Genomic DNA, 56,336 nt, shown 5'->3' on the forward strand with positions numbered 1-56,336 from the left:
CGGGCGGTGAGGGAGGTGGTCATCTGTGCGTGTCCTGGCCGAGCCTGGGAGGTGTGCAATGGGTGGTGCGTTGGGGCAGCCGGGCAGCGCCCGGCGGTACGGATGCGTCCGGCGTTGCGGGAGCCGCGCCGGACCGTTGCCGGGTTACGTTACAGCACGCCGCGCTTCATCTGGTCGCGTTCGATGCTCTCGAACAGCGCGGTGAAGTTGCCTTCGCCGAAGCCTTCGTTGCCCTTGCGCTGGATGATCTCGAAGAAGATCGGGCCGATGCAGTTGGTGGTGAAGATCTGCAGCAGCTTGCGCTGCTTGGTTTCCGGATCGGCGTCGATCAGGATCTTGTTCTTTGCCAGTCGCGCCACGTCTTCGCCGTGGCCCGGCACGCGCATGTCGATCACGTCGAAGTAGGTGTCCGGGGTATCCAGGAACTCCACGCCCTGCTCACGCATCGCCTCGACGGTCGCATAGATGTCGTTGGTGAAGCAGGCGATGTGCTGGATGCCCTCGCCCTTGTAGGCGTCCAGGTACTCGTTGATCTGGCTCTTCGGATCGGACGATTCGTTGAGCGGGATGCGCACGATGCCGTCCGGGGCGGTCATCGCCTTGGACACCAGGCCGGTCTTGAGGCCCTTGATGTCGAAGTAACGGATCTCGCGGAAGTTGAACAGGCGCTCGTAGTAGTCCGACCACTGCTGCATGTTGCCGAAGTACAGGTTGTGGGTCAGGTGGTCGATGAAGGTCAGGCCGAACCCGGTCGGGCGCTGGTTGACGCCTTCGATGGGCGCGTAGTCGGCGTCGAACATGCTGCCGTTGGCGCCATAGCGGTCCACCAGGTACAGCATGCAGTCGCCGATGCCCTTGATCACCGGGGCCGGCACGGCCTTGGACTCGGGCTTGAAGTCGATCGGCTCGGCGCCGTTGCCCAGCGCCATCTGGAACACTTCGTCACCCGGCTTCTGGAAGCGGATGGCGAAACCACAGGCGCACGGGCCGTGCTTGTCCGCGAAGTCCGACGCGAACGAATCGGGCTCTTCGTTGACCAGGAAGTTGACGTCGCCCTGGCGGTACACGGTGATGGCGCGGCGCTTGTGGCGCAGCACCGCGGTGAAGCCCATCTTGCGGAAGTAGGCGTGCAGTTCGGCGCCGCGGCCGGCCGGGGCGGCGAACTCGACGAACTCGAACCCGTCGATGCCCATCGGGTTTTCGAAGGTGGTGACCTGCATGCCCGGATCGGGTGCGTGGGACGCGGTGCTCAGTTGGCTGGTCATGATGTGGCTCCAAAGCAAAGTCCGCATCGGAAGAAACCAGGTGCGGGAGGCGGGCAGACCCGCGAGAATGCGGTGTCCGGAACTAAGGTTTATAGTTTCACATGAAACCACCATCAAGGTGCACCGCAGCATGAACCCACCCGATCCCAGCAGCCACAGCATCCGTGCCTCGCACGCCCTGCTCGACCTGGAACAGTTCCTGCCGTACCGGCTGAGCGTGTTGTCCAACCGGGTCAGCGGCAATATCGCCAAGCTGTATGGGGACCGCTATGGTCTGGCGATCCCGGAATGGCGGGTCATCACCATCCTGGCGCTGTATCCGGGCTCGTCGGCCAGCGAGGTGTCCGACCGCACCGCGATGGACAAGGTGGCCGTCAGCCGCGCCGTGGCCAGACTGCTCGAGCGGGGCTTCATCAAGCGTGAAACCCACGGCGACGACCGGCGCCGCTCGGTGCTGGCGCTGTCGGCGGCCGGCTTCGAGGTGTACGAGACCATCGCCCCGCTGGTGATCGAGATCACCCGCAAGCTGATGTCCGTGCTCAGCGAGGAGGAGGAGCAGATGCTGGAGACGCTGATCCTGCGCCTGGCCGGGGAAGGCCTGCAGAAGATGGATCAGGGCTGAGAGCGGCGTACCCACCCACGGGTACGCCGGTAGGCAACGACCGTTGGTCGTTGCGCCTCAGCTCAGATGCTTGCGCCGCGCATGCACCCACGGCGCGGCCAGGGCGCCGATGGCGCCGCCGGCAAAGGCGAGCGAGGCGGCCACCACGGGCGCTTCCACCGCACTGGGCAGGGCCAGCGCGGCCAGCACCAGCAATGCCGAGGGCAGGCCGATGAACGTGGCCATGAAATAGCCCCAGCGCGGCGCCCAGGTGCCTACCTGGAGCAGGCTCACCGGCATCCAGGTTTCGGCCGACGCGTCCTGTTTGACCTTGGCCGCCACCTTGGTCAGGTCCACTTCCACCGGCCCCTTGCCGGTGCGCGCCACGGCCAGCATCTGCGCCACCTCTTCCACCGGCGGGAACGAGGTTGGCCAGGTCATCGGGGCGGTGACCCCGTAGGCGGTCAGCAACGGCACGCTGATCCACGGCGCCAGCAGCGGGCGCAGCTTGCGCCGGTCGAGCACGCACCACAGTTGGCTCACGCCATGGGCCACCACCGCATACAGCGCCAGCTGGCCCGGTTCGGGGTACGGCAGCATGCTCACCCGCGCGGCCATGCTGTCGCAGCCCATCTGGCGCAGGAAGCCGGGGCGGGTGCGGCCTTCGTGCGCCCAGGCCAGGCCCAGCGCCCCGACCAGGTAGGCCTCGGCCGGATCCTTCACCCCGGCACTGGCGCGGTCGTCGCTGGCCAGGAAGAAGGCCAGCGACTTGGGCTCGTCCACGTCGTCGCGGTCCCAGCGGCCGGTGTCGCCCAGCACGTGCTTGAGCGGCAGACGCGCCGGGGCGGTCTCGGCCTTGGCCGCGTTCTGCAGGAACGGCAGCACCGACAGCACGAAGCTCTGCAGGTCCAGCGCGCGCAAGCCGCTGCCTTGCCATTCCGGCGGCAGCAGCCCGGCCAGGGCCGGGTTGCGTGCCAGCACGTCCAGCTGCGCCTTCTGTTCGACCAGCTTCTGCACCGCGGCCTTGAGCATCACGTTGTCGGGCACCGCCACCAGCGGCAGCCGGTAGCGGAGGGTGCCGGGGGCCGGGGCATCGTCGTGCGCATCGCCGCCGTCCGGCGTGCCGTGGTCGTCCAGCAGCACGTCCACCGGGGGCAGGCTTACCCCGCCGGTGACATCAAGGCTGGTGTCCGAAGTGCTGTCGCTGGTGCCCGGCTGCATGCGTATCCGTCCGTTGGTGTGCGCCACGAAACACGCGCGGCATGAGGTCCTTGGAGGTAACGGCAGCGGTCCGCGTAAATTGAGGGGCAGGTGTGGCACAGGAGTGCGGGATCCCCCGCGCGTGCTTCCCACCGTGGGGAGAAGAGCAAAAAAGGTTCTTCTCCCATCTCAGGGAGCGACTTGTCGCCAGGGCCGTCGCAGGGTGAGCACGACGGTGCGCGGGTGGCCGGGCGTGCTGGCGCCGTTCGGATCGGCTGGCGTCCCCGATCAGGCCGGTCGCGAGCGTGAGGGCCAGGCTTTCTGGTGCTGTCGGCGGGTCGGCCGCTGGGCCCCCATGCCCTTTCCGGCGAATGTCCCCCGGCGTCGGCCTGTGGCCGCCCCCTCCTCCTTTACTTCGCCTCCAAGGGCATGGGGGCCCAGCGTCCGACCCACCGACGGCCGCGCCGAAAAGCGTCAAGGCCCATTTTTGCGTGTCCCGCAGATGGGCGAAGACCCAAAAAAAAGCCGCGGAATCCGCGGCTTTTTCTCCGGTCACGGCGCCTTGGCAGGCGCCCAGTCCTTCATGAAGGCGAAGAACCGCGTGCGGTTGTACCCCTTCGGCTGGCCCTTGTCGGCCTCCAGCTCGCCGGTGAACTGCGAGTGCAGGAGCTTGCCGTCAGCGTCGAGTACGAACAGGTGCGGGTAGCCCTTGATCGCCGGGAACTGCGACAGGAACGCCGCGTTCTCGTTGTCTTCGCTGTAGTTGACCTTCATCCACACGAAGTTGGCATCGCGGAAGCTGCGGATCTCGGCATCGCCCTCGATGAAGGCATCCATCAGGTGGCACCACGAGCACCACTCCCCGCCCACGTCCAGCACGATCCGCTTGCCCCCGCGCTGGGCCTCGACCTTGGCCGTGGCCAGGTCGGCGACCGGGTCGCGGGCCGGGTCGAACTGGGCGTTGAGCGCCGCCACGGCCGCGACATCCGCCGCGGCCGGGGTATTGCCCGAAGCCACCGGCACGCTGGGATCGGCCACCGGAGCCTTCTGTTCGGTGGTGTCCACCGGCTGCGCAGGCGCGGTGGACGGCGCCGACGACGGCGAGCAGGCGGCCAGCAGGCCGGCCACGATCATCGCACCACCCCATGCGTGCATGCGCATCACCGACCTCACTTGACGCCGTGCATCAGCTTGTTGATCAGCGGGGCGAGCAGGAACAGCAGCGCACCGGAGATGATCAACGCCCAGAAACCGAAGGTGTACCCCTTCAGGGCCGACTCCACGGTCATGCCGCCTTCGCCACTGACCACGCCGGCGAAGATGCCCGACAGGTTGTTGCCGATGCCGGTGGACAGGAACCAGCCGCCCATGCCGAAGCCCACCAGGCGTACCGGGGCCAGCTTGGTCACCATCGACAGGCCGATCGGCGACAGGCACAGCTCACCGACCGACTGGATGACGTAGACCATGAACAGCGTCCAGAACGGGATCTTGCCGTCCACCACCATGCTCGACAGGGCCAGCATCAGCAGCGCGAAGGCTGCACCGTTGAACAGCAGGCCCAGGCCGAACTTGCGCGGGATCGACGGGTTGGCGCGGCCCAGCTTGATCCAGATCCAGGCGATGATCGGGGCCAGGGTGATGATGGCCACCGAGTTGACCGACTGGAACCACGCGGTCGGGAAGGTCCAGCCGCCGAGCTGGCGGTTGACGATCTCATCGGCCAGGAAGGTGAACGAGCTGCCGGCCTGTTCGAAGAACATCCAGAACATCACGTTGAAGACGAAGATGATCAGCATGGCGATCACGCGATCGCGCTGGACCTTGCCCTCGCGGATGCCTTCAACCAGCAGCAGCACGCCCAGCGCGATGAACATCACGCCCAGGATCCAGGCCAGCGCGGTGGCGCCGGTGGACAGCAGGAAGTAGGCCACCGGAATGGCGACGATGGCGCCCAGGAACACCATGATGATGCGGCCGAACCCTTCGGCGCCCACCGGCGGTGCGCCGATGCCCTTCAGGCCGGCACGGCCGACGTAGAACCACGCCAGGCTGATCAGCATGCCGATGCCCGAGGCGATGAAGACCATCTTGTAGGACGGCATCGCCTGGGTGCCGAACACCCGCTCGGCCAGGTACTGGGTGAGCACCGGGGCGATCATCGCGCCGATGTTGATGCCCATGTAGAAGATGGTGAAGCCCGAGTCGCGCCGCTCATCCTTCAGGCCGTACAGCTTGCCGACCATGGTGGAGATGTTGGGCTTGAACAGGCCGTTGCCGATGATGATCGTGGCCAGGCCCAGCTCGAACACTTCCTTGTTCGGCATGGCGACCATGAACAGGCCGGCGGCCATGATGATCGCGCCGGTCAGGATGGAACGCTGGTAGCCCAGCACCCGGTCGGCCACGTAGCCGCCGAAGATGGCCGCCGCGTAGACCAGCGCCAGGTAGGCACCGTAGGTCCGGCTGGCCGCAGCCTGGCCGGCCGAGTCGCCCTCGAAGAACTGCGACACGATGTACAGCACCAGCGCCCAGCGGATGCCGTAGAACGCGAAGCGTTCCCAGAATTCGGTCATGAACAGCATCCACAACGGGCGCGGGTGGCCCAGCGTGGTCTTGAACTCCGGCAACGCCGGGTCGGGAATGGATTTCGCGGCGGCGTCTACGCTCATGCGGGATTCCTGGGTTCGGTGGAAGACATGCACGTCCGATGTGCGAACAGCGCGGGAGAATCCCAGACCAACGGCGTTCACGTCAAATACACGCTGATCCGTGCAGGTGACGACATGCTCGCTGAACTTGCATCTGCAACCGTCGGCGATGGCCCGCCAGCGCAGCAACGGCGGGGGCTGTGGGCAGCCCCGTGGTCATCCGGGCGTCATGATGAATAGGGCGATCGGGCCCGGCGCGGGCTCAGGCGTCCGGTGGCATCGGGTCGTCGTTGCGGATCGTGGTGCGCACCTGGAACAGCTCCGGGAAGAAGGTCAGCTCCAGCGCCTGGCGCAGGAAGCCGACCCCGCTGGAGCCGCCGGTGCCCCGCTTGAAGCCGATCACCCGCATCACGGTGCGCATGTGGCGGAAGCGCCACAGCTGGAAGGCGGTCTCCAGGTCCACCAGGTCCTCGCACAGCGAATACTCGCGCCAGAAGCGGTCGGTGTTCTGGTAGATCCGCTCGAACACCGGGTGCAGGGCGTCGTCGGCCACGTGCGGCTGCTGCCAGTCGCGGCCGGTGTACTCGGCCGGCACCGGGTGGCCGAAGCGGGCCAGGTAGCGCAGGAATTCCTCGTACAGGCTGGGCGCGTCCAGCACTTCCTGCAGCTGCGCCTGGCCGGCCGGGTCGTGCGAGAACACCTGCAGCATCTGCGCGTTCTTGTTGCCCAGCAGGAACTCGATGTAGCGGTACTGCAGCGACTGGAAGCCCGAGGACGGGCCCAGCACGTCGCGGAAGCCCATGTACTCGGACGGGGTCAGGGTTTCCAGCACCGACCACTGCTCGGTCAGCTGGCGCAGCACCTGCTTGCTGCGCGCCAGCACCTTGCGGCACTGCCAGACTTCATCGCGCTGCAGGAAGCCGATGGCCGCGCGCAGCTCGTGGGCCAGCAGCTTCAGCCATAGCTCGGAGGTCTGGTGCTGGATGATGAAGAGCATCTCATCGTGGTGCGGCGGGTTGGACAGCGGCTGCTGGGCACTGAGCAGCTGGTCCAGCCGCAGGTAGCCGCCGTAGGTCAGGCGCCCCTGCAGATCGGTGTGGATACCGGCTTCGAGGTCGCGTTGGTTCTTCTCGACGGACATGGCGTGGGCCAAATGAGGGGGTCAAAGGGTAGCGCACAGCATGCGCTCCCGGGCGGCGGGGGCCATGCGCCGGCGTGTGGTGCCGGGGCGGGGGCCGGATTCTGCGCGGGCAGGCCGGCTGCGGCACGCCGCCACCCTACCCCGCCGCTGCTCGCTCATGCCCGGTTGCGGCAACTGAATACGTTGCAGTCATTGGCATTTCGCGCCCCTTCCGGGGTATATGGGCGTATTGTCCACCGGGACACTTGCTGCGCCGCAGGACGGCTTTTTCGTACGCCTTCCTTAACATGGCAATTCATATCATTTGTAACTTCCTGTCGAAGGTGCAGTACGCAATGACGGTTGCCGCTGAGTTCAAGATCGAATACCTGCAGTACCTGGACACGGACGGCACGCTCGTCCGCGATGACCTGCCCGAGGCCCTGCGCGATCCACGCGCGCTGCTGCCGATGTTCAAGCAGATGCTGTTCGTGCGCGTGTTCGACGGCAAGTCGATCGCGCTGCAGCGCACCGGCAAGCTGGGTACCTACGCGGCCTGCCTGGGCCACGAAGCCGCGCACGTGGGCATTGGCGCCTCGATGCAGAAGGACGACGTGTTCGCGCCGTCCTACCGCGAGTACGGCGCGATGTTCATGCGTGGCGTTCGCCCGCACGACGTGCTGATGTACTGGGGCGGCGACGAGCGGGGCAACGACTACGGCGGCAACGCGGCCAAGGACTTCCCGTTCTGCGTGCCGATTTCCACCCAGTGCCTACACGCGGCCGGCGCGGCGCTGAAGTTCAAGCTCAACAACGAAAAGCAGATCGCGGTGGCGGTGTGCGGCGATGGCGGCAGCTCCAAGACCGACTTCTACGCGGCACTGAACTCCGCCGGTGCCTACAAGCTCCCGCTGATCCTGTGCATCGTCAACAACGGCTGGGCCATCTCGGTCCCGCGTTCGGCCCAGACCGGTGCCGAAACGCTGGCGCAGAAGGGCCTGGCCGGTGGCCTGTTCTGCCTGCAGGTGGACGGCAACGACCTGATCGCGGTGATGGCCGCCATGCTGCAGGCCCGCGAACGCGCGCTGGCCGGCGACGGCGGCACCGTGCTGGAACTGATGACCTACCGCCTGTCCGACCACACCACCGCCGATGACGCGCGCCGCTACCGCGACGACGCCGAAGTGAAGGATGCCTGGCAGCGCGAGCCGATGCTGCGCCTGCGCAAGTACCTCACCAACGCCGGTGTGTGGAGCGAGGAAGAGGAAGCCGCCTGGACCGCCGAGTGCGGCAAGCGCGTGGACGAAGAAGTGAACCTGTACCTCAACACCCCGGTGCAGCCGGTGGAGGCGATGTTCGACTTCCTGTACGCCGATCCGCCGCAGGACCTGCTGGCCCAGCGTGCGCAGGCGATTGCCCTGGAGCAGCGCCATGGATGAGATCAAGAACGGCGCCTCCAGCGCGCAGACCAACGCCGCCGACAGCGCCGCCGTCGCGCGCGGAGAAGACAGCATGACCACCACCCCGATCACCCTCATCGAAGCCATTACCCAGGCACTGGCCTGGGAGCTGGAGCACGACAAGTCGGTGCTGGTGCTGGGCGAAGACGTGGGCGTCAACGGCGGCGTTTTCCGCGCCACCGCCGGCCTGCAGCAGCGCTTTGGCGCCGACCGCATCCTGGACACCCCGCTGGATGAAACCACCATCGCCGGGTTGACCATCGGCCTGGCCGCACAGGGCATGAAGCCGGTGGCCGAAGCCCAGTTCGACGGCTTCATGTACCCGATGGTGGACCACATCATCTGCCACGCCGCGCGCCTGCGTTACCGCACCCGTGGCCGCCTGCACTGCCCGATGGTGCTGCGCGTGCCGTGGGGCGGTGGCATTCGCGCGCCGGAGCACCACAGCGAAGCCAACGAATCGATCTTCACCAACGTGCCGGGCCTGCGCGTGGTGCTGCCGTCCTCGCCGCAGCGCGCCTATGGCCTGTTGCTGGCCGCGATCCGCGAACCGGATCCGGTGATCTACATGGAGCCCAAGCGCATCTACCGCCAGTACAAGGAAGTGGTCGTCAACGACGGCGAAGCCTTGCCGCTGGATGTGTGCTTCGTGCTGCGCGACGGCACCGACGTGACCCTGGTGACCTGGGGCGCGCAGGTGAAGGAAGCGCTGGAAGCAGCCGACAAGCTGGCCGGCGAAGGCATCAGTGCCGAAGTGATCGACGTGGCCACGCTGCGCCCGCTCGACTTTGCCACCATCGCCGAGTCGGTGGCCAAGACCGGCCGTTGCGTGATCGTGCAGGAGGCGCCGAAGACGGCCGGCTTCGGTGCGGAAATCGCCGCGCGCCTGGCCGAGGAATCGCTGTACGACCTGCTGGCACCGGTCGAGCGCGTCACCGGCTATGACACCCACATTCCGCTGTTCCGCCTGGAAATGAAGTACCTGCCCAGCGTGGACCGGATCGTCAGCGCGGCCAAACGCGCCATTGCGGCAGGCTGACGTGCGGGCCCGCCTCCTAGGCCCGTACCGCAGCCAGTACCCCAACCCGCTCCGGTTCCGCACCGGCCAGATCGTCGAACTGGGTGTTCGTGACGAGGAATGGCCGGCGTTTGCCTGGGTACGCACCGATGACGGGCGTGCCGGCTGGGCACCGGTGGCGTGGTTGCAGTTGCTGGACGATGGTCGCGCAGAAGCCCTGCGCGACTATGACGCCCGCGAACTGGATGTGGACAGCGGTGAACTGGTCAAACTGCATCATGAACACGGTGGTTGGTGGTGGTCCGAGCGCGCGAACGGCGCGACGGGCTGGCTGCCGGCCCGCGATCTCGAACTGCTGGAAGAGAACTGCACATGAGTGAGAACAAGAATTTCCACCTGCCCGACCTCGGCGAAGGCCTGCCGGACGCCACGATCGTGGAGTGGTTCGTCAAGGTAGGCGACGTGATCGCGCTCGACGCGCCGCTGGTCTCCATGGAGACCGCCAAGGCCGTGGTTGAAGTGCCCTCGCCGTTCTCCGGCAAGGTGCTGGCGCTGGCCGGCGGTGAAGGCGACATCATTCCCACCGGCAGCGTGCTGGCCCAGTTCGAGCTGGACCCGAACATGCCGCAGCGCGCCGATGGCCAGGACACCGGCCACAGCCACGGGCATGCCGCCCCGTCGCCGACCCCCAGCACCGGCCAGACCGCGGCCGCGCAGCCGGACAAGGTGGTGGCGTCGGACAACGGGGGCGAGATCGCCAAGCCCAGCGCCGAGCGCGATGACGCCGGCACCGTGGTCGGCGCCATGCAGAGCTCCAATGCCGTGCACGCCGAACAGGCCGTCGCCGTGGGCGGGGTCAAGGCCGTGCCGGCCGTGCGCGCCACCGCGCGCAAGCTGGGCGTGGACCTCACCCGCGTGCGTGCCACCGGCACCGATGGCGCGGTGACCATGGCCGACGTCAAGCAGGCCGCCGCCGATGGCAGCGCCAAGGTCGGCGCTGCGCCGGCCCGTGCCGCCGTGGCCGCACCGGCTGCCGCTGCACCGGCACCGGTGGCGCGCGCTGCCGAATCGCGTACGCCGCTGTCGGCCGCCGGCCGCCCGATGCGCACCCAGCCGCCGGGCGTGGTGGCCAAGGGCCAGCCGGAACCGCTCAAGGGCGTGCGCCGCAACATGGCCCGGGTCATGGCCGATGCACACAGCAAGGTCGTGCCGACCACGCTCAACGACGACGCCGACATCCACGCCTGGGTGCCGGGCAACGACGTCACCGCGCGCCTGGTGCGCTCGATCGTGGTGGCCTGCCAGAAGGTGCCGGCGCTGAACGCATGGTTCGACGGCGATGCGCTCACCCGCACGCTGCACAACCAGGTGGACATCGGCATCGCGGTGGACACCGACGACGGCCTGTTCGTGCCGGCCCTGCGCAATGCCGACATGCTCGACGCACGCGGCATCCGCGAGGGCGTGAACCGCCTGCGCGAGCAGGTGGAATCGCGCTCGATCGCCGCCTCCGAGCTGAGCGGCTACACCATCTCGCTGTCCAACTTCGGCATGTTCGCCGGCCGCTACGCGACCCCGGTCGTGGTGCCGCCGTGCGTGGCCATCGTCGGTGCCGGCCGTGCCCGCCACCAGATGACTCCGGTGATGGGCGGCGTGGAAGCGCACAAGGTGATCCCGCTGTCGGTCACCTTCGACCACCGCGCGGCCACCGGCGGCGAAGCGGCGCGCTTCCTGCGCGCGATGCTGGATGATCTGGCACTGGCCAGCTGATCTGCGTGCACCGGTAGCTGCCGACCGTTGGTCGGCAGGCAATCGAAAGAACGACAACGGCCACCGCAGGGTGGCCGTTGTTGTTTGCGCCCCGGTATCCCGCGCAGCCGACCAACGGTCGGCTCTACCGCGGTGGGTTGCTCGCAGCCGACCAACGGTCGGCTCTACCCGGCCAGGGCTGCTGCGTCCACGATCTGGACGCCTGGTCGCGGGGCCAGTGCCGCCTCCACCATGGCAGTGGCGATGTTCGCCGCCGGGTTGATCCGCCAGGCGCGCGGCAGCACCGGGCCCAGCGCCCCCAGCACCAGGCTGGCCAGGTGCTCGCCGGTGCGTCGTTCGCTGCGTTCGCCGCCGATCAGGCCCGGCCGCACCAGCGTCAGCGAGCGGTAGCCCAGCCCGCGCAGGTCCTGCTCCAACCGGCCCTTGACCTGGTTGTAGAAGATCCGCGAACCGGCGTCTGCCCCCATCGCCGAATTCAGTACGAACGCGTGCGCGCCGTGGGCCTGGGCCAGGGTCGCCACCTGCAGCGGATAGTCGTGGTCGATCCGGGCGAACACCTCGCGGCTGCCGGCCTGCTTGATGGTGCTGCCCAGCGCGCAGATCACTGCGTCCACCGCCCACCAGGGCGCGTCCACCGGCAGCCGTTCGAAGTCCACCACCGGGCTGTGCAGGGCCGGGTCGGCATGCGCCAGCGGCCGCCGGGTGGGCGCCACCACGGCGTCGCAGCGCGGGTCCTCCAGCAGCTGTTGCAGCACGTGCCCGCCCACCAGCCCGGTTGCCCCCACCAGCATCACCTTCATCGCACGCTCCCACCGTCAGATTGCCTACCATCGTGGCACAGCCGACGTGCCCGGCCCGCGTTCAAGCCGGCCTGCACGGCGCCGATACTGTTCCAACCTCTTCCACCCGCCCGGCTGCCCCGCCGGTGACCCGCCAAGGATCCGCGCATGAACGACCCGCACGACGCTCCCCCCAGCCCCGGCACCGCCGTGGGCCGGCTGCTGTCGCGGCGCCAGGCCGGCACCCGGGTGATCGACACGGCCAGCGTGGACGCGCCCGGCCCCAAGGGCGGCAGCAGCGCGATGCTGCAGCGCCTGTTCGCCGGCATCGACAGCCCCGAACCGCTACTGGCCGCCTTCGCCAACGGCATGTCCACCCTGCCCGGCGAACTGGGCGACATGGGCCTGCGCCTGCAGTCGGCGCAGCGCAGTGCCGACTGGGTCAGCTATGGCCGCGCGATGCGCCAGCTGATCGACAAGTACATCCGCACCATCGAGCAGGACAGCCCCGACGGCCAGCCCGACAGCCTGCGCCTGCGCGAGCTGCTGCGGCACACGCTGGGCGTGACCGTGGCCAGCCTGCTGCAGAACATGCCCGAGCTGCGGGACGAACCTGCGCAGATCGCCGCCGACCTGCGCCACTGGCATCCCGGCCAGCCGCTGCAGCCGATCGAACTGCGCCTGCGCGAGCTGACCCACCAGATCGGCGTGCGCAGCGATGGCTGGCAGGAACAGCAGGAACTGCTGCTGAGCCTGTTCGACCTGCTGCTGGACAACATCGGCGAGCTGCTGGACGACAGCAGCTGGCTGCATGGGCAGGTGCATGCGGTGCGCCAGCTGATCAGCGGCCCGCTGGACCGCGACTCGGTCGACCAGGCGCGCGCCAACCTGCGCGAAGTGATCTACAAACAGGGTCTGCTCAAGCAGGGCATCGTTGAATCCAAGGCGGCCATGAAGGGCCTGATGGGCGGCTTCATCGAGCGCCTCGACGGCATGGCGGTGAGCACCGGCGAATACCACGACCGGATCAGCAGTTATGCGCTGGCCCTGAAGGAAGCGCGCAGCATCGCCGACCTCAGCCAGCTGCTGCAGGGCGTGCTGCAGGACACCGGCCGCGTGCAGGAGCAGGCACTGCAGGCGCGCGACCACCTGGGCAATGCACGCCGCGAAGTGGAACAGGCCGAGCAGCGCATCGCCGAGCTGGAGCAGGAACTGCGCGATGTGTCCGGGCTGGTCCGCACCGACCCGTTGACCGGGGCGCTCAACCGCCGCGGCTTCGACGAGCTGGTCGAGCGCGAGCTGGCGCGGGCCGGCCGCCATGGGCACCCGCTGGCCCTGGCGCTGATCGACCTGGACGACTTCCACCAGACCAACACCGCCCACGGCCATGCCGGCGGCGATGCGGTGCTGCGCCACCTGGTCACGGTCTGCCAGCTGCACCTGCGCAGCACCGATGCGATCGCCCGCATCGGCGGCGACGAATTCGTGCTGCTGCTGCCCGAAACGCCCGCCGCCGACAGCATGTCCACCCTGCTGCGGCTGCAGCGCTCGCTGGCCCAGCGCCCGCTGCCGCTGGACGAGACGCGGGTGCCGGTGCACTTCAGCGCCGGGGTGGCGCAATGGCAGGCCGGCGAACCGGTGGATGCCCTGCTGCGGCGTGCCGATGCGGCCCTGTATGCGGCCAAGCGGGTCGGCAAGAACCGCGTGCAGGCGGCCGACGCCCCCCGGTGATCGGCATTCCCGTCGAGGCGCTGTGATAACCGCCTCCTTCGTGCGAATCACCCGGGTATGGACATGAACGCCCCTGCCGCCCGCGACCCCCGCCTCCGCTTTGCCGCGTTGCTGGACCAGCACCGCGGCATCGTGCTGAAGATCGCGCGCGGCTACTGCGCGCACCAGGAAGACCGGCTCGACCTGATCCAGGACATCAGCGTGCAGGCTTGGGATGCGTTCGACAGCTTCGACCCGGCACGCGCCCGCTTTTCCACCTGGCTGTACCGGGTCGCGCTGAACGTGGCCATCTCGCAGGTGCGCCGGCAGCAGCTTCGGCAACGCCACCATGCCGCGCTGGAGGAGGACACCCTGCCGGTGGACGAGGGTGCACCGGCCGAACAGCAGCACGCGGTACAGCAGCTGGAGGCGGCGATCCGCATGCTGCCGCCGCTGGACCGGGCATTGATGCTGCTGCACCTGGACGACCACGACCACCGCCAGATCGCCGACATTCTCGGCATCAGCACCGCCAACGTGTCCACCCGCCTGCACCGCCTGCGCCAGCAGTTGCGCGCGCGTTTCGACCCCACCGCCTGAGGCCATCGCCATGCATACCGACCCACTCAAGCAGCTGTGGCACCAGGCCGGCGGCGACGCCGACGACAGCGAGGCGACCGCCGCGCTGAACAGCTGGCGACGCCACCGGCAGAACGCCGCGCAGCGCCAGTTGTCTGCGTTCAGTGCGGTGCAGGTGATGCAGCTGCTGTTCTGGCTGGCGCTGTCGATCTATTGCGGCAGCGTGTGGTGGCAGCAGCCGCCGCTGGCGGTGATGCTCAGCGCCGTGGCGCTGCACGTCTACTGCGTGGCGGTGATCATCGTCAGCGCGGCCCGGCTGCACCTGCGCGGGCAGCTGCAGCCCGACCAGCCGGTGCTGCAGCAGTCCCGGCAGCTGGCGTTGCTGCGCATGCAGACCGCCGCCGGCGAACTGCTGCTGGGGCTGCCCTGGTGCTGGCTGTGGCTGGCGGTGCCGGTGCTGGTGGCATGGCAGGCCTGGGGCATCGACCTGTCCGCGTTCGCCGCACGCGCGTTGTTGATCTCGCTGGTGGCCGGGGCGGCGCTGATGACCGCCCTGCTGCTCCTGGCCCGGCGTTGGCAGCGTCAGGCGCCGGAATCCGCCCGCCTGCAGCGCGCGATCGATGCCTTGTCCGGGCGCCGCCTGGCCGGCGCACGCGCAGAGCTGGAGGCGCTGCGCGACTGGAACGCCCGCTGATAGACCGCGACCCGGTCAGTGGGCCGCTTTCTTGCCGCGCAGCTTCTGGAACCCCATCACCGCGGCCAGCACGATCGCACCGGCGATCACGCCCACCACCATGTTGCCCAGCGCGTTGACCAACCACCCCCACTGGCCTTCCCCACCCAGCGCGACCACGGCATGGTGCAGCGCCGGCACGTTGTGCACCAGGATGCCGCCCCCCACCAGGAACATCGCCGCGGTGCCGGCCACCGACAGGAACTTCATCAGCCAGGGCGCGGTGATCAGCAGGCCACGGCCGAAGGCCGCCAGGGCGGCGCCCTTGCGCGACAGGTACAGGCCCAGGTCGTCCAGCTTCACGATGCCGGCCACCAAGCCGTAGACGAACACCGTCATGGCCAGCGCAATCACCACCAGCGCAGTGACCTGGTTGAGGAACGGCGCGGCCGACACCACGCCCAGCGACAGCACGATGATCTCGGCCGACAGGATGAAGTCGGTGCGCACCGCGCCTTTCACCTTTTCGCCTTCCCAGGCCACCATGTCGACCTTCTCGTCGGCCAGCGCCTTGACCCGTTCGGCCTTGTGCTGCTCGTCCTCCTGCTTGGAATGCAGGAAGCGGTGCGCCAGCTTCTCCACGCCTTCGTAGCAGAGGAACGCGCCGCCGATCATCATCAGCGGCACCACGATCGGCACCGGGTAGCCCTTGCCGCGCAGCCAGGCCTCCAGCGCGCTGATCGCCAGCGCGGCCGGCACCAGGATCGCCTTGTTCACCAGCGAGCCCTTGGCCACCGCCCACACCACCGGCAGCTCGCGGTTGGCATTGACCCCGGTGACCTGCTGCGCGTTCAGCGCCAGGTCGTCGCCCAGCACGCCGGCGGTTTTCTTGGCCGCGACCTTGGTCAGGACCGACACGTCGTCCAACAGCGTGGCAATGTCATCGAGCAACGCAAACAGGCTGGCACCGGCCATGGCAATCCAATAGATCAAGCGGGAAGCGTGGATTCTGCCCGATCCTGGCCTGTTCGCGGTAGATGCCGGTGGATTCACCGCCCCACCACCTGCCCGCCCGCACACTGCCGGGGACACTTGTCCTGGAGCCCTGCTTGAATACCACGCCCGTCGCCCCTGGCTCGCCATCGCTGGTAAAAGGCATGAACCGCCGCAGCCAGATCCTGCGCCTGCTGCTGCGTTACCGGAACTCCGGGGTGTTTTCGGGCATGAACCTGGACGCCCGCGCGGTGCACGACGTGCCGCCGGAGGGTAATCCGGAGCAGTTTGTCACCGACCTGGAATCGCTCGGCCCCACCTTCGTCAAGCTGGGGCAGATGCTGTCCACCCGCCCGGACATGGTGCCGGTGGAATTTGCCACCGCGCTGGAACGCATGCAGGAAAAGGTGGCCCCGATTCCGGTCGAGCGCATTTCACAGATCATCGAGCAGGAGCTGGGCGCGTCGGTGTCCAAGCTGTTTGCCAGCTTCGACCCGGTGCCGCTGGGGTGTGCCTCCATTGCGCAGGTGCACCGCGCGCAGCTGCATGATGGCCGCGAGGTGGCGGTAAAGGTGCAGAAGCCGGAAGTCGCCGCGCAGCTGCGCTCGGACCTGGAGGTGCTGCGCAGCTTCGCGCTGGCCGCCGACCATCTCACCCAGGTCGGCCGCCGGGTCCGCCTGCGCGACTGGCTCAACGAGTTCGCCAAGACCTTGATGCAGGAGCTGGACTACCAGGCCGAGGCAGAAAACCTGCAGCGCTTCGGCCAGCACCTCAAGCCGTTCAAGCCGCTGTGGGTGCCGCAGCCGATCTGGGACTACTGCAGCCACCGCGTGCTGACCATGGAGCTGGCCAACGGCGTGCGGGTGGACATGATTCCCGACGTGCGCCGCACCGAAGAGCCGATGGCGCCGCTTGCCGCCGCGTTGATCCGCGGCTACATCGACCAGATCTTCGTGCATGGCGAGATCCACGCCGACCCGCACCCGGGCAACCTGCGCGTCACCCCGCAGGGTCGCCTGGCCATCTTCGACCTGGGCATGGTCGCGCACATGCCGCCGCGCCTGCGCGAGCGCCTGCTCAAGCTGCTGTTCGCCGCCGTGGACGGACGTGGCGAGGAAGTGGCCGACGAGATCATCGGCATCAGTACCCGCCTGGAATCGTTCGACGAAGAACGCTACCTGCGCGAAACCGGGCAGATGATCGCGCGCTATGCGGCCAACACCAGTTTCTCCGAGGGCCGCGTGGTGCTCGACCTGGTCCGCATCGCCACCGCCAGCGGGCTGCGCACGCCGCCGGAACTGAGCCTGCTCGGCAAGGCACTGCTGAACCTGGAAACGGTGTGCCGGCTGCTGTCGCCCGACCTGGACACCCGCCGCATCGTGGAAAAACAGCTGCAGCACGTGATGCGTGCGCGCCTGAAGAAATCGCTGTCGGCGGCCAACCTGGCCAGCGAAGCGATGGAGATACAGCAGCTGCTGCGCGAAGGGCCGCGCAAGATGTCCGACATCCTTGCCCTGCTGGCCGAGAACCGCCTGCAGATGAAGGTGACCGGGCTGGAAGAATCACGGCTGATGGAAAACCTGCAGAAGATCGCCAACCGCGTGTCGGCCGGCATTGTTACCGCCGCGTTGATTCTTGCTGCGGCGATGATGATGAAAGTGGATACCGGCTGGCACCTGTTCGGCTATCCCGCCATCGCATTCACCTTGATGTTGATCGGCGTGGCACTGGGCCTGGGCATCATCCTCAGCGCGCTGATCTTTGATCGTCGTGCACGCTCGAAGGAAGAGCGCGGCCATCGGTGATGTTGCGATGCCGTGCATTTCTTCACGTGCGTTTTACACCTGAAAACACGATGCGTTGTAACGCGGCTTCAGCATCCTGAAACAAACATTTCAGTCAGGTTCGTGCATGCATGATCGGGTCATCGGCTTGTCATGCAGGTGTGGTTGGACAGCCGGTCGGATGGGAAATACGTCGTCATGACGTCCATCACCAACTGTCTCCACTACCGATACCGCCGATGCTCTGGATCCTGCTGCTGACTCTGTTGCTGCTCTCCTGGTTACTGCTCGCCTCGCGCAAGTGGATATGGTGGAAGGCCAGCCTGATGTCACTGCTGCTGGTGCTGCTGAGTACGTGGTGGTTGATCAACAAGTTGTCCGGCGATGGGCTCAATGCAGCCACGCTGTATCACCTGGGCGCCGACATGGAAGGCGCCGGCGTGGCCGATTTCAAGGGCTACATCGCCGCCTACATCGCACTGCTGCTGGTGTCGCTGCTGCCGCTGGCGGCCGCACGCATGCAGCGCTGGCGCCGCATCGAACACGGCAAGGCAGTGTTCGGGGGTTTCGTCGCGATGTGGCTGGTGGCCATTGCGGTCAGCCCGCTGTACAGCGACGGCCTGCGCCTGTACCAGCAGATGCGCCCGGTGGATTACACCGTGATTGCGCCCGAGTACAAAATTCCGCAACAGGCGCTGGCCAAGCCGCGCAACATCGTGTGGATCTACGGTGAAAGCCTGGAGCGCACCTACCTCGACGAAACCACCTTCCCCGGCCTGATGCCCAACCTCAACCGGCTGGCCGGCCAGGCGCTGGATGTGCGTGGAGTAGTGTCTGCCGAGGGCGGTGGCTGGACCATCGCCGGCCTGGTGTCGTCGATGTGCGGCGTGCCGCTGACCACCGCCAAGGACGATGAGAACAGCATGGGCCGCATGGGCAGCTTCCTGCCCGAAGCAGTGTGCCTGGGCGACTACCTCAAGCAGCAGGGCTATACCAATCACTACCTGGGCGGCGCCAACGGGCAGTTCGCCGGCAAGGGCCAGTTCCTGGCCACGCACGGGTTCGACGCGGTGGATGACCTGGCCTGGTTCAAGACGCAGAAGGTGGCGCGCTCGCACTTCTCCACCTGGGGCGTGCACGACGACGTGCTGCTGGACAAGGCCTATGACCGCTTCGAGCAGCTGTCCAAGGCTGGCCAGCCGTTCATGCTGACCACGCTCACCATGGACACCCACCACCCGGCCGGGCACCTGCCGGTGGCCTGCAAGCGCACCCGCTACCAGAGCGAATACGGCAACATCGGCCTGCTCAACGCGCTCAAGTGCACCGACGGCCTGATCTCCAAGCTGGTCGATCGCATCCAGGCCAGCCCGTATGGCGAAGACACCCTGATCGTGATCGCCTCCGATCACCTGGCCATGCCCAACGACCTCAGCCATGTGCTGGCCAAGCAGAAGCGCGAGAACCTGCTGCTGTTCCTGGGCAAGGACATCGCCCCGCGCCAGCTGGCGGCCACCGCCGGTTCCACGTTGGATTCCGGTGCCACGCTGCTCAGCCTGATCGACCCGGGCATCAAGGCGATCGGCTTCGGCCGCTCGCTGCTGGATCCCGAACGCACCGACAGTGCCAGCGCCGCCGCGCTGCGTGACAACGGCAAGGACTACCCCCGTTACCTGGCCTTCTCGCGTTCGCTGTGGCTGGGCGACAAGACCCGCCAGCTGCGCATCGATGACGACAACCAGGTGGTGATCGGCCTGCAGCATGTGCAGCCGCCGGTACTGCTGGAGTACGACAAGCAGTTCGACCTGAAGTCGGTGTACCTGGAGAACACCTCCAAGCAGTTCGATGATGCCGACCCGGCCAACACGCTGGCCTACGTGGACCGCTGTACCGCATTCGAGGACGGCTCGGCCGATGGCGACTGGTGCGCGATGCTGGTCAACCGTGACAAGGGCATCAAGCTGTACCGCGACGATGCGCTGCGCACCGGCTTCGCGGTGGATGGTCCGCTGGAGCCGTTCAATGGCCCGCGCCCGAGCATCCGCCAGGCGCACATGATCACCCAGAAGGGCCGCCGCACCCGCGCGGGCCAGTACATGCTGCAGTTCGTGGCCAAGCAGTCGCCTGATCGCGGGTTCTGGATCGAAGCGGTGTCCTCGCAGCGCAAGGTGGTGGTGGCCCAGCAGTGGGTACAGCCCGATGCCGACGGCCGCATCAGCGTGCCGTTCGGCCTGGACCACGAAGTGGACGACCTGGAGATCCGCGCGTGGTTGAACCACGCCGAGAAGCTGGCCGTGGACAACTTCGCCCTGGTGCCCTCGCGCCGCAGCAACCGCGGGTAAGCATGCGGCGGGTGCCGACCGTTGGTCGGCATGCCTTGGCCTGGCCTGATCGTGGTACCGACCAATGGTCGGTACCTACCGCGACAGGGTCGTCACCTAACCCTGCGGTTCCTGCGGCGCGGCCGGATCGCGGACCAGGTGGATGTCGGTCGGCGAGGACAGCGCGATATGCGCCGCCGCGAACTTCTGCAGCATCGTGAAGTACAGGTCGCTGCGCACGCCATATACCGCGCGCGGGCCGGACACGTACGCAAAGCTGTTGATCGCTACCTGGCCGTTGGCGATCGAATCGATGAACACCGACGGTGCCGGCTCGGCCAGCACGCCCACGTGTTCGTTGTAGCAGTCCAGCAGGATCTGCCGCACCGCCGCCACGTCGGTGCTCAGCGGCACCGAGAACTGGATCTGGATGCGCCCCTGCGCATTGCCCATCGTCATGTTGCGGATGGTCTTGGTGATCAGCTCGGAGTTCGGCACGATCAGGGTGGATTTGTCGCCCACCTGGATCTCGGTGGAGCGCACGCTGATCCGCTTGATGTCGCCCTCCTGGTCGCCCAGCTTCACCCAGTCACCAATCTTCACCGGGCGCTCGGCCAGCAGGATCAGGCCGGACACGAAGTTCTGGGTGATCGCCTGCAGGCCGAAGCCGATACCCACCGACAGCGCACTGACCACCAGCGCCAGCTTTTCAAAGCCGATGCCCAGCGCGGTCAGCCCCCACAGCACCGCGGCGATGATGCCCAGGTAGCGGGTGACGGTACTGATGGAGTTGCGTGCCCCGGCGTCGAGGTCGGTCTTGGGCAGGTAGGTGTTGGTCAACCAGTTCTGGAAGGCCTGCATTACCGCCCACACCACCAGGAAGGCCAGCACCGCATACAGCACGCTGCTGGGCTTTAGCGTGGTGGTGCCGATGGTCAGCCCGTTGGACAGCGAGTCCATGGCGCTGAAGAACGTATTGAGGTTGCCGAAGGGCGCGGTCAACGCCAGCACCGCCAGCAGGATCACGCCGATGCGCAGCACCGCCGACAGCAGCACGCCGGCCTGTTCCACCTTGGCATCGTTGAGCCCGGTGGTCAGCACGATGCTCTTGCCTACCCGGCTGGTGGGCGACAGCAGCCACAGCGACAGGTCGTCGGCGAACTTCAGCAGCAACGAGGCGGCCAGCAGCACCACCGCGCCCCACACCAGCTGCTGGGCCACGAACAGCGCCAGGTTGAGGTAGCCCAGCAGCGTGGCGATCACCGCCGCGGCCACCACCACATGCCCGGCCAGCCGCGCCAGCACGATCCAGCCGCTCCTGCGCACCGGCGCCTTGGGCTGCTTCGCGCCGGAATCGGTCTGCGCGTCGAGTTTGGCCTGGGCCTCATCGGTCTGGCGACGGTGCAGGCGCGCCAGCGACACCAGAATGGCCACGATCAGCGCCATGTAGGTGATCGCGATCAGGCCGTCCACCGCCACCGTGGTGATCTCACTGGTGCGCGAGGCCCGGTTGATCTCCACCAGCAGGATGCTCAGGAAGGTCAGCCCCGCCGCGCCCCAGGCGTATTTGCGCAGCCGCCATGCTGCGGTGTCATCCAGGCTCAGCAGGCGCCAGGACGGTCGCTTGGGCACCAGCAGACAGGCGCTGAGCGCGGTGATGAAGGCCGCCACGAACGTGGCCACCTGGAAATGCAGCGCCAGCTGCTGCAACCGCGGCGGAATCGCCCCGATGGCGTCCAGCGCAGCCACCAGCACCACGACCGCGAAGCCCGGCAGCAGCGTGCCCACCGCCAGCAGCCACACCGCCAGCCCGGACCGACGCAGGCGCCCGTCGGGTGCACGCTCGGAGGCGGCATAGCGGCGGCCGGCGGCGCGCAGCCACAGCCGCAGCGGGAAGAACATCAGCAGCGCCAGCGCCAGCCCGGTCAGCGGCGTGCCCCAGCCGTGTTCGGCAATCGCCTTGCGTGCCGCGGTCTCGCCCAAGCGGTACAGCACCACCAGCCGCGAATAGTCGGCCGGCACGTGCACCGCGAACTGCTTCCACAACGACGGCGACAGCGGCGAGTTGACCTTGCGCGCAAGGTCCTCGCTGAACTGGGTGACGCGCATCTTTTCAATGTCCGCGCCCACCTGCTTGGCATCGCCGGCCAACAGCTTGGCCCGTGCAATGGCCGAAGCAAGGTCACTACGCTGCTGGTTCAACGCCTTGCGCTGGGCGGCGATATCGCGTGCCTCGGTGGTGCCTTCCACCACCTCGCCCAGTTGGGCCACGCGGGCATCCACCTGCTCCAGCTGGGGCTGCAGGGCATTGCGCGCCGCATCGGCGTCGCGCTGCACGGCCAGCGCCCGGTCGGACAGGGTCTTGAGTGTATCGGGGGTATCGGCCGTCTCGACCGCGGCCTGGATCTGCTTCAGGTCCTTGCCGGCTTGTGCCAGCTGGGCGATCGGATCATCGGCGGCGGCATCATCGCCCTGGGCCAGCGCCAAGGGCGCCATGCTCAACCAGGTGCACAGCATCAACCAGGCCAGTGGCCGCAGGAAGGAACGGAAAGGACGGGAAGACAAGCCGGCGCACCACGGGATTCGCGCGGACCACCGCGCCTGCGCGAACTATAAACCGGGGTGCGTTCACGCCGGGTATGCACCCGGCACCCCGTCCTCAGTACTTCAGGCGCAGCTCTTCCACCTGCGGTCGCAGGCTGGCATACCAGTCCTGGAATTCCTCTTCGCTGATCTCATCGGGCGCATACACGGCCACCTCGTCCCAGGCGTGGTCGGTGGGCAACGGCTGGCGTGGGCCGGCGCGCAGCGAGTACGCCACGCCGTCGTGGTCCACCACGTCCTCGGCCGCCTCCCAGCGCGCGCGGGCAAAATCGGTCGGGCTCTTGAGCAGGATCACGTGGTACATCGGCATCTCCATCGCAGTGAACAACAGGCAGGCATCGCCCGGCCACAGAATAGCGCCGCCTGCCGCGCCGGTGCATCCCGCACAGGCAACGCAACGTTCTCCACGCCGCGCCTGCGCCGGCTTCACCTACCCGTGGCGGTGGGCGCGGCATGGTGGCTGCACCTTCTCTTCGCGCACCCCATGAACACACACGCCGACCTCAAGACCGTTCCGGACCTCAAGCTGCCGCGCTACCTGGGCACCTGGTATGAAATCGCCCGCCTGCCGATGAAGCATGAGCCGGACGGGTGCACCGACGTGTCGGCGCACTACAGCCTGAAGGAGAACGGCCACGTGGCCGTGCTCAACCGCTGCCGCATGGACGGGGAGATTGAGGAAGCCGAAGGCGAAGCCTGCCCGGTGGACAACGACAGCGCGCGGCTGGAAGTCAGCTTCCTGCCCAAGGGACTGCGCTGGCTTCCCTTCACCAAGGGCGACTACTGGGTGATCCAGGTGGCACCGGACTACAGCGTCGCGCTGGTCGGCAGCCCCGACCGCAAGTACCTGTGGCTGCTGTCGCGCAGCCCTACCCTCGATACCACCGTGCAGGACCACTACCTGGCCCAGGCCCGTCAGCAGGGCTTTGACCTGGGGCCGCTGATCCAGACCCCGCATACCGGCCACCCCACCGCCTGAGCCCCGCATGGACCTCAAAAGTGGTTACCCGTTCTGGGCGGTGCGCAACGGGTTGATGCACGCCTTCCCGCCCCTGCGCGACGACGTGCAGTGCGATGTCCTGGTGGTAGGCGGCGGTATCACCGGTGCGTTGATCGCCAACGAACTGTGCGCCAACGGCCACGATGTCGCGTTGATCGAACAACGCGACATCGGCTGGGGCAGCACCGCCGCCAGTACCGCGCTGCTGCAGTACGAGATCGACACCCACCTGATCGACCTGGCCCGGCAGTACGGTGAAACCGCCGCCGTGCAGGCCTACCAGGCGTGCGCTGCGGCAATTCCCGCGTTGCGCGAGGTGGCCCGTGGGCTCAAGGGGGTGGATTGCCATCCCATGCACAGCCTGTACTACGCCAGCAAACGCCGGCACCGCGCCGTGCTGCAGGAGGAGTTCGCGTTGCGCCAGCGGCATGGTTTCGACGTGCGCTGGCTGGATCGTGAGGCGGTGCAGGACGAATTCAGCCTGGACGCGCCGGGCGCCATCCTCAGCGGGCTGGCGGCCCGCGTGGATCCCTACTGCCTGACCTACCGCCTGCTGGCGCGGCTGCAGAAGAACGGCTGCCAAGTGCATGACCGCACCACGCTGGCCACCTTGGAACCCACCGCGCGCGGCGTGACCGCCACCACCGTCGAGGGCGTGCGCATCCGCTGCGGCCATGTGGTGATGGCCGCCGGCTACGCCAACCAGCAGTGGCTGTCCTCGTCGGTGGCGCGCAACCGCAGCAGCTACGCCTTCATCACCGACCCGATCCCGGAGGACCTGCTGGGGCCACTGGCCCAGACCATGGTCTGGGAGTCCGCGCGGCCGTACCTGTACATGCGCAGCACCGGCGACCAGCGCCTGCTGATCGGCGGCGAGGACGATGCGGTGGATATTCCGGCCCGGCGCGACCGGCGCGTGGAGGCCAAGGCCGCGCGCCTGCTGAAGAAGGTCGGCGCGCTGTTCCCGCACCTGCCGCTGCAGCCGGCCTTCTCCTGGGCCGGCACCTTTGCCGAAACCGCCGACGGCCTGCCCTTCTTCGGCCCCCACAAGCAATGGGGCCCGCGGGTCCTGTTCGGCATGGCCTACGGTGGCAACGGCATCACCTACTCGATGATCGGCGCCGGCCTGCTGCGTGCCCGCATCGAACGCCGCAGGCACCCGCTGGCCGCGCTGTTCGGGTTCGAGCGGCTGGAGTAAAGTTCCCTTGGAAGCGCTGCCATGACAGGCATCGTTCAAGCAGCCGGTGATAGCGTCAGCGCTGTCGGCGGCCTGCGTGCTGCCCGTCCGTTCCGGAGCCCACCATGATCCGCTCGCTTTCGCTGCTGCTGTGCCTGCTTGCCCCCGGGGTTGCCCTGGCTCAGTCCGCGGCAGGGGCCACCGGCCCGCAGTCGGCGACCGGTCTCAACCTGGCTGTCCCGCAGGCGCCCATGCAGTACCTGGGCGATGGGTCGCTGCGCGGCGACCCGCCCGGCACCTTCTACGGCGACAAGAGCGGCCGCCGCCTGAGCGACCGGGGCGCGGCCAACGGCATCGCCGATGTCACCGACGACAAGCTGCGGGTCAACGGCAGCATCACCACCGGTATCGGCTACGCCAAGAACTTCGGCAATACGCACTACAACGCGGCCGAATTGAACCTCAACAAGAACTACACCACCGACGAAGGCAAGACCCACAACGTCAACGTGAACATCCGCGTCAGCGAGGGCAAGGGTCCGGGCTTCGGCCCCTACGGTGGGTACGGCGGTTATGGCTACGGCCCCGGCCCGGGGTACTGGGATTACCCGCCTCCGTACGGCTGGTGAGGTAGCTCCACCACAGCGAAACGGCCGGGCTCCCCGGCCGTTTCTGCATCCGCGTCATCTGCGGCGCGGTGCTCAGTCCCACCAGCCTTCACGCTTGCTCGACAACACGCGCCCGTCGTGGCCGCTCATGCGCACTTCCACGCGCTGGTTGCGCGCGTTGCGGGCCTCCAGCTTCCAGGTGGCACCGTCGCGTTCGAACGACTCCACCTGGCGGAAGCCGGCCTTCTGGGCCACGGCCAGGATCTGCCCGGCATCGAGCAGGGCGCGGGGGCTGCGCGGGTCGAAGATCTCGCCAGTGGCCGGGTCCACGATCACTTCTTCGAAGCTGCCATCGGCACGGGTGACGTCTGCTTCCCACAAACCGTCGTCGCGTTCCAGCTCGTGCACCTGGGTGTAACCGGCGGCGCGCAGCTTGGCCTGCACGTCGGCAGCGCTCAGCTCGGCGGCCAAGGCCGGGGTGGACACCAGCGCGGTGGCAAGGGCGGCGGCCAGGATCAGCTTGTTCATGGGGGTCTCCAGAAGGGGCCGGTCGATTCCGGCACCGCCAGTCTGGCAAGCGCACTTAAGCGGACCATGAGCCCGGCTGTTAGGCACTGTTTAGACACACCGCGTATACCGTGTGCATGCCTTTTACCGCCTCCCTGTTGTTGCCCGTGCTGCTGGCGTTAAGCCCGCAGGAGCCCGTGCGCGTGCACGAGGGCGGCAGCCGCCAGCAGGAGGCGGTGCGCCAGGCCGTGCGCCAGGGCCGCCTGGTGCCGCTGCAGCAGGTGGTGGCCGACGCGTTGCGCCGCTACCCCGGCAAGCTGGTGGAAGTGGAACTGGATGACGGCACGTACGAGATCGAGATCCTCGGCGCCAACGGCGTGGTGATGGAGCTGGATTACGATGCGGCTACCGGGCGCCTGTTGAAGATGGAAGAAGATTGATGCGGATCCTGCTTGCCGAGGACGATGCCCTGCTGGCCAACCGGCTGCAGACCCTGTTGGAAGAAGCCGGCTACCTGGTGCTGCACAGCGCCGAGGGTCGCCAGGCCGAAGAGCTCGGCCAGATCGAGGACATCGCCGCGGCGGTGGTCGACCTGGGCCTGCCGGGGCTGGATGGCCTGAGCATCATCGAGCGCTGGCGCCAGGCCGGGCGCGGCTTCCCGGTGCTGGTGCTGACCGCCCGGGCGCGCTGGCACGACAAGCTGGCCGGCTTCGATGCCGGGGCCGACGATTACCTGACCAAACCGTTCCAGCCCGAAGAACTGCTGCTGCGCCTGCGTGCGCTGATCCGGCGCAGCGCCGGCCATGCCAGCCCGCGCCTGCAATGCGGGCCGCTGCTGCTGGACGTCAACGCCGGCCGCTTCGAGCTGGACGGCGAACTGCTGCACCTGAGCCCGCAGGAGCAGCGCATCCTGAGCTACTTCCTGCACCATCCCGACGTGGTGATCAGCCGCTCGCGGTTGGGCGAGCATGTGTACGAGGCCGGCTTCGACCCCGATTCCAACACGCTGGACGTGCTGATCGGACGGATCCGCCGCAAGCTGGGCAGCGACCTCATCCATACCCATCGCGGGCAGGGCTTCCGCCTGTCGGCGCAGCCATGAACACCGGCTCGCTGCGTACCCGCCTGCTGCTCGCCGGTGGCGTGGGCCTGGTGCTGGTGTCGGCGCTGGCCACCTGGTGGCTGGGGGCGATGTACGAGCGCTCGGCACGCAGCGCACTGGACCAGCGCCTCGGCAACGAACTGATCGCCGTGCTGGCGCTGGCCGAGAGCGATGCGCAGGGCCGCCTGCAGCTGCGCCGCGAACTGTTCGACGAACGCTACCAGCGGGTGTTTTCCGGCACCTACTGGCAGGTGCAGGACGCCCAGGGCCAGCCGCTGGGGCAATCGCGCTCGTTGTGGGATGAAACCCTGACCACCCCGGCGACGCTGCGCACCGGCCCGGCGCAGGCCTTCGACACCACCGGCCCGCTGCAGGCCCCGCTGCGTGCGCTGGCCCAGCAGGTCACGTTGCCGCGGGTGCCCACGCCGCTGCGCGTGGTGGTAGCCACCGACCGCAGCGATCTGGACGCCCAGGTCAGCGCGTTCCGCCAGCGCACGGCCCTGGCGCTGGCCGTGCTGGTGGCCCTGTGGTTCGCGGTGCTGGTCACCCAGGTGCATTACGGCCTGCGCCCGCTGGCCGACCTGAGCCGCATCGCCGGCCAGGTCCGCAACGGCGAGAACGTGCGCTTTCCGCAGCAGGGGCTGGTCAAGGAAGTGGCGCCCCTGGCGGTGCAGCTCAACGACCTGCTGGACCACCATCAGCGCATGGTGGTGCGTGCGCGCCGCAGTGCCGAGGACCTTGCGCACGCCTTGAAGACGCCGCTGACGGTGCTGATGACCGAAGCCGAGGGCGATGGCAGCGACTGGCGCCAGACCCTGCGCAGCGAAACCGCGCGCATGCAGGCCAGCATCGAGCGCTACCTGGCCGCCGGGATCGGCGCCGACAGCCAGCAGCGCACCGTGGTGGCGCCGGTGATGGGCGCGCTGTGCAGCCTCATGCAGCGCGTGCACAACGAGCGCGGGCTGGTGTTCGAACAGGACCCGGATGCGCAGGGGCTGTTTGCCGGGGCGCGCGAAGACCTGGAGGAAATGCTCGGCAACCTGCTCGACAATGCCGGCAAGTGGGCCGCGCACACGGTGCGTGTCAGCGTGCGCCACGAGGGCAACAAACTGCACCTCCGCGTGGAGGACGATGGCCCGGGCTTGCCCGACGCGGAGCTGCAGCACGTGCTCGAGCGTGGCGTGCGGCTGGACCAGCGCGCGGCCGGCAGCGGCCTGGGCCTGGCGATCGTGGCCGACATCGCCGAGAGTTACGGTGGCAGCTTGGTGCTGGCCAATACGCACCCGGGGTTGAGGGCGACGTTGTCGTTGCCGGCAGGCTGACCCGCCGCCGGGTGGCGCCGACCGTTGGTCGGCTGCGTTTTGCGGACAACCGAACGCGCCCGTGTGTGCGGCAGCCGACCAACGGTCGGCTCTACCCCGGGGAGGAAATCGCGCACCGCTCGTAGAGCCGACCGTTGGTCGGCTGCGTTTTGTGGACAACCGGACGTGCCCGTGTGTGCGGCAGCCGACCAACGGTCGGCTCTGCCCGGGGTGTGTTTCAACGGGCCTGGTGCATCCACCAGCAATCGATGGCGTCGAGCACGATGTGGATCATGAGGCCGATGCCGAACAGCCGGGTTTTCTTCGGCACGCACAGGCCCGCATACACCGCAATCGCCGGTGCGGTATGCAGGGGATGGAAGCCGATGCTGCAGCGGTTCGGGGCGTAGATCGGGTCGGCCAGCAGGTGGTCGAGGTCGATGATCCAGCCCAGCAACAGCAGCGCCCACGCCGACAGGAAGCGTTTGCGCCAGAACATCCACGCCAGCAACGCCGGCACGGCGGCATGCAGGACGAGGTGGAAGATGGCGCGCGCGCTCATGGGGTGTGGGGTGCCTTGCAATGACCGCCGGGCAGCGTCCGGCGCTACGTGAACGGGTGTGGCCCGAACACCAGCACCCGTCACCTTCGGCTCAGACCAGCGGCTCGTCGGACAGGTAGGTGTACCCGGTCAGACCCGCTTCCAGCGCGTCGGACAGTTCCTGTGCACGCGCCGGCGACAGCTTCGCCGCCGCCACGCGTTCGGCATAGCTGGCACGCAGGTCGGCCAGGCTGTAGCCCACGTAGTCCAGCATCACATCGGTGGTATCACCGCGGCGCTGCTGGGTGATCGCGTAGCCATCGGCGTCGGCCAGCACTTCCACCGCGTCGGTGTCGCCGAACAGGTTGTGGATGTCGCCCAGGATTTCCTGGTACGCGCCCACCATGAAGAACGCGATGCGGTAGCTCTCGCCCGGGTTCAGCGCGTGCAGCGGCAGCGAGCTGTCCAGGCTCTCGTTCTCGACGTAGGTCTTGACCATGCCATCGGAATCGCAGGTCATGTCGGCAATGATGCCGCGGCGCTGCGGCTGTTCGTTCAGGCGCTCGATCGGCACGATCGGGAACACCTGGTCGATCGCCCACGCATCGGGAATCGACTCGAACACACTGAAGTTGACGAAGTACTTGTCCACCAGGCGTTCGTTCAACTCGTCCAGCGCCGGGCGATGGCTCTTCTCGTCGTAGCTCAGGCGCGCACGCACCGCATGGGCAATGGCGTAGAACAGGTCATCGATGCGCGCCCGCTGCGGCAGGTCGATCTGGCCCAGCGCATAGCTGGACAGGCCTTCGGCATGGAAGTGCTGCGCTTCCTGGAACAGCTCCACCGCCGGGCGCACGTCCAGGTCGTCGTGGATCTCGCGCAGGTGGCGGATCGCCGCCGGCTCGTCGTCGTGCTGGTCCGGCACGCGGCCTTCCTGCGCCTCTTCCACCTCGGACACGTTGGCAATCAGCACCGCGTGGTGCGCGGTCATCGCGCGGCCGCACTCGGTAACGATGCGCGGCGGGGTCAGGCCGTGCTCTTCGCAGGCATTGGCCAGCGGCTGCACAATGTTGCTGGCGTACGAGTTCAGCCCGTAGTTGATCGAGCAGAAGCTGCGCGAGCGGGTGCCTTCGTAATCCACGCCCAGGCCGCCGCCCACGTCCACGTGGGTGATCTTCGCGCCCAGGCGCGACAGTTCCACGAAATAGCGGGTGGCTTCGCGCATGCCGTTGGCGATGTCGCGCACGTTGGAGATCTGCGAGCCCATGTGGAAATGCAGCAGGCTCAGGCAGTCGGCGTATTCGGTATCGCGCAGCGACTTCCACAGGTCCAGCAGCTGGCGCGGGGACAGGCCGAACTTGGCCTTGTCGCCGCCGCTGTTCTGCCACTTGCCCGCGCCCAGCGAGGCCAGGCGCATGCGCACGCCCAGGCCCGGCTTCACGTCCAGCGCCTTGGATTCCTCCAGCACCAGCTTCAGCTCGGACGGCTTTTCGATGACGATGAAGGTCTGCAGGCCCAGCTTGCGGCCGATCAGGGCCAGGCGGATGTACTCGCGGTCCTTGTAGCCATTGCAGACAATCAGCCCGCCCGGGCGCGACAGCGCCAGCACGGCCATCAGCTCGGGCTTGCTGCCCGCTTCCAGGCCGAAGCCCTCGCCGTGGTGGCTGGCCAGGGTGCCGGCCACGCCGCGGTGCTGGTTGACCTTGATCGGGTACACGGCGGTGTAGCCGCCCGGGTACTCCCAATCGGCCTGGGCCTGCGCGAACGCGGCCTGCAGCTTGCCCAGGCGCTGGCCCAGGATGTCCGGGAAGCGCACCAGCAGCGGCAGCTTGGCGCCGGCCTCGCGGGCGGCGTCCACGATCTTGGGCAAGGACACCACCGGGCCGTCCTGGCCAGTCGGTCTCACCACCATGTGTCCTGCCTGATCCACGTCGAAGTAACCATCCGCCCAATGCGGAATCGAGTAGGTCTTGCGGGCTTGGTCGAGGGACCAATCGGTCATTTCAGTGGGCCTGGTTGGTAAAAAAGGGGGTGCATGATAACGCCTATGTGGCGACAGCTCCGTTATCATGCGCGCCCGCGCCCGTGCTCAGGCTTGAAACCTGAACGGGCCAACCCGTCCGGACGTGGCTTGCGCCACGCGGCACCGCCGCCAGCCCGGCTCCAACACCCATCCGAACAGGACTGCTATTCCATGACTGACAACAACAACTGGTACATCGAGCACTTCGAGCGCACCGGCTCGGCCATCGGCTACCGCCTGACCGGCAAGCTGGACGAAGTGCAGTCGCCGTTCCAGAAGATCGAGATCTTCGCGACCACCGACTGGGGCAACCTGATGACCATCGATGGCGCCATCATGCTGACCAGCAAGGACAACTTCTTCTACCACGAGATGATCAGCCACCCGGTGCTGTTCACCCACGCCGCGCCCAAGCGCGTGGTCATCATCGGCGGCGGCGACTGCGGCACCCTGCGCGAAGTGCTCAAGCACAAGGGCGTGGAGAGCGTGACCCAGTGCGACATCGACGAGCAGGTCACCGTCATGGCCCGCAAGCACTTCCCGGAGCTGTGCGATTCCAACGACGACCCGCGCGCCGAACTGATGTTCGACGACGGCGTGGCCTACATGGCCAACTGCCCGGCCGGCAGCGTGGACGTGGTGATCGTCGACTCCACCGACCCGGTCGGCCCGGGCGAAGGCCTGTTCAACAAGGCCTTCTACGAGAGCTGCTTCAAGGCGCTCAAGGACGACGGCATCCTGGTGCAGCAGTCCGAATCGCCGCTGATGCAGCTGGACCTGATCAACGAAATGCGCACCGAGATGGGCAAGGCGGGCTTCGGTTCGTTCAAGACCCTGCCGTTCCCGCAGCCGTGTTACCCGACCGGCTGGTGGAGCGTCACCCTGGCCCGCAAGGGCGAGAGCAGCTTCGACTTCCGCCAGGCCGATGCGGCCGCCAAGTCCTTCGACACGCTGTACTACACCGCCGCGCTGCACACCGGCGTGCTGGTGACCCCGCCGTTCGTGGCTTCAGCCCTGAAGGGCTGAAGCGCCGAGCGCCGGAGCCGATTGCTGCCGCGGCCAGCCGACCAACGGTCGGCTCTACCGGTTGGCTTCGGGCCCGGCGTTGATCGTTGGGGGCCGGCGTTGAAGGGGTAGGCACCCACCGTTGGTCGGTGCGCCCTGTAACCGCGATGCAGGCGGACAAACAAAAAACCCGCGCTGGCGACAGCGCGGGTTTTTTGCGTTTCCGGTAGTGCCGGCCGCTGGCCGGCAACCCCATGAACCCAAGGCCTCAGATCGCCCAGATCCCGGCAATCACCGCCAACACCAGGCCCCACTTGATCACCTGGTAGGCCACCACGCTGCGCTCGCGCAGCGCCTTGGCCTTCAGCCGCACCTTGTACACGCCGCCAAACGCCTTGTTGACCCCACCGGTGGGGTCGCCCGGCAGGTTCGGCGAGGCGCCACCGGCCAGCAGCGTGGACGCCACCGCGCGGTTGAACAGGCCCGGCAGGCCGAAGCGCAGCGGGCGGGCGATGTCGCAGAACAGGATCACCCGGTCATCGGGTGTCTCATTGTGCGCGTGGTGGATGTAGGTCTCGTCGAACATCATCCACTCGCCATCGCGCCAGCTCTTCTTGATGCCGTCCACCACGATGTAGCAGCCATCGTCGTTGGGCGTGGTCAGGCCCAGGTGCAGGCGCAGCGAACCGGCGAACGGGTCGCGGTGCGGGCGCAGCTCGCTGCCCGAGGGCAGCTGGGCGAACATCGCCGCGCGCACGTCCGGCAGCGACTCCAGCAGCGCGGTGGTCTTCGGGCACAGCGCCTTGGCCGACGGATGCGACGGGCCGTACCACTTCAGGTAGAAGCGCTTCCAGCCGCGGCGGAAGAACGAATTGAAGCCGGCATCGTTGAACGTGCTGGACGCGGCGATCTTGTCCGCATCGCGCAGCGCCAGCGCCTCGTCGCGGATCATCTGCCAGTTCTGGCGCAGCGGCTCCAGCTGCGGAAACTCCTGGCCCGGGTCCAGGAACGGCGTGGTCGGCACCTTCGAGAACATGTACATAATCACGTTGATGGGGGCCATGAAGCTGGAGTGGTCCAGCAACTGCCGGGACCAGCGCGCGCGCACCTTGCCGCGGAAATGGATGTACAGCACGCAGGCGATGAACAGCGCTGCCAGCACGATCTTGGTCATCAGTCTTCCTCCGGCAGGGCCGGAACCGAAAAGTGGGGGCGATGCACGGCAGAAACCGGCACCGATACGGCGGCAGGGGGGCGGGGACGTGCCAGAGAGGGGCGGCCGCCCATGTCGCAATCAACAGCGTATGGTCGGCACCGGGTGCGTCGGGGTCAAGCGGGCGGTGGGTCCTGTTCAGCGCGCCGTGCCTGAAGGCGGGCCTGGGCTCTCCCTCTGCACCGCCACCCCGTCACCATCTCTACCCGCCCCTCAGCAAGGCCCACCGGGGCTCTTTCGCTCCGGTGGCCAGCGTGCTGCGCCACGCACTGCTGGCGTTCCTTGAACGCATTGCCCATTCGGCCCTGCCCGCAAGCGCTTGATCGAAAACGAAATTCTAGCGAGTGATACAGAATTGTCCGATTCTGCGTGACGAACTGTTCCACCCCCGGCTACGACATTTCTCCGACATTCTCTGGATTGGTGTACTGGCGAGTATTAAAATTAACGAAATCTTGATACCCACCCCTCCCCAGTAGCAGCACCGGTACGCCTGACGCTTTGCGCCGACCACCGGGTCGCCCAAAGAACGCCATGAATACTCCTGTTGCTTCGTGTGTCGGCACCGACACCGCCCCGGCCGAGCTGCTCAAGCGCGGCGAACGCCTGCTTGAACCCGACGTCTACCGCACCTGCCTCAACGGTCGGCAGGCCGTGGTCAAGGACTACACCCGTTACCGCGGCACGCCGCTGTCGCCGGTGGCGCGCCTGCTGGTGCGCCGCGAGGCCCGCATCCTGCAGCGCCTGAGCGGCTGGAAGCATGCCCCGGCCCTGCTGGGCACCATCGGCGGGCTGGCGCTGGGCATGGAGTTCATCCCCGGCCAGACCCTGAGCGCGGCCCAGTCGGTGGGCGTGGAGGTGTTCGAGCAGCTGCAGTACGCCCTCACCCGCCTGCATGCAGCCGGCATCACCCACAACGACCTGCATGGCACCAACGTGATGGTCAGCGGCGGGGTGCCGGTGCTGGTGGACTTCACCTCGGCCTGGCGCAGCCCGCGCTGGCTGCCGGTGCACCCGGTGTCGCGCCAGCTCCGCCGCAGCGACATGAAGAACCTGCTGAAGATGCGCCAGCGCCTGACCGGCCTGACGCCCACCCCGTCGCAGGCCGCGCTGGTGGCCGACCCGCGCTGGGTGGCCAGCCTGCGGGTGGGCTGGAAGCGCTTCTACCGTTGGTTCAAGGGGCACGCGTAACCCCGCCGCTGTGTCCCGCCGGCCGGGCGCGCTGCCCGGCCATGCCAACCCGACCCGCATACAGCGGACCGTAGTGCCGGGCTCTGCCCGGCAAACCAACTTACAGCGCGTCGGCGTCCAGCTCACCGGTGCGGATGCGCACCACGCTGCCCAGGTCGTACACGAACACCTTGCCGTCGCCGATCTTGCCGGTGCCGGCGGCCTTCACGATGGCCTCCACCACTTCCTCGACCTGGCCATCGGTGACCGCCACCTCGATCTTCACCTTGGGCAGGAAGTCCACCACGTACTCCGCGCCGCGGTACAGCTCGGTATGTCCCTTCTGGCGCCCGAAGCCTTTCACCTCGGTGACCGTGATCCCGGTGACGCCGCGCTCGGCCAGTGCTTCGCGCACGTCGTCGAGCTTGAACGGCTTGAGCACCGCCATGACCATCTTCATTCTGCTTGGCTCCTGTATTCCGGCGAGCGAGGATAACGCCTGTCCCCCGGTGAACGCGATGCGCGCGGTCAGTGCCGGCGCGGGCGTGACGGACTATCCTTAGCGTATACCCTGCGGAGCAGTAGCATGATCGACCTCAACCACCTCGATGACCTGGCCCGTCGCCTGAGCGACATGGTCCCGCCGGGCCTGCGCCAGTCGCGCGAGGAACTGCAGGCCACCTTCAAGACCGCGCTGCAGGCCGGGCTGGGCAAGCTGGACCTGGTCACCCGCGAAGAATTCGACGTACAGCGCGCGGTGCTGCTCAAGACCCGCGAGAAGCTGGAGGCGCTGGAGAAGACCGTGGCCGAGCTGGAAGCGCGCGGGAACGATACGCCCGCACTGTAAGACAGGGTGGCGGGCGGCGCCCGCCCACTACGTGACGAAAAGGAATTCGCATGTCTGAACAAGGATCGCAGATGCTGCTGGTGGCCGGCGCCAGCATTGCCGCGGTGATCATCGCGCTGTGCCTGCTGCGCCTCATCCGTACCGACGACGCGGGCCTGCGCAAGGTCTACCGCGTCGTGTTCTCCGCACTTGCCGCGCTGCTTGCACCCACCCTGGTGGCCGCAGGCCATGGCGTGCTGCCCATTCCGTTCGTCGCCGGCATCCCCATCCTCGCCTACAACCTGGTGGCGTTTGCCGACATGGAGGTCTACTGGCTGGGCCTGCTGGGTCTTGGTGCCGGGCAAGGCACCGGCAATGCGGTGGTGTTCACCCTGCCCAGCCTGCTGGTCTTCGCCGCCGTCCTGTTTTCGCCGTGGTCGCGCGCGCGGCTGCGCACTCCCGGCGCGCCGTCAGACGTGCCCCGCTAGCACGAACCGCTCGATCGCCAGCGCCACGCCGTCCTCGGCGTTGGTGGCGGTCTCGAACCGCGCCGTCTGCTTCACCACCTCGATCGCGTTGCCCATCGCCACGCTGGTGCCGGCGAACTGCAGCATGGTCAGGTCGTTCTCCTGATCGCCCAGCGCCATCACGTTGGCCGCGTCCACGCCGAGGTGCTCGGCCAGTTTCTGCAGGCTTGCGCCCTTGCCCGCCCGGTGGTCGAACACTTCCAGGAAAAACGGCGCACTCTTGAGCACCGCGAAACGATCGGTCAGTTCCGATGGCAGGCGCGCGATCGCCGCGTCCAGCACGTGCGGCTCGTCGATCATCATCAGCTTGATGAACTGCATCGCCGGGTCCATGTCCTCCACCCGCCGGTACGACAGCGGCACGTGCGACAGGTGCGAATCGGCCACCGTGTAGATGCTGATGTCCTGGTTGGGCGTGTACATGCGCCGGCCATCCAGCGCCTGGAAATGGATGCCCAGATCGCGCGCGATGCGTTCGCAGAACAGGAAGTCGTCGAAGGTCAGCGGGTACTCGACCACGCGCTGGCCATTGCCGATGTTCTCCACCACCGCACCATTGCAGGCGATGCAGAACTCCGCATCGCCCTCGATGCCCAGCTCAGCAAGGAACGGTGCCAACCCGGACACCGGCCGGCCGCTGGCCAGCACCACCCGCACGCCCTGCGCGCGGGCTGCGCCAATGGCCTGCTTCACCCGCGGCGTGAGCTTGTGGGCCGGGTTGAGCAGGGTGCCATCCATGTCGATGGCGATGAGGTGGACCGGGCTGGGGTGGTGCGGCATATCCATCAGGTTGAATGTTCGGGCGGTGCAGGGGGGGCGTCCAGTCTAGCGGCAGCGCATGAACGGCCGCGACCGTAGAAGCCCGACGCCACGCCGGTGTGATCGCCTACATACCGGGCTCCGCGCAGCCGCCATCATCGCCCTCACCCCAACCAACCCCGGTAACCGCATGAGCCTGGCGCTGGTCCACAGCCGTGCCCGCGCAGGCGTCAACGCGCCCGCCGTCCGCATTGAAGTACTGCTCTCCGGCGGCCTGCCGCACACCCAGATGGTGGGCCTGCCGGAAACCGCCGTGCGCGAATCGCGCGACCGCGTGCGTGCGGCCATCGTCTGTTCGCAATTCGAGTTTCCACAGCGCCGCATCACCATCAACCTCGCCCCGGCCGACCTGCCCAAGGAAGGCGGCCGCTTTGATCTGGCCATCGCGCTGGGCATCCTCGCCGCCAGCGGGCAGATCGATACGCAGGTGTTGTCGCGCTACGAATTTCTGGGCGAGCTGGCGTTGACCGGTGAACTGCGCGGGGTGAACGGCGTGCTGCCTGCCGCGCTTGCCGCTGCCCGGCTAGGTCGCACCCTGATCGTGCCACCGGAAAACGCCGCCGAAGCCGGCCTGGCCGGGCATGCCGATGTGCGCGTCGCGCGGACACTGCTGGAAGCATGCGCCGGGCTGGGTGAGCGCACGTTGCCCAAGGCCGTGCCTGCCGACGTGGCCAGCCTGCCCATGCCCGACCTGCGCGATGTACGCGGCCAACCGCAGGCACGACGGGCACTGGAAGTCGCCGCTGCCGGGGGCCACCACCTGTTGCTGATCGGCACGCCGGGGTGCGGCAAGACGCTGCTGGCCTCGCGGCTGCCCGGCATCCTGCCCGACGCCACCGAGCTGGAGGCACTGGAGACCGCCACGGTGGCGTCCTGCACCGGCGGAGGCATCGACACGGCGCGTTGGCGGCAGCGCCCGTACCGATCCCCGCATCACACGGCCAGCGCGGTGTCGTTGGTGGGCGGCGGCTCGTTCCCGCGCCCGGGCGAGATATCGCTGGCGCACAACGGCGTGCTCTTTCTGGATGAGCTCCCCGAATGGAGCCGGCACGCACTGGAGGTACTCCGCGAGCCATTGGAGTCGGGCCAGGTGGTGGTCGCGCGCGCCTCGCGCAGTGAGGCGTTTCCCGCACGCTTCCAGCTGGTGGCTGCGATGAACCCCTGCCCCTGCGGCTGGGCCGGCGACCGGAGCGGGCGCTGTCGCTGCGCGGTGGATGGCATCCAACGCTATCGCGGGCGCGTGTCCGGCCCGCTGCTGGACCGCATCGACCTGCATGTGGAGGTGCCACGGTTGGAGCCTCACGAACTCCGCGATGACACGCCGTGCGGCGAAGACAGCAGCACGGTGCGGGCGCGAGTCGTGGCGGCACGCGAAGTGCAGCTTGGCCGCAGCGGGAAGGCCAATGCGCAATTGCAGCCCGGCGAGCTGGCGCAGCATTGTCGGCTGTCCACACCGGACAGGCAGCTGCTGGAAGATGCGGTGGAACGGCTGCAGCTGTCCGCGCGGTCGATGCATCGCATTCTTCGGGTGGCGCGGACGGTGGCCGACCTGGAGGGGAGTGAGGACATTCGGACGGCGCACGTGGCCGAGGCGATCGGGTATCGGCAGTTGGATCGCGGTGGGGGTGCATGAATCGATAGCCGTCCCCGCTGTATTGGCTGAATCCCAGCTTCCCGCTCGTTGACTATTGATTCCAGCGCAAAAGAAATTCCCGGATTCCCCGCTTACTCCGCAAAGATCCAGCCACCAGACTGTCCGGCATCCGAACCACCGGCCCCCACTGGATCTCCCATGTCCCCCGCCTCGCACGCACCCAACGGCAGCGCCCTCTCCCGCCTCACCGCCGGCGGCTTCAGCATCGGTGTGGAAGCGCCGCTGGACAACGACTGGACACCCGCCGGCGAACTGGCCCGACGGAACAGCGGCCGGCTGCCCGGCGAACCGGACATGCAGCGCCATGCGGACCTGGCCAAGCTGGTGGACCAGCTCGGCTTCCGGGCGTTGTGGGTGCGCGACGTGCCGGTCTACGACCCGTCCTTCGGCGATGCCGCGCAGGTGTTCGAGGTATTCACCTACCTTGGCTACCTGGCCGGCATCACGCAGGACATCCTGCTGGGCACCGCCGCCGTGGTGCTGCCCATCCGCGAGCCGCTGCTGACGCTCAAGGCCGCCGCCACCGTGCAGCAGCTCAGCGGCAACCGCTTGCTGATGGGCGTGGCCAGCGGCGACCGGCCGGTGGAGTACCCGCTGTTCGGCCGCGACTTCCCCGGTCGGGGCGCCAACTTCCGCAGCCAGGTAGACCTGCTGCGCGACCACGCACGCGCGCACCTGCCCGAACCGCTGGACCTGCTGCCCCGCCCATCCGCGCCGCTGCCGCTGCTGGTGGCCGGGCTGTCGCAGCAAACCCTTGCCTGGATCGGCCAGCACATGGATGGCAGCCTGGCCTTCCCTGGCACACCCGAAGAGCACGCACATCGCGTGGCCGCGTGGCGCGCGGTGGCCGGTGCCAAGCCGTATGCCAGCTTCATCCACATGGAACTGGACGCGCACCCGAATGCACCGATGCGCCGCTGGCGCTTCGGCTTCACGGGAGGGCGCAACGCGTTGATCGCCGAACTGCACGCCATGCGCGCGGCCGGCGTGGATCACATCGGCCTGCACGTGCGGCGCAACCAGCGCCCGCTGGAGGAAACCTTCCACGAGATCGCCGAGTACGTGCTGCCGCTTTTCCATTCCCAACCCGCGGCCGACCGCGCGCCGAACGCAGCCCTGCCGGAAATCGCAGGCGCGTAGGCACGTCACCTGCTTCGGCCTGCCGCACACCTCCCCCACATCGAGACCCCCATGCGCATTTCAGTCCCCACCCGGTTGGGCTTCGGCACCGCCCCGCTTGGCAACATGTACCGCAACATCCCCGAGCAGGAAGCCCTCGACACCGTCGAGGCCGCCTGGCAACAGGGCATCCGCTACTTCGACGCCGCCCCCATGTACGGCGCCGGCCTTGCCGAAATCCGGCTGGGCACGGCGCTGCAGCAGCACCGGCGCGACGACTACGTGCTCAGCACGAAGGTGGGGCGCTTGATCCTGGATGAGCGCGAAGACACCACCCAACGCGACCTCGGCGAAAAGGGCGGCCTGTTCGAGCACGGCCTGCCCAACAAGATCGTCTACGACTACACCGCCGACGGCACGCTGCGCGCCATCGAGGCCAGCCTGGCGCGCCTGAAGACCGACCGCCTGGACATTGTGTGGATTCACGACCCGGCCCGCGACTTCCACGGCGAAGGGTGGCGCGACGTGTTCGGCATCGCCATGAACGGCGCGGCCAAGGCCCTGACCCGACTGCGCGAGGAAGGCGTCATCAGCGCCTGGGGGCTGGGCGTCAACCGCGTGGAACCGTGCGAAATGGCGCTGCAGCAGGCCGACCCGGACGGCTTCCTGATTGCCGGCCGCTACACCCTGCTGGACCACGCCGACGCGCTGCGCACCCTGATGCCGGCCAGCACCGCGCGCGGCTTGGGCATCGTGGTGGGCGGCCCGTACAACTCCGGCATCCTGGCCGGCGGCACGCATTACGAATACCAGCAGGCCACGCCCGAGATCCTGGCCCGCGTGGACGCCCTGCGCGCGGTGTGCGCCGAGTTCAACGTGGACATCCGCGCGGCCGCCCTGCAGTTCTCGCTGGCGCATCCGGCCGTGGCGGCGGTGATTCCCGGCGCCAGCCAGCCGAGCCGCATCGCAGAGAACCTGGCGTTGGTGGATGCGGCGATTCCGGCTGCGTTCTGGCAGGCGCTGCGCACGCGTGGGTTGGTGGCGGTGGATGCACCGCTGCCGCAGGCGGGGTAAGGCGCAGGGTGGGCGTAGTGCCATCTCCGTAGCGCAGCATCGGCCGATAGTGACTATTGCGCCCCCGAGCCACCCTCTTGGACAGTGGGTGGTGCGGGAGCGGTGGGATGGGGAAGTGGCTGCGGCGTGGGAGATGGCCGTCACTGGTGGCCCCCGCGATCCTTTTCGGCCGGAACCGACCGGCCCGAAAAAATCCTTGCAAGCGTGCGGATTTCTCTCCCATTAGCGACGGGATGTTTGTAAATCCTTACAAGCATGAGGAATCTGCCCAGGCAGGGCGATGTACAGGCTGAATCCTCACGGCGAGCGTAGCCGGCGTCACCCTGGAAGGTGAGATGCGCATGCTGCGCACCATCATCCACGGGGTGATCAAACACATGGCCGCACAGCTGCAAATCCCCGCAGCCACGTAACCACTGGACGCCTGCCCCGCACCGTCGCACCATGGCAGGCATGCGCATTGAACAGCTCACGCTCCCCACTGCCGACGTTGCCGCCACGGCCGCCTATTTCGCCGACGTGCTGCAGCTTCCCGTGCATGACGCAACAGTCACGCTCGGCTGGAGCCAGCTCCACCTCATCCCCGCAGGCAATGTCCCTGTCGGCGGTGTCCACCTCGCCTTCAACGTGCCGCACAACCGCTTCGCTGCCGCCACCGCCTGGCTGGACGCGCGCGCCACGCGCCAGCGCAACGCCGAAGGCCAGGAACATTTCACCTTCGAAGGCCGGTGGGATTCCGAATCGATCTACTTCACCGGGCCCGACGAGCTCATCCTCGAACTCATCGCCCGCCGTCGCCTGCCCGCGTCGGAGCGCACCGGCGCGTTCCACGGCAGCGAAATGACCTGCATCAGCGAAGTGGGCCTACCGACCAACGCCGTCGCCGCGCTGCGGGCCCGGCTTGAAACCACTTTCGACCTGGCACCGCTGTCCACGCCCACGCCCTACTTCGCGCCCATGGGCGATGACGAAGGCCTGCTGATCGTGGTGGACGCCACCCGCCGCTGGTTCCCCGAGCAGCGCTGGCTGCCCAATGCGCGGGGCCTGCAGGTGCGGCTGAGCGGCGTGACCGCAAACGCCGTGCTGGAAGACGCCGCACTGGGCTGGCGCGTGCAGTCGGTGTAACCCGGCGTTACCAGCTACCCGAGGCACCCCCGCCGCCACTGCGCCCGCCACCGCCGGACCAGCTGCTGGACGAGCTGGACGAACTGCTGGACGAACTCCCCGAGTCGCGATCAACGCGACTTGTGCGCCGCCCGCCCTTGCCCCGGCGCCCCGGCTGGGCGCGCTGGTGGAAGCCCATCACCATCGTCCAGGTGATGTAGAGGAAGAAGCCACCGGCGATCACCATCACCAGGCCCGCGTCATCGCCGAACTTCGCATAGGTGCGATGGATCAGCCACGCGTACACCGCCGACACCCCGCACAGGAACACCAGCCGCACGAAGAAACCCACTTTGCCGGTGCGCCAACTGGTGCGCAGCGCGGCCACCCACAAGGTGACCAGGCCCACCGCGATGGACAGCACAAACACCAGCAGCACATGCAGCGCCAGGCTGGGCACCGGCCGGCCCATCCACACACTGACCACGCTGGCCGTCACCGCGGCTACCAGCAGGAATGAGAGCACCCAGCGCGCCCGGCGGCTGTCTACCCACAACCAGCCCAGCACCATGGCCACCGGCACCAGCATGCCCATGGCGATCGCCAGGGCGGCGGTAGCACCGGGGGTGATCAGCGCACAGGCCAGCGCGCCCACGCACACCACCGCAAGCATGAGCGACGGAACGCGCCACCAGCGGCTGGGCACGCCACGCTGCCCCGCGCGCCGGGCCCATGCACCCACCAGCGCCCCGGCCAGCAGCGCCAGCGCCACGATGCTGTCGCCGCGGCGCCAGTCCTGCGGCAGGCGCACCACGTTGTCGGTCTCGGCGGGCAGCGGCAGCGCTTCGCCGTCGATCAGGCCCACCAGCAGCGCGCTGCCATCCATGATCCCTTGGCCGGGTTTGCCCTCGCGCAGGCGCGGAATGATGGCGTGATCGATGATGCGCTGCGCGTACGCATCGGGGATGGCCCCTTCCAGCCCGTACCCGGTCTGGATGCGCACGCGGCGGTCGCCCATTGCCAGCAGCAGCAACACGCCATCGTCCACGCCCTTGCGGCCGATCTGCCACTGATCGAACACCCGCTGCGAATAGGCTTCGATGCCCTCGTCGCCGGCACTGTCCACCACCAGCACCTGCAGCTGCGCACCGCGCCGGGCCTGCAGATCCAGCGCCTGGGTGCGCAGCTGCTGGGCTTCATCGGCCGAGAGCACCTGCACGGTGTCCACCACCGGGTCGTGCAGGTCGGGGATGGGCGTGGGCGCGGCCAGCGCCAGTGCAGGCAGCAGGCACAGCACCACTACCCACTGCCACAGTTGCGTCATCCTGGCGTGCATCACAGCGTCCGGTTGCTTGATGCCCGCATGCTACGCGATGCGCCGCAGCCCGGCGCAAACGAAGAAGCCCCGCATCACGCGGGGCTTCCGGGGGCGGCCGTGCCGGTGGCCGTCACTCTTCCTCGTCCTGCCACCCCTGCTGCTGGTTCTGGTTGCGCTGCTGCTCTTCCTGCTGCTGTTGCTGCTGGTCGCGTTGATTCTGGGAATCCTGCTTGCGCTGCTGGGTCATGGAAGGTCTCCGGAGCCCACCGGCGGAATGCCGGGGTGCGGCAATGCTGTGCAGCGCCGGGTTAAGGACGTGTGGGAGAAATCTCAGAAATTCGTCAAGCCATTCGCCGCCACGCGTGCCCTGCCCTCGCAATGCTTGCAATGCCTGGGTTTCGGGGCAAAAAGCAGCGCATATGGCGGTAGGCAATGCCCATATTCCGCACTGCGCACATTGCCTGCTCAGCTGCCTGAATTCGTGGCCTGTGCAGCAGCCGGGCGCGCCCCTATGATGACCGCCACCCTCGCCCGCCCGTAAAGGAATACCCCCCATGCGAGGACTCACGCTCACCGCCGCCTCGGTTGCCGACGCCGACGTGCTGCACCGCCTGCTGCAGCTGTATTACTTCGAGGCGTCGGCATGGAGCGGCGAGCAGATTGCCCCCGACGGCACCTACGACTGCGCCCGCGCCGATGTGGAAGCCACCCTGCGCGACACGCCCACGTGGGCGCAGCTGTTGTGGCTGGACGGCGTGCTGTGCGGGTTCGTGCTGGTGGACGAGGTGGAGTTCCAGGGCGACCGCATCCCCGAGCTGGCCGACCTGTTCGTGCTGCCCACGCATCGCGGCAAGGGCATCGCACGCGAGGTGGTTGCGCGCTTGGTGGTACCGGGCAGCGGCCGCTGGTTGCTGGCCACGTTCCGCAACGACACGGTGGCCCACGCGTTCTGGCGCCGGAACCTGCCGAAGATGGGCCTGACCATCGAGACGCCGGCGCCGCCCGATGACTCGGACTTCCACTTTTTCCTGATCAGCGCGGCGTAGCCAGCACCTGCAGCCCTACGCCGACGGCGGCTCTCGTTCGGCCACCGCGTTGAGCCAGGCGTGCTTGAGGAAGTCGCGCACGGCCTGGAAGCGCGGCGTTTCGTACAGCGAGCGGTGCGTCCACAGCCACACGTCCTGAGTGAGCGCCGGTGCATCGCGCACGCGCACCAGGCCGCCCACGTGTTCGGCCACCGTGCGTTCAATCACGCCCAGTCCGCCGCCAGCGGTCACGCCGTCCAGCACGCCCACCGAGTAGTTGCAGCGCAGCCATGGGCGGTTGGCGCCGGGCAAGGTACGCAGCCAGCGTTCCACCTCGAACTCCACGCGCGGCTCGTCCAGCCCCACGAATTCCAGTTCATGCCACGCCTGGTTGGCGATGGCCGCCTGCCGCCGCGCGGCGTAGGCCTGGTTGGCGTACAGCGCGTACTCCACCCGCCCCACGCGGTCGCCGCGCAGGTCGGTGGTGTCGGGCGGGCCGTAGCGCAGCAGGGCGTCGGCCTCGCGGCGGGCCAGGTTGTAGGGCTCGCGCGAGGTAAGCACCTCCACGCCCAGGCCGGGGTGCAGGCGGTTCAGCCCCGGCAGCAGCGTGATCAGCAGGAAGCTGGCCCATTCGTCGGCGTTGATGCGCACCGTGCCCACCAGCTCCTTGGGCGTATCGGCCTCGCGGGCGATCTCGTCGGCGGCCTCTTCCATCTGCTCGGCCAGCGCGAACACCCGCTGCCCCAGCTCGGTGGGAATGCAGCCGGTGGAGGTGCGCTCCACCACCTTGCCGCCCAGGCGCTCTTCCAGCGCATCCAGCCGGCGCGACAGCGTGGCCGTGCTCATCCGCGCGGCCTTGGCGGCTTCGCGCAGCGTGCCGCCGCGCACCACCGCCAGCAGCACCATCAGGTTGTCCCACGGAAAGTGTTTCATATATGAAACGGCCGCCTACGATATTGGGGGTTTTTCACCATTTTTGAAACTTATACCATAGCCCCCGGGCGCGCTACGAGCGTTGATCGCCGCCCCTCCCCCTCCTTTGATCCGCTCCCCGCGCTCCCGGCCCTGCCGGCGGCGACCATCAGGTGCTGCACCATGAAAGCTGAAAAGACCCTCTGGGACCGCGTTGTCCACGCCGTGCTGTTTGAAGGCATTGCCCTGTGCCTGTGCGCGCCGGTGATGTCGTACGTGCTGGGCAAGTCGCTGTTCGACACCGGCGTGCTCACCATCGCCCTGGCCACCTGCGCCATGCTGTGGAACATGCTCTACAACGCGATGTTCGAGCGCGTGGAAAAGAAGTTCGGCTTCAAGCGGACCGTGCCGGTACGCATCGGGCATGCGGTGGGCTTTGAAGGCGGGCTGGTGCTGGTGGTGGTGCTGCTGGCCGCGTGGTGGCTGTCCATTTCCTACTGGGATGCATTCCTGTTGGAGATGGGGCTGATCGCGTTCTTCCTGCCTTACACGTATGTGTACAACCTGGTGTATGACAAGGTGCGGGAGCGGTTGGTGCGGCGCGGGGATGCTGGGCGGGTTAGTGAGGCCTGACTGGCTATCATCGTCGGGAAAAGGTGTCCCCTCTACTCGATCGCGGCCTCGTTGATGTCTTCTTTCGGCCAGAAGCGGACATCGCCCGACGCCTGAACTAAGCCGAGCCACCAAGCGGCTTCGGCTTGAATGAATCGTTAGATGCCGTCACCTGTTCCCTCCGTGACGGCCGCTTTGGGGAGGGGCTTGAACAGGTTCGCAAAGGTAATCAACGCTGCAAGGGTACTGACGAGCACTTGCTTAGGCGCGCAGCCTGGTGGGAACAGGATCGGTTGGACCTCATTTGCCGCATTGAGCGCATGTTTCATCATCATTGGCTCAATGTAGGTATCAACTATCTGTTGGGTAATGCGAAAATCTCCCCACTCATGCGCGCATTGATTGCGCAGCTTGTTGAGAAGGCGAATATCCTGGTACAGCTGCTTTTGGATCATTCCAACGCAGTAAGCCAGATCTACCTTTGACGCGAATGAGTTGAACGATCTCGTTAATAGGCGAGTGCGTGCGTCGGAATTTCCATGGCTGAAAAGCTGTTCCAGCCGGCTTGCGAAGACGCTATCTAGGATCGCAATTGCCACCAAGACCGCGCCCCGATCAGACTCGCGGCGCAAGACTGCAAGCGCTTCTTCAATAGTCTTAGGGTCGAGGCCATCGATGATGGATAGGTCGCGAACTGTCATAGGCATCTAACGCCTGAATTAAGCCGGGCCGCGGAGCGGCATCGGCTTGAGTAAATTGTTAGGCAGCAGTGCAAAGCACATGCGCCTTATAGATGGCATGTTGCCTTTCAGCGCCTGCTGCAAAGTGAGGTAGTTCAGCCAACAAGCGATCCACGAGAGGGGCTGGCTCTGGTAGAGGCCGAAACCCGATGCCCTCCCAAGCCCGCATGCTTGAAGGCGCCATAGCCTGAAGCTGGAACTCCAATGAAGTGAGGCTTGCGAAGTATGGCTCTGGCAGATAGCTACGAGGTATGGATACGTAGCTCGCCCCACAGTGCTTACGAATAAAGGCGTTTCTCAACTTCTTTGCCGCGTCTGCATCTGAGGCGGACTGCTCGCGAGCGGAAGCTGGGTTATCAAGCTTCTTGCAGTAACGCCACATACGGCCGGTGCAATACGCGTGCGTGAACTTGTGGCTGCGACCTTCGCTGCCGGTGGCGTGCTTGCTGTAAATCCTGGTACGGAATCCCTCGGTGGCTTTTGGTGTGCTACCGATGTACCGGATTTGTCTTTCATGATCCCAAAGAGCGTAGATACCGAACTCTTCTGGGAGATCTGCGAGATTGATTGGCTCGGATCGTGTCAGTCTATCAAAGATACTTCGGCTGTCCACCATCTCCCCCTGCTGCCTAACTACCTAGTAGCCGGATCCCTAGGTCCGGTTATACGACTTATCCAAAACCCACCATATGGTGGGCTATCCCCTTGATAGAACTCGATCTTAGGCCTGCTGGGTCCGGCTAGCAAGCCGATGCATAGCCGGACCCAGCAAGCGGACCAAGCCGCATATCAAGAGCAGTGGACAAGCACTGATGGATGTCCGCTTTGGGTCAGTTGCTGCCGTGTCGAGCCCACAACTGCTTCCGGCCAAAAGCGGATGTGGAACGCGCTCTCTTTTCGGAACGGCATTGAAATAGTCCGGCGCTCATCTGGCAAGCGTTAGATCGAGGCTCACGTGTACTTATCGCCTTCATCTTTGCAAATCTCAATGCAACGATGGATCCAACTGTCGTACCACAACCATGCGCCTTCGACCTGGACCCCAAAACCTTTGCCCGGATCCCTGGCGTTCTCCCGCTTCCACATGTTGGTGTGGTCATGGTGGACCTTGAACTTCGAAAAGCCGGCCTTCCTCACTTCCGCGACCACGCTCGACGCGTTGAACTTAGGCCGCTCTACTTCCTTCTTTACCCAGTATTCCTTGTCGATCGTCTTCGCGAGCTCCGAGTGGGGATCGATGAATTCGATGACACGGTCAGCCTGCCCAGGCCTGTTAACGAGTTTCTTCTTAAAGAGAAGGCGGTACGAGAACCTAGGGCTGTTGTACTCGTCGTGCGTGAGCGCTGCGTCGAACTCTGCTATGTATGCTCGCAATCTCTCTGGAACCGACGCCTCTGGATTCGGGCCGTTGATTTGTTCGCCTGTAAGCTCAACGAATTGGATGCTGTAAGTTAGATAGCTGTCGAGTCCAAAGCGCTTTCCGAACAGCTTCTTAATGTATTCATTGTAGTTCAATGCGCAAGCTTGATACCTGCCACTTAGGAAACCATCCAGCGACCGGGTCATCTGATGTTCGATCTCGTGACGCAACTTAATGAGGAATCTGAGATTGTTCGCAGCGTCCTTGTCAATGGGGCACGACTTGTCGTTTAGGCATCGCTCGAGCTCCCAGTATTTGAACGCCCCTGTCTTTGTCCGATCAAAGCTTCGGCGCTTGCCGACCTTAGTGAAATACCGATACTCGACTGATTTGCGCCGGTAGTGCGCGTGGAGCATGTAAGTCCAAGCTATGTTCATCAGGACGATGAACGTCTCAGACTTGAAGGTAACGCTTGGATCGTTGAAGACACGGATCGCACAGAGCGCCGCCTCCCGAGACTTTGCCAACAGCTCTAGTGAGAGCGACCCAACCATGCGCTTTCGAATCGCCATGAGCGTTCCCTCGCATTTAACTACCTAAAAGACTGAATTTTCGGTCTGTTGTGCGACTCAATCACAGCGAATCGTATGACTATACCCTTGATACCGCTGGATCCTACGGCTGCCGGAGCCGGCTTACAAGGGGATATGTAAACGCCTCCAACGAACCAGAGCGAAGAGGAACGTCACTTAGGGTTGCCCCGACGCGCACGCCCATATCGAGCGAGCTCCCGCTCCCACTCTACGGCCGAGCAGCACCTTTAACGCCTGCTTTGGGTGCAGACCGGACGATAATATTCTTGGTAGCGCGTTCTCGTTCCGGAGCGACCGCTTTCGGCCAGAAGCGGACATCGCCATGTGCATGGAGTCGCACAATGGCTTGGCGATAGCCCGTCAGTTGAAACTGCGCGCCAACGAATCGAGTTCTGAGAACACGTGCGGCACGCTCTTCGCCGGCTTATTCGGCGAACCCAACACTGTGCGTCTTCGGAATTCAGGAATCACCGAGATGCTTATCGGAACCCCCGCTTGGCAGAACGACACGCTGGCAACATGTACTCTGCATTCGCGATGAAGGCCGCATTATTGCAGATCACCGTACAGAGTTCCGCACCGCAAGATATGGAAGAATGGGAAGCCAGCTGGGCTAGCAAGGAAGTCAAAGGCGTTCACTCCGCGCCTTCAAAGCGTCAGCCTGGGCTTTAAGCTCCGCTGATGTGGTGGTACATCGGCTTATCCACTGTCCCTCTACCGTTTCGTAGCCTCCAGACGCGTCGACGCCAATAGTGACCGCCAAGACGCGCTCCGCGCCTGTTGAGAGGCACACAGCTTCAGCGATCGCCTTAACCGCACCCAGATCAACTGCGTCCTCATCGCGATAAAGCCAGAATAGAAACATGACCCCTGTCGCCAAGCTGAAGTACCGCCTCGGATGCTGCTTCAATGTCGCTCGAAGGTTGCGCAGGTAGCCAGCTAACTGTTCGCGCCCCTCGGCGCCGAAATCGCGAATGTGGCTATCAATCTCCAGCCATGCCGACCCCCGCTTCCTGTCCATCGCTCCGAGGAGACTACTAATCTCTCCGGGGAAAAACTGAGCCGGCGGGGGCATCGCTTCCCAATCCAGCGGGTTAAAATAGTCATCTACTACCTCCGACATACCATTCATCAAAAGTAGCTGAGGGCCTTCTGCAAGTTGCTCGCGCAGATTGTCCGGAAACCGGTTCTGTTGAATGTAGGCACCAAGGTGATCGATCTCATCAAATAGGACCGCTCCTTCCACGCTTGCTGCGTCTTGGCGAATGCTCAAGTAGTGCAAAAGTTGCCCGGTGGTTGGCAGAAATCGATCCAGTACTTGGATCTCATCGATCGCCAAGGAAACGAAAGGGAACTTGCCCAAGATTGGCGATATCCCAGGTAAATCCTTTGCGCCGGCCGAGAACGGTGAATAGGACTCCACGGTGAGTCCTATGGGTAGCACGACGCGATAGTCGTTCAGGCGTACGCGCAGGACTTCCTCGTAGCGTCCATCCACCAGACTGTAGAGCTGAACCTCTTCAGCAGAGCTGAGGTACTCCAGGAAACGCCGACATTGAGCGAAGGCCTTGACGATCAGATCTTGCACATCACGTGCGTGACGATTGAAGGTGTCGGCCGGAGACGCGATCGTCGCTGCCGCGCCCGACTTGGCTTCCACAAGAATTAGTACATCTTCCAACAGGAGCAAGGTGTCATTTTCGTACCAATTCCCCTTGTACCGGTAGTAGACTTCGTTGAAAGCCTTCGCGTCCTTGAGTTGGCGCTTGAAGACACCTTGGAATGCAGCCTCGCTCCAGTCCTTCTGCTTGCTGTTGAACTCTTCCCGATACGCAGGTTCGCGCTGCAAGAGGTTATAGAGAATTGCGCGGTAACTTGCATCACGCGTAAAGCTTGGATCGACCTGGTAAGAGTCATGGTCTAGCTTGATCAATGGCTTCTTTCGCGCAGGAAGGGTCCTCAATGGGGTACCGCTGTAAGGCCCAGGAGCATAGAAGTCCAGCTCTTCACCTTCTGAGTACGACAGGTCGTCCAATAGCTCCGCTGGCAGCTTCGTCTGCTGAGTCACATTGCAAATTCTGCCTTGGAAGAGATCGGCGACAGCTTGACCTACGGCGGCGGCCATCTCTGGCCGCTCAGCTTGCCAGCTCCCCAGACCATCCTCCATAGACACACCGCGTTCTTGGAGAAACTCTTGAGCATCCTCCATGGAGCCACGGATCGTCTCGGCGGCGCGACCGTGGCCCAGGCGAATCGCATCAGCCAAGTCCTGGATGCCACGAGCTATCTCCGAGGAGCCCACGCCGTAGACCCGCCTTAGCGCTTCATCGTGCGGCGCCAGAGCGAAGGAGAGAAATTCCTCTTCGAGAACTTGGTGTCGGTGGCCGCGCAGCATGATCCAGTTTGAAAGCGCCCTGAAAATCAGATCCCGTGTTTGCTCACCAAACTGCGCCTCCTCGCTACTCGCTGCCACCATCATTGCCACAACCATGGACGTCTCCCTAAGCTCCCCGGCGACCTCGATGATTCTCGTGCAGACTCCTTCGTCGAAAGTTCGGTCTGAGGACGCAGGCGATGTCGCGTAAGCGGCATGCACGTACTCCAGAAGGAACTGCGCCTCACCAAGATCTAAGGCCGTCTGGCGCTCGCCTTCTGCGCATTCGCCCTCATTGGAAGCACTATCCCTCTGCATCCACTGACAAAGCGCCAACATGCTATAGAGATATCCCAGCAGCTCCCGCGGCGGCTGACTCACAATCAGCGTGCGCAACGTAATGGCAAGTTTTTCTAATTCGCCTGCTGCTTTGTCTTGATGTTCATCGGCGAAAGGCGAATGCTGTGAATCTGATGACATTTTTCACCCTAGAAGGCTGTTATCTAGCACGTGGGGCAGCAAGAATCCGCAAATAGGTAGCACCAACTTAGTCCGATAGGGAGCCACTTCTCTTCAATTGGCTTGGCTATGCCATCTCTGCGACACGGCCAAGACAGAAGGCGTCTTCAGCGAAGTGCCTTCATGGGCCCGGTCGTGCCGTGACCTCGCAGCTCTTCCTCAGGTGGCAGCGAGATGACCATCCTAAGCGAATACATCGGAGCCTCGAACGAGTCACGTGGGCCACTTTGCTTCCGGACAGATTCAATCATGTTACTGAGTTCCCGGCATCCCAGACGGATCTAGGGTATCTCAGTCAGCAGCCGCGCGCGCTGACTGTATCAATCGGCAAGCCGAAATATCGGGATTTTGAATAACCGAACCTGCGCAGTACGGTTGCTCCGCAAAGGAGAACCCTCATGCCCATCAAGAGCTTCGGCTTAGCTATCCTTTCAGCTACCCAATCGGTATGTGTCTGCAACTGCAACAACTCCGAGATCCGTGACACCATCCTCTGGATGGCAGTCGGTCGTTTGCCAGTGCGCATCAAGGCAGAACCGAAGCGCGTTACCGACACAGCTATCGGAATTCCGCGCGCCCACGGCCCAACCATCACCCCCACCTCTTCAAACCCCCAACTCCAGTTCACCGCATCGTTCGCACCAGCTGCGACCCCCTGCGAGCTTCATCCCACTTCCGCACATCCACCGCACTCCACTTCGCATCATCGCGAATGCTGCCCGCCTGTTCGGTTGACCCTCTGCATACCCGAACGCATGGTGCACGCATGAACACACTCACGCGCATTGCCCTGCTTGGCGACGTGGCCAGCATCCGCCAGGGCCACCCCTTTCGCGGTGCCATTGCCGCCGTGCCGGAGGGCCCGGTGCAGGTCATTCAACTCAAGAATCTTGCCCTGGATGGGCTGCAGGAACGCGACCACCTGCTGCGCACCGCGCTGCGTGCGCGCAAGCCGCCCGACTGGGTGCAGGATCAGGATGTTCTGATCGCCGGGCGCGGCAATCACCCGCTGGCGATGCTGCTGCACAACCCGCCAGAATCCACGGTGTGCAGCCCGCACCTGTATGTGCTGCGGGTGTGCACGCCCGATCTGCTGCCGGCGTTCCTGGCATGGCAGTTGAACCAGCGCGCGGCACAGGCGTACCTGCGCCAGCAGGCGGCGGGGTCACGCCAGCAGAGCCTGCGCAAAACAGCGGTGGCGCAGTTGCCGGTGCACGTGCCGCCGGTGGCGCAGCAGCGGCGCATTGTGGGCATTGCCAGTGCGGCGCAGGCCGAACAGCGCTGCCTGGAAGCGCTGATCCACATTCGCCAACAGGAGATTGCCGTGGTGGCCGAGCAGGTGTTGCAAGGGAGTGGCGCATGAAGATGATGGCGGGCCTGCCCGGTGCACACGCTACGCACGCCGCGCTCAACGCCGCGCGCGAGCCTCTCAACGACGCCGCCGACGCCAACGCGGCCACCTACCTGCTGTTGGCGCTGCTGCTGCTCAAGATTGCCAGCGACACCGACGCCGCCGCGCAGGACCCGGATCAAACCTACGGCGCGCCGCTGCACTGGCCGCCCACCGCGCCGGGCGCGCAGCTGCTGGTGGTGCCGCCCGAGGCGCGCTTTGAGCTGCTGTTCCGCCAGCGCTTCGCCCCAGGCAACGACCGCCGCATCACCACCGCATTGCAGCAGCTCACCCAGGCCAACCGCGCCACCCTGGCCGAGGTGTTCGATGTGCTGCGCCTGCACGATGGCTGGCCGCGCGATGCCGAGCACCGCGATGTGGCGCTGTCGCGCGTGCTGGGCCGGATGACGGTGCCGGCGCTGGACTTCCGCCCCCTGCGCGGCACCTACCGGGCCGACATCGGGCAGGCAGTGGACCGCCTGCTGGAGCGCAGCCAACCCCGCCGCAGCCCTGCGCCCGTGGCCCACGTGCCCGACCCGCTGGGCTGGCTGATGGCCGGGCTGATGGACCCGCGCGAAGACGAAACCATCTGCGATGTGGCCTGCCGCCACGGCAGCCTGTTGCTGGCGGCCAGCCGCTGGGCGCGTACCACCCACGGTGCACGCCGGCACCAGTTGCTGGGACAGGAAGAGCACGACACCGCCTGGGCCTGCGCACGGCTGCGCCTGCTGCTGCATGGGGAAGACAATCACGCCGTGCATGCGGGCACGCCGCTGCTGCACGACACCTTGGTGGATGCCACCGGGCAGTTGCGGCGCTTCCATGTACAGCTCACGCGCCCGCCGTTTGCGCTGGCGTGGTCGCCCGAGCGCGGCATCCGCGATACGCACCAGCGCTTTGTGCATGGCATGCCGCCGCGCCAGTGGGGCCATCTGGCGCTGTTGCAGCACATGCTGAAAACGATGGACCGGCACGCCGGGCGCATTGCGATGGTGGTGCCGCACGGGGTGCTGTTCCGCGATGGCGAGGAGGCGTTGATTCGCCGCAGCCTGCTGGACGCCAATCTGATTGATGCGGTGATCGGCCTGCCCGATCGGCTGTTTGCGGGCAGCCCGGTGGCGACCGCGCTGCTGGTGCTGCGCGCGATGCGCAATGACGAGAACGTGCTGTTTGTGGACGCGCGCCAACTGCAGCCGACCACCAAGCGTGGGCCCCGGCTGGACCAGGCCGCCGCCGAGCAGGTGCTGGCGCTGTGCCGCCGCCGCGAGGACGTGGCCGGTGTGGCCTGCCTGGCTACGCCCCAAATGCTGGCCCTGCAGGGCAGCAACCTGAGCATTGCGCGTTATGTGCAGCCGGGCGAGCACGCCCAGGTGCCCACGCTGGAGGCGCTGCGTGGGCAGCGTGCACGGCTGCGTTCGCGCTTGGGTGCGTTGGAGCAGGCGCTGGATGGCGACCTGGCGGAACTGGAAGAGCGGCCGGCGAAAGCGGGCTGACACGTCGGCGCGTGTTGGGTTGATCGGCGCACGCTATCTGCTTGCTTCGGTGCATTGAAACTGTTCACTGCACCGTGCAGCGGACGTGCAGGAAACGGAATGGTGCACACGGTGTGGCACGGTTTGGCTGCGCCAGACTGCGGGCATGCGCTATCGAACCTTCCGCTTCGCCCCGCCGCTATGCCGTTTTCCACTGCAAGGCACGCTGTCATGAGCCGCGCTCCGGTGCGCGGCGTAGTCACCCGCTCCACATTGGGCTGGTTGCAGCGCCTGGGCTGGCAGTACCTGGCACCGAACCGTCGCTGCTCCCTGCGCGGCGACGAGGGCAGCGCGCTGCTGGAAGGGCGCTTGCGGCAGTACCTGCAGCAGCTGCGCTTTGAAGCGCATGGCGAGCACTGGCCGCTGGATGCCGAGGGCGTTGCGCAGGTGCTGGCGGCGGTAACGCAGGGGCCGCTGCGGCGCGGCTCACAGGCAGGCACCGATGCCCTGCTGGTCGCGCTGCGCAACGGGGTATGCGTAGCGCAGCGGCTGCCTGACGGCCGCACGGTGCGGGCCACGGTGCCGCTGGTGGATTGGGCCGAGCCGCTGAACAACCAATGGGACATCGCCAGCGCGCGTGGCGAGGGCCAGGCGCTGCTGGATGCGGTGCCGCGCATTGACGTGCTGGAGGGCTACGTCAACGGCCTGCCCTTGCTGCGATTGCTGTGCGTGGAACGCGATGGGCAGGGGCGCTGGGGCCGGGATGACGCGGCCATTGCCCTGCACGGCCAGCAGATGCGGGCCAGCGGCAGTGCGTGCCGCCCGCCGTTGCTGCTGGCATTGGACCGGCGCGGTGGGCGCTATGCGTGCAGCGGCACGCCGGCCAATGGCTGGGTGCGATGGCGCGAGCACGATTGGAGCGCGGATGCCGTGCAGCAGCTGCGTGGCACCGTGCCAATGCCCCGAACCGGGGCTGCCGAAGCCAACGGACGCTGGCTGCGCGCAGTACATGCGCCTTTGCTGGCCGGTGTGGCGGCGCCGGCCAGGGTGCTGGCGCTGCTGCGGGGCTTCCTGCACACCGGTGCCGACGGCCAGCCGCGTATTGCGCGGGCAGCGCAGTTCTTCGCGGTGCAGGCGGGACTGGCGCAGTTGCGGCGCGTTGACGCGCAGGGGTGCCGGGGGCGTGGGCAGGTGCAGCTGGCAGCAGGCGTGGGCATGGCGCTTACGTGGCACTGGCTGGTGCAGCACGTACAGCGCGATCCGTGGCTGCGCCATTGCCGGGTCTTGCTGGTGCAGCAGCGCCCTGCGGTGACGCCCCTGCCGGCTACGCGGGGCGAGCCGGCCTTGTCGCCCGGGCGACGGCTGGCGGCCTTCATGGCCGACGGACGCGGCTGCACCCTGCAGACCACGCCGGGCACACTGCAGGCCTGGCTACGCCGCCGGGATGCCGGGCATGACGGTGACGACCTGATTGTGCTGGTAGATGCACACCTGCAGGCCGGCCAGCCGGCGTGGGTGGAACGCGCGCGCGAACGGCTGCCGCGCGCCGGGTGGCTGTGGCTGGGCAGCGGCCCGCCGCCGGAGGGGGTGTCGGGCACTGTGTGCGACCCGCTGCTGTTTGCATGCAGCACGGCCGAGGCCGTTGCCGATGGTCTGGTGGTGCCGGTGTACCACCATGCGCTGCAACCCACCCTGCCCCGCCGCCAGGCAGCCAGGCGCGGAGCCACGCCCTTGGCCGAGCCGGCCGCGCCGCCCTGCGGCTTCTGGGCGTCCACCATCGCCCAGCATCTGCGCGATACTTTGCAGCACACCGAACGCGACCTGCGCGCGGTGCTGCTGGTGCACGATGCCGAAACCATGCGCCGCTACCAGCGCGCTTTGGCCAAAGACGGGGCGGTGCACAGCGCGGTGGTGGGCCCCGGGTGCGGGCCGAGCAATGCAACGCAGCAGCAGGCGCAACTGCTGATTGCCAGCGACCCGCACGCCCTGCCCTACCTGGATGCACGGTTGGCGCTGGTGTATCTGGACACGGCGTTGGACAGCGCGGGGTTGGCGCGGGTGTTGGCCCTGCTCAACCGCCCGCACCCCCACAAGCACTGCGCCTGGCTGGTACATCTGCCGGGTGTATCAGCGCCTTGGCAACACGGCGCGGCAGATGCCTGGGCCCCGCTGCCGTTGCAGCAGGTGCAGGCCAGGCTGCCGCGCGAGCACCGCCGTTTGCGGGCGTTGCTGCCGGCCACCGGCAGCATGGATTTCCACGCCTGCCGCGAGCACCTGGGGCCGCGGTGGAGCATGGACGCCCACGGCCATGAGCGCGACCTGCACCGCCTGCGCCGACGTTGCCTGCACCAGCGCGTGACGGGCTTTGGGCAGCAGTTGCAGGCAGCGATGCTGGCGCTGCCCGTGGAAGGGAGCGGGGCCGAGGTGGATACCCCGCAGCAGCGCTACCGGTACGACCTGCATTTCTGTTCGCTGCTGCGCGATGCCGTGGCGATCGAGGCGTGTGAGGCGCATTTGAGTGCGGATGAAGATGTGCGTATTCGCCATTGGGCGCGCGAGCGGGCCCCGGAGGTCCGCGACGCGGGGTGGGACTACCTTGGTCCAGCCGCCGCCCTGCCAGGCAACCCGCGCTGCGATGCGGATGTGTTGCATAGCCAGCTGCGCCGTCAGCTGGAAACCAGCACGGTGGGGACCGCCGCACGGCTGCAGCTGCAACGGCAGCT

50 protein-coding genes (2 of these 50 cut by a window edge) are annotated in these 56,336 nt (G+C 66.6%); 29 read left to right on the top strand and 21 right to left on the bottom strand.

Annotated features, from left to right (window positions below; all coding sequences use genetic code 11):
- Both hmgA and hppD read right to left on the bottom strand, forming a co-directional pair.
- Positions 1–23, bottom strand: partial view of a homogentisate 1,2-dioxygenase gene (gene hmgA, locus ABIA71_RS05700; protein WP_128095605.1) — the 5' end (the start) only. The gene continues 1,279 nt to the left of window position 1, outside the view; only the first 23 of its 1,302 coding nucleotides appear in the window; the start codon lies at positions 21–23; the stop codon falls past the left edge of the window.
- 126 nt (positions 24–149) lie between these two features.
- A complete protein-coding gene (gene hppD / locus ABIA71_RS05705) occupies positions 150–1,220 on the bottom strand; it encodes a 4-hydroxyphenylpyruvate dioxygenase (RefSeq protein ID WP_128095610.1) in 1,071 nt (356 codons plus the stop codon).
- Between the two features lie 175 nt (positions 1,221–1,395).
- On the opposite strand from hppD, the gene ABIA71_RS05710 reads away from it, so the two are divergent.
- The gene (locus ABIA71_RS05710) at positions 1,396–1,887 is read left to right on the top strand and encodes a MarR family winged helix-turn-helix transcriptional regulator (protein WP_128095606.1); all 492 of its coding nucleotides are present in this window, start codon (positions 1,396–1,398) and stop codon (positions 1,885–1,887) included.
- Positions 1,888–1,944: 57 nt separating this feature from the next.
- On the opposite strand, the gene ABIA71_RS05715 is transcribed toward ABIA71_RS05710, so the two are convergent.
- The 4 genes from ABIA71_RS05715 to ABIA71_RS05730 all read right to left on the bottom strand — a co-directional run bounded on the left by ABIA71_RS05715 (position 1,945) and on the right by ABIA71_RS05730 (position 6,858).
- Positions 1,945–3,087 carry a hypothetical protein gene (locus ABIA71_RS05715; protein WP_354283834.1) on the bottom strand — a complete coding sequence of 381 codons (1,143 nt, stop codon included), beginning with the start codon at positions 3,085–3,087 and terminating at the stop codon, positions 1,945–1,947.
- Positions 3,088–3,618: 531 nt separating this feature from the next.
- A complete protein-coding gene (locus ABIA71_RS05720) occupies positions 3,619–4,221 on the bottom strand; it encodes a thioredoxin family protein (RefSeq protein ID WP_502961089.1) in 603 nt (200 codons plus the stop codon).
- A gap of 14 nt (positions 4,222–4,235) precedes the next feature.
- Positions 4,236–5,738, bottom strand: a complete 1,503-nt coding sequence (locus ABIA71_RS05725; RefSeq protein WP_354283836.1) for a peptide MFS transporter — start codon at positions 5,736–5,738, stop codon at positions 4,236–4,238.
- A gap of 241 nt (positions 5,739–5,979) precedes the next feature.
- Complete coding sequence (locus ABIA71_RS05730) at positions 5,980–6,858, bottom strand: tryptophan 2,3-dioxygenase (protein ID WP_038685763.1); 879 nt, start codon at positions 6,856–6,858, stop codon at positions 5,980–5,982.
- A gap of 335 nt (positions 6,859–7,193) precedes the next feature.
- Here ABIA71_RS05730 and pdhA point away from each other — a divergent pair, with 335 nt between their 5' ends.
- Genes pdhA through ABIA71_RS05750 form a run of 4 tightly spaced genes read left to right on the top strand, consistent with a single transcriptional unit; the run spans position 7,194 to position 11,085 of the window.
- The gene (gene pdhA, locus ABIA71_RS05735) at positions 7,194–8,276 is read left to right on the top strand and encodes a pyruvate dehydrogenase (acetyl-transferring) E1 component subunit alpha (protein ID WP_038685762.1); all 1,083 of its coding nucleotides are present in this window, start codon (positions 7,194–7,196) and stop codon (positions 8,274–8,276) included.
- On the top strand, positions 8,269–9,336 hold the full coding sequence (locus tag ABIA71_RS05740; RefSeq protein WP_354283839.1) for an alpha-ketoacid dehydrogenase subunit beta: 1,068 nt from the start codon (positions 8,269–8,271) through the stop codon (positions 9,334–9,336). The genes pdhA and ABIA71_RS05740 overlap by 8 nt, the downstream gene beginning before the upstream one ends.
- A gap of 1 nt (position 9,337) precedes the next feature.
- Positions 9,338–9,691 (top strand): SH3 domain-containing protein, encoded by a 354-nt coding sequence (locus ABIA71_RS05745; protein ID WP_259208857.1) that lies wholly within the window; start codon positions 9,338–9,340, stop codon positions 9,689–9,691.
- Positions 9,688–11,085 carry a dihydrolipoamide acetyltransferase family protein gene (locus tag ABIA71_RS05750; RefSeq protein WP_354283841.1) on the top strand — a complete coding sequence of 466 codons (1,398 nt, stop codon included), beginning with the start codon at positions 9,688–9,690 and terminating at the stop codon, positions 11,083–11,085. Before ABIA71_RS05745 ends, ABIA71_RS05750 begins: the two co-directional genes overlap by 4 nt.
- A gap of 164 nt (positions 11,086–11,249) precedes the next feature.
- Here ABIA71_RS05750 and ABIA71_RS05755 read toward each other — a convergent pair whose 3' ends face one another.
- A complete protein-coding gene (locus ABIA71_RS05755; protein WP_354283843.1) occupies positions 11,250–11,885 on the bottom strand; it encodes an NAD(P)H-binding protein in 636 nt (211 codons plus the stop codon).
- Between the two features lie 147 nt (positions 11,886–12,032).
- On the opposite strand from ABIA71_RS05755, the gene ABIA71_RS05760 reads away from it, so the two are divergent.
- From ABIA71_RS05760 to ABIA71_RS05770, 3 genes are all read left to right on the top strand, one after another.
- Positions 12,033–13,595 (top strand): GGDEF domain-containing protein, encoded by a 1,563-nt coding sequence (locus ABIA71_RS05760; RefSeq protein WP_354283845.1) that lies wholly within the window; start codon positions 12,033–12,035, stop codon positions 13,593–13,595.
- Positions 13,596–13,658: 63 nt separating this feature from the next.
- Positions 13,659–14,174, top strand: coding sequence for an RNA polymerase sigma factor (locus tag ABIA71_RS05765; protein WP_354283847.1), 516 nt, complete (start codon positions 13,659–13,661; stop codon positions 14,172–14,174).
- A 10-nt stretch (positions 14,175–14,184) separates the two neighbouring features.
- The gene (locus ABIA71_RS05770; protein ID WP_354283849.1) at positions 14,185–14,847 is read left to right on the top strand and encodes a hypothetical protein; all 663 of its coding nucleotides are present in this window, start codon (positions 14,185–14,187) and stop codon (positions 14,845–14,847) included.
- 15 nt (positions 14,848–14,862) lie between these two features.
- On the opposite strand, the gene ABIA71_RS05775 is transcribed toward ABIA71_RS05770, so the two are convergent.
- Positions 14,863–15,801 (bottom strand): DUF808 domain-containing protein, encoded by a 939-nt coding sequence (locus tag ABIA71_RS05775; RefSeq protein WP_128095771.1) that lies wholly within the window; start codon positions 15,799–15,801, stop codon positions 14,863–14,865.
- Between the two features lie 182 nt (positions 15,802–15,983).
- Between ABIA71_RS05775 and ABIA71_RS05780 the strand changes: the two genes are divergently transcribed.
- Both ABIA71_RS05780 and ABIA71_RS05785 read left to right on the top strand, forming a co-directional pair.
- Positions 15,984–17,624, top strand: coding sequence for an ABC1 kinase family protein (locus ABIA71_RS05780; protein WP_502961098.1), 1,641 nt, complete (start codon positions 15,984–15,986; stop codon positions 17,622–17,624).
- Positions 17,625–17,842: 218 nt separating this feature from the next.
- Positions 17,843–19,945, top strand: coding sequence for a phosphoglycerol transferase I (locus ABIA71_RS05785; protein WP_354283853.1), 2,103 nt, complete (start codon positions 17,843–17,845; stop codon positions 19,943–19,945).
- A gap of 96 nt (positions 19,946–20,041) precedes the next feature.
- Here the strand turns inward: ABIA71_RS05785 and ABIA71_RS05790 are convergent, their stop codons facing one another.
- Positions 20,042–22,441, bottom strand: coding sequence for a DUF3772 domain-containing protein (locus ABIA71_RS05790; RefSeq protein ID WP_354284067.1), 2,400 nt, complete (start codon positions 22,439–22,441; stop codon positions 20,042–20,044).
- A 142-nt stretch (positions 22,442–22,583) separates the two neighbouring features.
- Positions 22,584–22,832, bottom strand: coding sequence for a hypothetical protein (locus ABIA71_RS05795; protein ID WP_128095767.1), 249 nt, complete (start codon positions 22,830–22,832; stop codon positions 22,584–22,586).
- A gap of 180 nt (positions 22,833–23,012) precedes the next feature.
- Between ABIA71_RS05795 and ABIA71_RS05800 the strand changes: the two genes are divergently transcribed.
- From ABIA71_RS05800 to ABIA71_RS05810, 3 genes are all read left to right on the top strand, one after another.
- Positions 23,013–23,507 (top strand): lipocalin family protein, encoded by a 495-nt coding sequence (locus tag ABIA71_RS05800; protein WP_354283855.1) that lies wholly within the window; start codon positions 23,013–23,015, stop codon positions 23,505–23,507.
- A gap of 7 nt (positions 23,508–23,514) precedes the next feature.
- Positions 23,515–24,726, top strand: a complete 1,212-nt coding sequence (locus tag ABIA71_RS05805; protein WP_354283857.1) for an NAD(P)/FAD-dependent oxidoreductase — start codon at positions 23,515–23,517, stop codon at positions 24,724–24,726.
- Positions 24,727–24,830: 104 nt separating this feature from the next.
- Entirely contained in the window at positions 24,831–25,334 is a 504-nt protein-coding gene (locus ABIA71_RS05810) for a hypothetical protein (protein ID WP_038685750.1), read from the top strand.
- Positions 25,335–25,406: 72 nt separating this feature from the next.
- Here ABIA71_RS05810 and ABIA71_RS05815 read toward each other — a convergent pair whose 3' ends face one another.
- A complete protein-coding gene (locus ABIA71_RS05815; protein WP_354283859.1) occupies positions 25,407–25,841 on the bottom strand; it encodes a PepSY domain-containing protein in 435 nt (144 codons plus the stop codon).
- A gap of 116 nt (positions 25,842–25,957) precedes the next feature.
- Here ABIA71_RS05815 and ABIA71_RS05820 point away from each other — a divergent pair, with 116 nt between their 5' ends.
- The 3 genes from ABIA71_RS05820 to ABIA71_RS05830 are packed head-to-tail and all read left to right on the top strand — an operon-like array spanning position 25,958 to position 28,244.
- Entirely contained in the window at positions 25,958–26,260 is a 303-nt protein-coding gene (locus tag ABIA71_RS05820) for a PepSY domain-containing protein (RefSeq protein WP_354283861.1), read from the top strand.
- Positions 26,260–26,922 (top strand): response regulator transcription factor, encoded by a 663-nt coding sequence (locus ABIA71_RS05825; protein ID WP_354283863.1) that lies wholly within the window; start codon positions 26,260–26,262, stop codon positions 26,920–26,922. Before ABIA71_RS05820 ends, ABIA71_RS05825 begins: the two co-directional genes overlap by 1 nt.
- Positions 26,919–28,244 (top strand): sensor histidine kinase, encoded by a 1,326-nt coding sequence (locus tag ABIA71_RS05830; protein WP_354283865.1) that lies wholly within the window; start codon positions 26,919–26,921, stop codon positions 28,242–28,244. Before ABIA71_RS05825 ends, ABIA71_RS05830 begins: the two co-directional genes overlap by 4 nt.
- Before the next feature lie 217 nt (positions 28,245–28,461).
- On the opposite strand, the gene ABIA71_RS05835 is transcribed toward ABIA71_RS05830, so the two are convergent.
- Complete coding sequence (locus ABIA71_RS05835; RefSeq protein ID WP_128095424.1) at positions 28,462–28,785, bottom strand: DUF6122 family protein; 324 nt, start codon at positions 28,783–28,785, stop codon at positions 28,462–28,464.
- A 91-nt stretch (positions 28,786–28,876) separates the two neighbouring features.
- Complete coding sequence (gene speA / locus ABIA71_RS05840) at positions 28,877–30,766, bottom strand: arginine decarboxylase (protein WP_354283867.1); 1,890 nt, start codon at positions 30,764–30,766, stop codon at positions 28,877–28,879.
- A gap of 192 nt (positions 30,767–30,958) precedes the next feature.
- Between speA and speE the strand changes: the two genes are divergently transcribed.
- Complete coding sequence (gene speE, locus ABIA71_RS05845; protein WP_128095422.1) at positions 30,959–31,813, top strand: polyamine aminopropyltransferase; 855 nt, start codon at positions 30,959–30,961, stop codon at positions 31,811–31,813.
- A 247-nt stretch (positions 31,814–32,060) separates the two neighbouring features.
- Here the strand turns inward: speE and ABIA71_RS05850 are convergent, their stop codons facing one another.
- Positions 32,061–32,966, bottom strand: coding sequence for an aspartyl/asparaginyl beta-hydroxylase domain-containing protein (locus ABIA71_RS05850; RefSeq protein ID WP_354283869.1), 906 nt, complete (start codon positions 32,964–32,966; stop codon positions 32,061–32,063).
- A gap of 573 nt (positions 32,967–33,539) precedes the next feature.
- Here ABIA71_RS05850 and ABIA71_RS05855 point away from each other — a divergent pair.
- Positions 33,540–34,196, top strand: a complete 657-nt coding sequence (locus tag ABIA71_RS05855; protein WP_354283870.1) for an RIO1 family regulatory kinase/ATPase domain-containing protein — start codon at positions 33,540–33,542, stop codon at positions 34,194–34,196.
- A gap of 100 nt (positions 34,197–34,296) precedes the next feature.
- Here ABIA71_RS05855 and ABIA71_RS05860 read toward each other — a convergent pair whose 3' ends face one another.
- Positions 34,297–34,635 carry a P-II family nitrogen regulator gene (locus ABIA71_RS05860; RefSeq protein ID WP_038685739.1) on the bottom strand — a complete coding sequence of 113 codons (339 nt, stop codon included), beginning with the start codon at positions 34,633–34,635 and terminating at the stop codon, positions 34,297–34,299.
- A 126-nt stretch (positions 34,636–34,761) separates the two neighbouring features.
- Here ABIA71_RS05860 and ubiK point away from each other — a divergent pair, with 126 nt between their 5' ends.
- Complete coding sequence (gene ubiK, locus ABIA71_RS05865) at positions 34,762–35,022, top strand: ubiquinone biosynthesis accessory factor UbiK (RefSeq protein WP_128097834.1); 261 nt, start codon at positions 34,762–34,764, stop codon at positions 35,020–35,022.
- 50 nt (positions 35,023–35,072) lie between these two features.
- Positions 35,073–35,489 carry a hypothetical protein gene (locus ABIA71_RS05870; RefSeq protein WP_354283873.1) on the top strand — a complete coding sequence of 139 codons (417 nt, stop codon included), beginning with the start codon at positions 35,073–35,075 and terminating at the stop codon, positions 35,487–35,489.
- Here ABIA71_RS05870 and yidA read toward each other — a convergent pair.
- Complete coding sequence (gene yidA / locus ABIA71_RS05875; RefSeq protein ID WP_354283875.1) at positions 35,472–36,314, bottom strand: sugar-phosphatase; 843 nt, start codon at positions 36,312–36,314, stop codon at positions 35,472–35,474. The genes ABIA71_RS05870 and yidA overlap by 18 nt on opposite strands.
- 163 nt (positions 36,315–36,477) lie before the next feature.
- Between yidA and ABIA71_RS05880 the strand changes: the two genes are divergently transcribed.
- The 4 genes from ABIA71_RS05880 (at position 36,478) to ABIA71_RS05895 (ending at position 41,319) form a co-directional block, all read left to right on the top strand.
- A complete protein-coding gene (locus ABIA71_RS05880; protein WP_354283877.1) occupies positions 36,478–37,980 on the top strand; it encodes a YifB family Mg chelatase-like AAA ATPase in 1,503 nt (500 codons plus the stop codon).
- Positions 37,981–38,139: 159 nt separating this feature from the next.
- Entirely contained in the window at positions 38,140–39,141 is a 1,002-nt protein-coding gene (locus ABIA71_RS05885; protein WP_354283879.1) for a TIGR03571 family LLM class oxidoreductase, read from the top strand.
- Between the two features lie 51 nt (positions 39,142–39,192).
- A complete protein-coding gene (locus tag ABIA71_RS05890) occupies positions 39,193–40,194 on the top strand; it encodes an aldo/keto reductase (RefSeq protein ID WP_354283881.1) in 1,002 nt (333 codons plus the stop codon).
- Between the two features lie 453 nt (positions 40,195–40,647).
- Positions 40,648–41,319: a VOC family protein gene (locus ABIA71_RS05895; protein WP_354283883.1), complete on the top strand. Its 672-nt coding sequence runs from the start codon at positions 40,648–40,650 to the stop codon at positions 41,317–41,319.
- 7 nt (positions 41,320–41,326) lie between these two features.
- Here the strand turns inward: ABIA71_RS05895 and ABIA71_RS20845 are convergent, their stop codons facing one another.
- Positions 41,327–42,622: a TPM domain-containing protein gene (locus ABIA71_RS20845; RefSeq protein ID WP_502961114.1), complete on the bottom strand. Its 1,296-nt coding sequence runs from the start codon at positions 42,620–42,622 to the stop codon at positions 41,327–41,329.
- Between the two features lie 548 nt (positions 42,623–43,170).
- Between ABIA71_RS20845 and ABIA71_RS05905 the strand changes: the two genes are divergently transcribed.
- Positions 43,171–43,662 (top strand): GNAT family N-acetyltransferase, encoded by a 492-nt coding sequence (locus ABIA71_RS05905; protein ID WP_354283885.1) that lies wholly within the window; start codon positions 43,171–43,173, stop codon positions 43,660–43,662.
- A gap of 15 nt (positions 43,663–43,677) precedes the next feature.
- On the opposite strand, the gene ABIA71_RS05910 is transcribed toward ABIA71_RS05905, so the two are convergent.
- Positions 43,678–44,574, bottom strand: coding sequence for a LysR family transcriptional regulator (locus tag ABIA71_RS05910; RefSeq protein WP_354283887.1), 897 nt, complete (start codon positions 44,572–44,574; stop codon positions 43,678–43,680).
- Positions 44,575–44,736: 162 nt separating this feature from the next.
- Here ABIA71_RS05910 and ABIA71_RS05915 point away from each other — a divergent pair, with 162 nt between their 5' ends.
- Positions 44,737–45,186, top strand: a complete 450-nt coding sequence (locus tag ABIA71_RS05915) for a multidrug/biocide efflux PACE transporter (RefSeq protein ID WP_354283889.1) — start codon at positions 44,737–44,739, stop codon at positions 45,184–45,186.
- A 137-nt stretch (positions 45,187–45,323) separates the two neighbouring features.
- Here the strand turns inward: ABIA71_RS05915 and ABIA71_RS05920 are convergent, their stop codons facing one another.
- The 3 genes from ABIA71_RS05920 to ABIA71_RS05930 form a co-directional block, all read right to left on the bottom strand.
- Positions 45,324–45,866 (bottom strand): hypothetical protein, encoded by a 543-nt coding sequence (locus ABIA71_RS05920; protein WP_354283891.1) that lies wholly within the window; start codon positions 45,864–45,866, stop codon positions 45,324–45,326.
- 990 nt (positions 45,867–46,856) lie between these two features.
- A complete protein-coding gene (locus ABIA71_RS05925) occupies positions 46,857–47,837 on the bottom strand; it encodes a DUF3644 domain-containing protein (protein WP_354283893.1) in 981 nt (326 codons plus the stop codon).
- Between the two features lie 646 nt (positions 47,838–48,483).
- Positions 48,484–50,712, bottom strand: coding sequence for a hypothetical protein (locus tag ABIA71_RS05930; protein WP_354283895.1), 2,229 nt, complete (start codon positions 50,710–50,712; stop codon positions 48,484–48,486).
- Between the two features lie 805 nt (positions 50,713–51,517).
- Between ABIA71_RS05930 and ABIA71_RS05935 the strand changes: the two genes are divergently transcribed.
- The 3 genes from ABIA71_RS05935 to ABIA71_RS05945 form a co-directional block, all read left to right on the top strand.
- Positions 51,518–52,114 carry a restriction endonuclease subunit S gene (locus tag ABIA71_RS05935; protein ID WP_137190681.1) on the top strand — a complete coding sequence of 199 codons (597 nt, stop codon included), beginning with the start codon at positions 51,518–51,520 and terminating at the stop codon, positions 52,112–52,114.
- Positions 52,111–53,634 carry an HsdM family class I SAM-dependent methyltransferase gene (locus tag ABIA71_RS05940; RefSeq protein ID WP_354283897.1) on the top strand — a complete coding sequence of 508 codons (1,524 nt, stop codon included), beginning with the start codon at positions 52,111–52,113 and terminating at the stop codon, positions 53,632–53,634. Before ABIA71_RS05935 ends, ABIA71_RS05940 begins: the two co-directional genes overlap by 4 nt.
- 210 nt (positions 53,635–53,844) lie before the next feature.
- Positions 53,845–56,336 carry the 5' portion of a type I restriction endonuclease gene (locus tag ABIA71_RS05945; protein WP_354283899.1) on the top strand. Its footprint extends 403 nt past the window's final position, so 2,492 of the gene's 2,895 nt are visible here — the first part of the coding sequence; its start codon is at positions 53,845–53,847; its stop codon lies off the right edge, out of view.

It is taken from the genome of Stenotrophomonas sp. 2619 (genome assembly GCF_040548725.1).
GTDB classification, from domain to species: domain Bacteria; phylum Pseudomonadota; class Gammaproteobacteria; order Xanthomonadales; family Xanthomonadaceae; genus Stenotrophomonas; species Stenotrophomonas maltophilia_AP.

Coding starts and splice junctions, on each gene's coding strand:
- hppD (WP_128095610.1), bottom strand. CDS start 1,220: ATGCAGGTCACCACCTTCGAAAACCCGATGGGCATCGACGGGTTCGAG.
- ABIA71_RS05710 (WP_128095606.1), top strand. CDS start 1,396: ATGAACCCACCCGATCCCAGCAGCCACAGCATCCGTGCCTCGCACGCC.
- ABIA71_RS05715 (WP_354283834.1), bottom strand. CDS start 3,087: ATGCAGCCGGGCACCAGCGACAGCACTTCGGACACCAGCCTTGATGTC.
- ABIA71_RS05720 (WP_502961089.1), bottom strand. CDS start 4,221: ATGCACGCATGGGGTGGTGCGATGATCGTGGCCGGCCTGCTGGCCGCC.
- ABIA71_RS05725 (WP_354283836.1), bottom strand. CDS start 5,738: ATGAGCGTAGACGCCGCCGCGAAATCCATTCCCGACCCGGCGTTGCCG.
- ABIA71_RS05730 (WP_038685763.1), bottom strand. CDS start 6,858: ATGTCCGTCGAGAAGAACCAACGCGACCTCGAAGCCGGTATCCACACC.
- pdhA (WP_038685762.1), top strand. CDS start 7,194: ATGACGGTTGCCGCTGAGTTCAAGATCGAATACCTGCAGTACCTGGAC.
- ABIA71_RS05740 (WP_354283839.1), top strand. CDS start 8,269: ATGGATGAGATCAAGAACGGCGCCTCCAGCGCGCAGACCAACGCCGCC.
- ABIA71_RS05750 (WP_354283841.1), top strand. CDS start 9,688: ATGAGTGAGAACAAGAATTTCCACCTGCCCGACCTCGGCGAAGGCCTG.
- ABIA71_RS05755 (WP_354283843.1), bottom strand. CDS start 11,885: ATGAAGGTGATGCTGGTGGGGGCAACCGGGCTGGTGGGCGGGCACGTG.
- ABIA71_RS05760 (WP_354283845.1), top strand. CDS start 12,033: ATGAACGACCCGCACGACGCTCCCCCCAGCCCCGGCACCGCCGTGGGC.
- ABIA71_RS05765 (WP_354283847.1), top strand. CDS start 13,659: ATGAACGCCCCTGCCGCCCGCGACCCCCGCCTCCGCTTTGCCGCGTTG.
- ABIA71_RS05770 (WP_354283849.1), top strand. CDS start 14,185: ATGCATACCGACCCACTCAAGCAGCTGTGGCACCAGGCCGGCGGCGAC.
- ABIA71_RS05775 (WP_128095771.1), bottom strand. CDS start 15,801: ATGGCCGGTGCCAGCCTGTTTGCGTTGCTCGATGACATTGCCACGCTG.
- ABIA71_RS05780 (WP_502961098.1), top strand. CDS start 15,984: ATGAACCGCCGCAGCCAGATCCTGCGCCTGCTGCTGCGTTACCGGAAC.
- ABIA71_RS05785 (WP_354283853.1), top strand. CDS start 17,843: ATGCTCTGGATCCTGCTGCTGACTCTGTTGCTGCTCTCCTGGTTACTG.
- ABIA71_RS05790 (WP_354284067.1), bottom strand. CDS start 22,441: ATGCTGTGCACCTGGTTGAGCATGGCGCCCTTGGCGCTGGCCCAGGGC.
- ABIA71_RS05795 (WP_128095767.1), bottom strand. CDS start 22,832: ATGTACCACGTGATCCTGCTCAAGAGCCCGACCGATTTTGCCCGCGCG.
- ABIA71_RS05800 (WP_354283855.1), top strand. CDS start 23,013: ATGAACACACACGCCGACCTCAAGACCGTTCCGGACCTCAAGCTGCCG.
- ABIA71_RS05805 (WP_354283857.1), top strand. CDS start 23,515: ATGGACCTCAAAAGTGGTTACCCGTTCTGGGCGGTGCGCAACGGGTTG.
- ABIA71_RS05810 (WP_038685750.1), top strand. CDS start 24,831: ATGATCCGCTCGCTTTCGCTGCTGCTGTGCCTGCTTGCCCCCGGGGTT.
- ABIA71_RS05815 (WP_354283859.1), bottom strand. CDS start 25,841: ATGAACAAGCTGATCCTGGCCGCCGCCCTTGCCACCGCGCTGGTGTCC.
- ABIA71_RS05820 (WP_354283861.1), top strand. CDS start 25,958: ATGCCTTTTACCGCCTCCCTGTTGTTGCCCGTGCTGCTGGCGTTAAGC.
- ABIA71_RS05825 (WP_354283863.1), top strand. CDS start 26,260: ATGCGGATCCTGCTTGCCGAGGACGATGCCCTGCTGGCCAACCGGCTG.
- ABIA71_RS05830 (WP_354283865.1), top strand. CDS start 26,919: ATGAACACCGGCTCGCTGCGTACCCGCCTGCTGCTCGCCGGTGGCGTG.
- ABIA71_RS05835 (WP_128095424.1), bottom strand. CDS start 28,785: ATGAGCGCGCGCGCCATCTTCCACCTCGTCCTGCATGCCGCCGTGCCG.
- speA (WP_354283867.1), bottom strand. CDS start 30,766: ATGACCGATTGGTCCCTCGACCAAGCCCGCAAGACCTACTCGATTCCG.
- speE (WP_128095422.1), top strand. CDS start 30,959: ATGACTGACAACAACAACTGGTACATCGAGCACTTCGAGCGCACCGGC.
- ABIA71_RS05850 (WP_354283869.1), bottom strand. CDS start 32,966: ATGACCAAGATCGTGCTGGCAGCGCTGTTCATCGCCTGCGTGCTGTAC.
- ABIA71_RS05855 (WP_354283870.1), top strand. CDS start 33,540: ATGAATACTCCTGTTGCTTCGTGTGTCGGCACCGACACCGCCCCGGCC.
- ABIA71_RS05860 (WP_038685739.1), bottom strand. CDS start 34,635: ATGAAGATGGTCATGGCGGTGCTCAAGCCGTTCAAGCTCGACGACGTG.
- ubiK (WP_128097834.1), top strand. CDS start 34,762: ATGATCGACCTCAACCACCTCGATGACCTGGCCCGTCGCCTGAGCGAC.
- ABIA71_RS05870 (WP_354283873.1), top strand. CDS start 35,073: ATGTCTGAACAAGGATCGCAGATGCTGCTGGTGGCCGGCGCCAGCATT.
- yidA (WP_354283875.1), bottom strand. CDS start 36,314: ATGGATATGCCGCACCACCCCAGCCCGGTCCACCTCATCGCCATCGAC.
- ABIA71_RS05880 (WP_354283877.1), top strand. CDS start 36,478: ATGAGCCTGGCGCTGGTCCACAGCCGTGCCCGCGCAGGCGTCAACGCG.
- ABIA71_RS05885 (WP_354283879.1), top strand. CDS start 38,140: ATGTCCCCCGCCTCGCACGCACCCAACGGCAGCGCCCTCTCCCGCCTC.
- ABIA71_RS05890 (WP_354283881.1), top strand. CDS start 39,193: ATGCGCATTTCAGTCCCCACCCGGTTGGGCTTCGGCACCGCCCCGCTT.
- ABIA71_RS05895 (WP_354283883.1), top strand. CDS start 40,648: ATGCGCATTGAACAGCTCACGCTCCCCACTGCCGACGTTGCCGCCACG.
- ABIA71_RS20845 (WP_502961114.1), bottom strand. CDS start 42,622: ATGACGCAACTGTGGCAGTGGGTAGTGGTGCTGTGCCTGCTGCCTGCA.
- ABIA71_RS05905 (WP_354283885.1), top strand. CDS start 43,171: ATGCGAGGACTCACGCTCACCGCCGCCTCGGTTGCCGACGCCGACGTG.
- ABIA71_RS05910 (WP_354283887.1), bottom strand. CDS start 44,574: ATGAAACACTTTCCGTGGGACAACCTGATGGTGCTGCTGGCGGTGGTG.
- ABIA71_RS05915 (WP_354283889.1), top strand. CDS start 44,737: ATGAAAGCTGAAAAGACCCTCTGGGACCGCGTTGTCCACGCCGTGCTG.
- ABIA71_RS05920 (WP_354283891.1), bottom strand. CDS start 45,866: ATGACAGTTCGCGACCTATCCATCATCGATGGCCTCGACCCTAAGACT.
- ABIA71_RS05925 (WP_354283893.1), bottom strand. CDS start 47,837: ATGGCGATTCGAAAGCGCATGGTTGGGTCGCTCTCACTAGAGCTGTTG.
- ABIA71_RS05930 (WP_354283895.1), bottom strand. CDS start 50,712: ATGTCATCAGATTCACAGCATTCGCCTTTCGCCGATGAACATCAAGAC.
- ABIA71_RS05935 (WP_137190681.1), top strand. CDS start 51,518: ATGAACACACTCACGCGCATTGCCCTGCTTGGCGACGTGGCCAGCATC.
- ABIA71_RS05940 (WP_354283897.1), top strand. CDS start 52,111: ATGAAGATGATGGCGGGCCTGCCCGGTGCACACGCTACGCACGCCGCG.